The organism is Neobacillus sedimentimangrovi (genome assembly GCF_010614825.1).
In the GTDB taxonomy this organism is placed as follows: domain Bacteria; phylum Bacillota; class Bacilli; order Bacillales; family Cytobacillaceae; genus Neobacillus; species Neobacillus thermocopriae.
The window spans coordinates 1-57,671 of sequence record NZ_JAAFZF010000002.1; the positions used below are offsets into that span (position 1 = coordinate 1).

The window sequence follows — 57,671 nt, forward strand, 5'->3', positions numbered from 1 at the left end:
CAAGCATCTCGTCTAATTGTTGTTTTTCATTAATCGTAAGCTTTTCAGAACCTTTTAAGAGCTTAAACCGCCCTTTTTTCAGGCCAGGAATCTTCTTTCTTACTTGATCAAGTGCTTGGGTAACCTTTTGCACTACATGATATTTATCAATGACGATACAAGCCTCTGGGAATATTGATTTAACAGCTTTATGAAAGGGATCCCACATATCCATGACAACAGTATGGACACATTTATTAGCCAGGATCTTCTTGGTAAGTAAGATTTGAGTAGAGTCATAACTACGTTGGTGTTCCATAGCAAGTACACTCCCGGATTGGGCATCTATCAGAACGGTTTCGTAACGATGGCCCTTTCGAACAGCCACTTCATCAAGGCTAAGGACTAGTTCATTGGTTTCCATAACATTTTCAAGATGTTCTAAAAGCTCCATTTCTTTTTCTTTAGCGATGGAATAAAAGATTCTTTCTACTGTCGTATAAGGAACTTTTTCTTTTCGGCTTACTTCTTAAATAGTGGATCCATTGCACATATGGTATAGAAATTCTCTATAACGATTGGTCTGATGCTTTTTAGGACTAATAGATTCAAATGTTTGGGAAAATACCTCATTACAGTTGTGACAACGGTATCTGTTCACTCTGACAAATAAGAAAAGGGGTTTGCCTAATACAGATAGGTCACGAACTTTTCTTGTCCGCCAGTCGTGAACATTACTGGAAGAAAAACCACAGAAAGGACAACGTTCTTCCATAGAATTTTTCTCAACATGTAACAAAATGCAATCTTCAAGAAATACTTGTTTAACAACTTCAAATTCTGGCAAATCTAGAGATACAGAAAACACTTATAGAACCTCCTGTTATGTTAATTGGTCGCTAACATTATTGCCAGGATTCTATGAGTGTTTTCATTTTTTTGTTTAAATCACAAATTTTGGTGATGAATCTTATTTTAGAATGGGTGAAGGTTGTTTCTAGCAAAACACTCGCAAAATTTTTAATTTAATAGTTTAAGATTCTGGCATTTTGTCCACAATGATGATAGGGAAGGGATGGTGCTAGAAATGAGAGGGAAAATCATAGTTTGGGGATATTTAGTGATTTTATCATTAGCCACAGTGCTAAATTTATATATGCCAAAAACAGAGGCCGCTTCTAAGGAGTCGATTGTAATACCTGGAGAGGCCATCCGGTTGAGGATTCTTGCCAACAGTGATTTTGAAAAAGACCAGGCACTTAAGCGGAAGGTTCGAGATGCAGTGAACGCTCAAATTACCCTTTGGGTACAGGATTTAACTTCTATGGAGGCAGCCCGTGAAGTCATCAACGAAAAGCTTCCGGAAATTCAGGCCATTGCAGAAAAAGTCGTCCGCGAACAGGGATCGAACCAATCGGTAAAGGTGGAATTTAAGGATAACGTTCAGTTTCCTACCAAGCTTTATGGCCAGTTTTTATACCCAGCTGGGAAGTATCAGGCAATTTTAATTACACTGGGAAAAGGCGAAGGAGCTAACTGGTGGTGTGTACTGTATCCGCCACTATGTTTTCTTGACTTTTCAAATGGAGTAGCCGTAAGTGACGGTTTTGAAGAGAAAGAAGTAGCTGCAGCTGAACGTAAAGAAAAGAAGGAACCTGAACAAGAGAGGGTATCTGAAATAGAAGCAAAACCTGTGGAGAAAGAGGCAGAGGAAGATCAGGAAGAAGAAATGCAATCAGAAAAAAAGGTAGAGGAAGAACAGCCGGTAATGCAGCAATCTGAAAAAAAACAAGCAGTAAAATCACAAGTGAAGAGATCGAAAGAGCAAGAGTTGACAAAAAAGGAAAAAGATCAGGCGGAAGAAACAGAGAAAGATGAAATAACAAAGAAAGATAAAATGACAAAGAAAATTGAAATAGCAAGGAAAGTTGAAATACAAGAAGAAATACAGTCTGAAAAAGAAAAACAGCTTGAAAAATCTGAGGAAGAGACTGAGGAAAAGGCTCAAGTGTCAAAGGAAACCAAAAGAGAAAAAGCCGAGCCCGTATATGTAAGTGAAGATGAACAGCCTGTAAAAGTGAAGTTTTTCGTCGTGGAAATGTGGGATAAGCTTCTAAACTAAGAAATGGAAAGTCAGTCTTTATAGAAGGCTGGCTTTTTTGCTTTCTTGAGGTCTCTAAAGTGATTCTTAAAAAAATAGAATCATGGTTATGTTCTACTTTGTCTATTTTTTCATATTCATAGAGTAGAATGGAAAAAATGGAGGGAATGGGATGCAGGAGTTGATTCGAAAAGCAAATAGTAGGGACCTTAATACTTTGAAAGAGTTTTTAACGAGAGCAAATCTAGGGACGGAAGGATTAACAGAAGAAATGATCGACGGTTTTTTGATGTTGGAAAATGAAAAAGGAGAATTAATAGGATCGCTAGGTATGGAGGTCTATGAAAAATATGGCATGCTACGCTCACTTGTGGTTACAACCGGCCATGCGGAAAAAGATATTTTCGTTCTATTTGATCAAATAGTCCAGTTGGCAAAAGAAAAAGGATTAAAGAGTTTATTTTTGGCTACGAATAAAAAAGGGGCACTGCCATTTTTTCTGTTGATGGGGTTTGTAAACATTGAGCGAGAAGAGTTGCCTGAAGAATTTTATCGCTCAGAACATATTCGACAAGTTTTAAATGTGGATAACTCATTATTTCTGAAATTTAACCTATAAATTTGTGGATATATCCCCAAAGTTATCCACTTTTGGGTGTAACTTATACACAATTTGTGGATATTACTTGTGTTTATATCTTCCATCTTTTATACTTTCTAGCGTATCATCAGAAAAAATGCGAGATTCTACGCCTCTTTTCGTCAAATTTCGATAAATGATTTAAGGTGGATCAATATGAACACAAAGGTTTGGAAAGTGGATAAGTGTGTGGATAATTTGGAAAGTAATCCACATGTTGTGGATGCAGCTCATTTTTTGCGGGAAAATGAAGTAGTTGCGATGCCAACAGAAACTGTGTATGGACTTGCGGGTAACGCTAAGAACGATGAGGCAGTGAGAAAAATATTTGAAGCGAAGGGACGGCCGTCCGATAATCCGCTCATTATTCACATTGCGGAGAGGAGCCAGCTCGAGCAGATGGTGGCCGAAGTTCCCGAAAAAGCGGACCGTTTGATCGAGGCATTTTGGCCTGGGCCGTTGACAATTGTATTCAGAATGAAGGAGGGCGTGTTGTCAAAATTAGCGACAGCGGGTCTTTCGACCGTGGCAGTTAGAATGCCAGATCACCCTGTAGCACTAGCTCTTTTACGGGCATGCAGGTTGCCGATTGCAGCACCAAGTGCAAACAGCTCGGGAAAACCAAGTCCAACGACTGCAGCACATGTGGTAGAAGATTTAAATGGAAAAATTGCCGGTGTCCTTGATGGGGGTCCAACGGGGGTTGGTGTGGAATCCACCGTTGTGGACTGCACGGAGGATGTACCGATCATTTTACGCCCAGGTGGCATCACACGAGAGCAACTGGAGGCGGTAATTGGCGAAGTTCGGATTGACCCGGCGCTAATAAATGAATCCGAGCAGCCGAAATCACCAGGAATGAAATATCGTCACTATGCACCGAATGCACCGCTATATTTGGTGTCAGGTACCAGAGAGTTTTTGCAGCGACTGGTCGAGGAAAAGCAAAAGGAAGGTTTGCGAGTCGGTGTGCTAACAACCGAAGAATTTGCTGGTGAGTATGAGGCGGATGAGGTGCTTATTTGTGGCCAGCGCTCGGAGCTTGATACCGTGGCGTCTGCTCTTTATGATGTTCTGCGCCGATTTAATCAGCTGAATGTGGATATTATTTTCAGTGAGATGTTTCCAAATGTCGGTGTTGGTCACGCGATTATGAACCGCCTTGAAAAAGCAGCAGGAAATAAAGTAATTGTGGAAAAATAATAGAAGTATTATTGGGCACCAGCTCTTTTTATAAGGGCTGGTGTTTTTTTGAGCATAGAGGAATGTTAAATAGGGGCAAAATGTACGACAATCACATAGGAATAATTCAAACGAGAATCTTTCCAACTAACTTCTCAATCCCCCCAGCTTCTATTCCTCTTAGGACGTGCATATGTTGAAATAGGTAGTCCAAGGGGGAGAAGTAAGAATGGCAGAAATGATTGGGGAACTCGTAGCGCTCATATTAATGGCAGTAGCATTGGGGATGGATGCTTTTTCGGTCGGACTTGGCATGGGCATGTACCAACTGCGTCTCAGAAAAATATTTCAAATCGGTATAATGATTGGACTTTTTCATGTATTGATGCCGCTTTTCGGCATTACCGCAGGCAAGTTTTTATCGGAAAAATTTGGAACCTTTGCTACATTCATTGGGGGAGCTCTCTTAATTGTTTTAGGTATCCAAATGATCTGGTCTAGCTTGAAAAAGGAAGAGGAAAAAATAATCACTCCGATTGGTTTCGGGTTAATTTTTTTTGCGCTTAGCGTCAGTTTGGACAGTTTCTCAGTTGGGCTGTCTTTAGGGATCTTTGGGGCAAGGACAGTGTTGGTTTTAATTTGCTTTGGGATCATGGCTACCATCCAAACATGGGCAGGCTTGCTGCTGGGCAGAAAGGTACGTAATTGGATTGGCTGCTATAGTGAGGCGCTTGGGGGAGGTATTCTGCTAGCGTTTGGCTTTAAATTAATCACGGTTTTTTGGTAAGGTCATTTTTGAAAAAATGGGAAACTAGGATGGTTAGGAATTTAGGCAAATGTTTTATAATAAAAGGGAAAGGGGGCAGGTATATGCAGCGAATTTTGTTTGTATGCACAGGGAATACATGCAGAAGCCCAATGGCAGAGGCGATTCTTAAACATAAAAATCTTGAGGGCATTGAAGTAAAATCTGCAGGAATCTATGCGGCAGGGGGCAGCGAAGCCTCACCGAACGCAAAGCTGGTGCTGGATAAGAATCAAATATCACATAATCATCGATCCACCCTTTTATCCGAAAAGGAAGTTGACTGGGCGGATCTCATTTTGACCATGACATCATCCCACAAATATGCCATTCAGCAACAATACCCACGGGCGATAGAGAAGGTTTACACATTAAAGGAATTTATTGGAGAGGACATGGACCAAGACGTCGTTGACCCATATGGAGGTAGCCTCGCCATCTATGAACAAACCTTCCAAGAACTTCAACAATTGATCGACAAAGCTATTGAAAAATTAAAACCTAATACTGGCGAGCTCTCTTAATCAAGGGAGCTTTTATTATTTTCTTAAAAAAGTGGTACATAGGTAGGAAAAGCCCTGCTTTCTAATCTGGCCCGGGTTTGGTGCTTTATATTTTAGCGGCGGTATGTCAAAATTAAAATCAGATTGAGGATTAAAAATTGGAGGGGTTTACATTGAAGGTTGCCTTAGCGTCAGATCACGGCGGAGTGAATATCCGCAAAGAAATCGCCAAATTATTGGATGAATTAAAAATTGAGTATGTGGATTTCGGGTGTGATTGTGAGACATCAGTGGATTATCCTGATTATGCCTTACCGGTTGCAGAAAAGGTGGCAAACGGTGAGTTTGACCGTGCGATCTTAATTTGCGGCACAGGCATTGGCATGAGCATAGCAGCAAATAAAGTAAAGGGTGTTCGCTGCGCACTTGTACACGACACATTTAGTGCCAAAGCCACACGCGCCCATAATGATACCAATATTCTTGCAATGGGTGAACGTGTCATTGGTCCAGGGCTGGCCAGGGAAATTGCCCAAGTGTGGCTAACAGGAGAATTTGAAGGTGGACGACATGCAAACCGCGTCAACAAAATCACAGAGTACGAAAATAAACATTTATAATCAAAAAAGAAAGGTCGCGTCCATATGATTCAAGAATGGGAAAAACAGCTGGTTGCCGTTTTAACTGAATTTAAAGAGCAGGCATCTCTTAAGCCAGGGCAGTTGCTAGTCGTTGGCTGCAGTACAAGTGAAGTAATCGGTGAGCGTATCGGAACCGCTGGAACCTTCGATGTCGCCGAAATGATTTTTCGCCAGTTGAAAGCACTACAGGATGAAACAGGCATTGAGCTGGCCTTTCAATGCTGCGAGCATTTAAACAGAGCGCTGGTAGTTGAACGGAGCACCGCCATGGAAAAAGGCTTTGAGGAAGTCTCGGTTGTCCCTGCCCGTACGGCTGGCGGTGCCATGGCTAGCTATGCTTTTGAAAACATGAATGATGCAGTTGTGGTTGAATTCATTAAAGCCGATGCCGGAATTGACATTGGCCATACCTTCATCGGGATGCACTTAAAACATGTCGCCGTACCGGTTCGCGTAAAGCAGAAAAAGGTCGGACATGCCTATGTGACTTTGGCAAAAACACGGCCAAAGTTAATTGGCGGAGCGAGAGCGGTTTACGAGCGGACGAAAGAAAATAACAAATGTCAATAAGGTTAAAAAAGCAAAACACGAACAAACAGGATGCATTTTATCTAAAATTTATTTGAAATACGAATAATATTAACTATAATTAACAATAAATTACGGGTTTACATAATAGAAAAACATGGTACAATTAAGAGGGAATTTTCGAAATACTTTTTATCCATGATGAAGGGGGATTAATCATGATGCATTTGTCTCAAGCTGATGAACAGGTTTTTCAAGCAATTCAAAAAGAACTCGGCCGCCAGCGCTCGAAAATCGAACTGATTGCCTCAGAAAATTTTGTCAGTGAAGCGGTAATGGAAGCGCAAGGATCCGTGTTAACAAATAAGTACGCGGAAGGCTACCCAGGACGTCGTTATTATGGTGGTTGTGAGTACGTGGATATCGTCGAGGATTTGGCTCGCGAACGTGCGAAGCAAATTTTTGGAGCAGAATATGTTAATGTTCAGCCGCATTCAGGTGCTCAAGCAAATATGGCTGTATACTTTACAGTTCTTGAGCCAGGGGACACAGTGCTTGGCATGAATTTATCTCACGGTGGCCACTTAACACACGGTAGCCCAGTTAACTTCAGTGGTATTCAATATAATTTTGTTGAATATGGTGTGGACAAAGAAACTCATCGTATTAATTATGAGGATGTACGTGCGAAAGCCCTAGAACATAAGCCAAAGCTAATTGTAGCCGGTGCGAGTGCCTACCCACGCGAAATTGATTTTGCTAAATTCCGTGAAATCGCAGATGAAGTGGGAGCTTATTTAATGGTGGATATGGCTCACATTGCTGGTCTTGTTGCAGCAGGACTGCACCAAAATCCAGTGCCTTATGCTGATTTTGTTACCACTACAACCCATAAAACCCTACGTGGACCGCGCGGCGGTATGATCCTTTGTAAAGAGGAGTGGGGAAAGAAAATTGACAAGTCCATCTTCCCTGGAATTCAAGGTGGTCCACTAATGCATGTGATTGCAGCCAAAGCCGTTGCTTTTGGGGAAGCACTTCAAGACAGTTTCAAAGAATATGCTTCAAACATCATTGCAAACGCGAAACGCCTTGCGGAAGGTCTGCAAAAAGAAGGGTTGCAACTAGTTTCCGGTGGTACGGACAACCATCTATTGCTTGTAGATGTAACTAGCCTTGGGTTAACGGGTAAAGTTGCAGAAAAAGTGTTGGATGAAGTCGGCATTACCGTTAATAAGAATACCATTCCATTTGACGAAAACAGCCCATTTGTGACAAGCGGTATTCGCATTGGTACAGCTGCCGTTACAAGCCGTGGCTTTGGGCTCGAAGAAATGGACGAGATTGCTTCTATCATCGCCTTTACTTTGAAAAACCATGAGGATGCATCTAAGCTTGAGGAAGCACGTGCACGTGTTGAAACCCTAACAAACAAATTTAAACTTTATCCTGAATACTAATGCTAGAAATCGGCCTAACTAGAAAAGTAGGCCGATTTTTTTCAGTGGGAAATATTTTTTAGAAAATTCATACATGATGATAAGTGTTGCTCACAGACTGTTTTTTCTGTAAAATGAGACGACTGCAAAAATTATTTTTTTAAAAAGGGGCGATAAATATGGCAAAGGTCTATGTCTTTGACCATCCGCTTATCCAGCACAAACTTACTTACATACGTGATAAACATACCGGTACAAAGGAATTCCGTGAACTAGTGGATGAAGTAGCTACTTTAATGGCGTTTGAAATTACAAGGGACATGCCTCTTGAGGAAACTGACATTGAAACCCCTGTATGTGCGACAAAATCCAAAGTGCTTTCTGGTAAAAAAATCGGAATCGTTCCAATTCTACGTGCTGGCATCGGCATGGTGGACGGTATTTTGAAATTAATCCCAGCTGCAAAAGTAGGGCATATTGGCTTGTACCGTGATCCAGAAACATTAAAACCGGTGGAATACTACGTTAAACTCCCAAGTGATGTGGAGGAGCGTGATTTCATCGTAGTCGATCCGATGTTGGCAACAGGTGGTTCAGCAAACGGCGCGATCACTGCTTTGAAAAAACGCGGTGCCAAAAATATTAAATTTATGTGTTTGATTGCTGCTCCAGAGGGAGTGGAAGCTGTAAAAGCTGAGCACCCGGATGTGGATATTTATATTGCTGCCCTTGATGAAAAATTAAACGACCATGGTTACATCGTCCCTGGTTTAGGGGATGCTGGCGACCGTTTGTTTGGTACGAAATAGAATAAATGATTGGAGAGTCAGGCTTATGCCTGGCTTTTTTATATACAAAAAAATGTAAAAACTAAAATACCCACCTATATTCCCCCATCCATTTTTATCCTTCGCATACTTTCTCCTTCTAAAGAAAACGATATGAAAAAAAAGGGGAATTTTTTATATGAAACTTTTACTCGCTCTGATATTAGCTTTTCAAGTTCCGACAATGGCACCATCGTTACCCAATAACCACGTAAAACCAAATGTTTCAGTACCGAAAAAACCGCTCATTCATCCGCCGATTCCCAAACCTACAAAGAATATCATTGCTATTGTGATGCTGGACAAAATACAGACGGATGCACAAATAAAGGAACTCATCAAACCTTTTAAAGATATTAAACTAAGGCGTATCTTTAAAGAGGCGATTAACGGTTTTTCCATTGAAGGTAGTCCGGAGGCTATTGCTCAATTGGCAAACCGATATCCCGTTAAACATATCTCACCAGTTAACGAGTATCGGGTTGAAACTCAAGAAAGCGTCCGAATTATTGGCGGCGAGGGAGCACGTCGATTTTTCGATAAACAAAATAGGAGGCTGACCGGCAAAGGGATTAAGGTGGCAGTCATTGACACCGGAGTCGACTATACCCATCCTGACTTAAGGCGAAATTATGCTGGCGGACACGATCTTGTGGACAATGACAAGGACCCAATGGAGACACGTTCACCGGGTACAGCCACCATCCATGGTACTCATGTGGCTGGGATCATCGCCGGGAATGGAAAGATTAAGGGAGTTGCACCAGAGGCAAAAATCTTGGCCTATCGGGCTCTTGGTCCGGGAGGTGGCGGGACGACTGAGCAGGTATTAGCAGCGATAGAGCAGGCCATTAAGGATAAGGTCGACATCATGAATCTATCACTGGGAAATACGGTGAACGGACCTGACCTGCCCCTTAGCCAGGCACTTGATAATGCCGTGGAAAAAGGTATCGTGGCGGTGGCAGCCTCGGGCAATTCGGGGCCAAAGGTTTGGTCGGTAGGGTCACCGGGAACATCCTCAAAAGCCATCTCTGTCGGAGCATCGACGCCCACCATGGAAATCCCTTATTTATTAATAGAAGGGATCCGGGACAAATTTCGTATCCAGCCGATAGAGGGCTCGGGAAAATGGACCTTGGACCGCTCACTTGAATTGGCCGATGGCGGCATAGGTAGGAAGCAAGATTTAAGAAATGTTAGAGGAAAAATCGTTTTAATTAAACGAGGGACATTGACTTTTTCAGAAAAAGCCAAAAACGCGATGGAGGCGGGAGCAAAAGCAGTCCTTATCTATAACAATACGAGCGGAAACTTTATAGGGAACCTTGAAGCTCCTCTTCATTTCCCAATCGGAACCCTTTCCAAGCAGGATGGACAATTATTAAAAAAAGAAATGAAAAAGCGTCGCCTTTTTATAAGAGTTTCAATTACCAAAGAGAAAGATCAACTTGCTGATTTCAGCTCAAGAGGCCCGGTAACAGGAACATGGGAAATTAAGCCGGACATTGTCGCTCCGGGTGTCGCCATCAACTCGACGATTCCGGGAGGATACATGTCACTGCAAGGAACGAGCATGGCGTCACCACATGTCGCAGGTGCAGCTGCATTGATCAAGCAGGCTCATCCCGATTGGACACCGGAACAAATAAAGGCCGCTCTGATGAATACGGCCAAACCTCTTATTAAATCTTCTGACATGAACAGGAGTACTAAATCTGGCAGGCTGACAGACAAGCCAGAATTCTTTTCCCAATCGAATGCGCCTCACTACCGTACCTTTGAACAAGGGGCCGGCCGCATTCAGGTGGATGAAGCGATAAATGCTGAGTCCCTTGTATCTCCTGGTAGCATTCGGTTTGGAAAATTCACTGAACAAAATAATGTGCACAAAATGGTGTTACGTGTGGAGAACACGAGCGGTCGCCCTCAGGGATATTCATTTGAAATCCCAAAACATGTCGAGGGCTTAATGTGGCACCTTCCGAAGACGTTTTCTCTGAAAGCAGGGGAATCTAGAGAAATGACGGTGGAACTAAAGGTAAACCCAGATATTTTTAAGGAAAAGATTCATGACGGTTACCTCACCTTAAAGGCGGGAAAATCTCAAATTCACATCCCTTATCTTTATGTGCTTACAGAGCCAAATTATCCGAGGATCATGGGGTTTGAATTTGCAGAGGGAGATGTTCCGAATACTTATCGTTACGAAGTCTATTTGCCGGGCGGAGCGGAGGAGTTTGGAATTGCTTTATTTCACCCGGATGACTATCGCTTTATCGGATTTTTGGATACAAGTACAAATGTTAAAAAAGGGTTGGTTCAAAAAGCTTTGAAAGTAGCGGACATCCCGTATAAAGGTACTTTTTTGGCTAAGGTTTTTGCTAAGAAGGCCGGTAAAGAGGATTCCATTCAGACAATGATTATGATTGAAAAAAGATAGGGAGTGAGGCGTGTTTTCAGCCCCTCTCTTTTCTGTAACAATTCAATGTCATTATCTGAAAATGTTCACAAAATTGTCACAAAATAACCAAAAAATCGGAAAGATTTACAATACAATAATAGTGTTAACTATCGCTTCCAATTGGAAAAAATTTTGGGAAATTGTAAGGGAATAAATCTCGGAAATACATTGACATTGTAGGGTCCCTATTGTATGCTAACAAAGGGAATCCGTGAGAGGGTTTTCAAGTTGTTTATACAATTTTAACAACGTTATTGAATTTCCAATTGCCTCTGACTTTTATATAGTTTTTCATTCTCTTTAAGTGAGGATGATTCACCGATGAAAAATGACCGCAATCCACTAAAGGCGATAGCCCTAATGTCCACTATACTCGCCCAGTTGGCGGGTTCCACACTGATTGGTGTTTTTTCAGGAAAATGGCTGGATAAACACTTTGATTCAGAACCAATTTTCTTAATAATCGGATTGTTTATTGGGCTCGGGGCAGGAATCTATTCTATGTTGGTATCCGTCCGACATTTCTATTCAGGAGACTAAACATACCATGCCAGAATTACAAGCGATGTTTACTAGACAACGAAAATGGATGTTTTTTTTATTGTCTATTTATGTACTTGGTTGGGGGTTCACAGCCTATCAACCAATCTTTCTTGGTTTAATTTTTGGGACAAGCTTGAGCTTCTTTAATTTGTGGTTGATGGTCAAAAAAACGGGACAATTTAGTGAAAATGTTCTCAAAGGGAAAAAGGTGCGATCGCTTGGTTCTTTTTCACGGATGGCAACTGGTGCACTTGCTGTCGTTGTCGCACTGAGGTATCCGGAACAATTTCATCTCATTAGTGTGGTTATAGGATTAATGACATCCTACATTGTCATTATGATAGATTTCTTTATTCATTCTTTAAAAATACATAAGTAGCGGGGAAGCGAGGTGAATTCTGTTGCATCACGGAGCATATGTAGTAGATTTACTAGGTCTCAAATTTAATTTAGGTAATGTTTTGATGATTACCGTAGCCTCTGTGATTGTTTTCTTAATCGCCGTTCTTTCCACTCGCCGTCTTGCGATGAAACCTACTGGAATGCAGAACTTCATGGAGTGGGTTATGGATTTTGTAAAAAACATCATCAAAAGTACGATGGATTGGAAAGATGGTGGTAGATTCCATGCCCTTGGAATTACGATCATTATGTACATCTTTGTTTCAAACATGCTAGGGCTGCCGTTTTCAGTTGTAATTGATGGAAACCTTTGGTGGAAATCACCAACGGCGGATCCGGCAATCACATTGACATTAGCAACGTTGGTTGTTGGATTGTCACACTATTACGGGGTAAAGCTAAAAGGAACAAGAGAATACGGAAAGGAATTCTTAAGACCATTCTGGTTTATGTTCCCAATTAAAATTATTGAAGAGTTTGCCAACACTTTGACTCTCGGTCTCCGTCTCTACGGTAACATCTATGCTGGTGAAATCTTATTAGGTTTACTTGCATCCGGATTGGCAACTGGAGTTGGCGGACATTTAGCCGCATTCATTCCGATGTTGGCATGGCAAGGTTTCTCCATTTTCGTTGGCGCGATTCAAGCCTTTATTTTCACAATGTTAACAATGGTGTACTTGTCTCACAAAGTGAGTCATGACCATTAATATTAGTAATTGCAGCGCCCTCACAGGGTCCTGAATTATATATAGAAATACCAATTTTTATAAAAAATTAATTATTTATACATTTTAAGGAGGAAATTTTACAATGGGTCTTTTAGCAGCAGCAATTGCAATTGGTTTAGCAGCACTAGGTGCTGGTATTGGTAACGGTCTTATCGTATCTCGTACAGTTGAAGGTATCGCACGTCAACCAGAAGCTCGCGGTATGCTTCAAACAACAATGTTCATTGGGGTTGCGTTAGTTGAGGCGATTCCAATCATCGCGGTTGTAATTGCATTCATGGTACAAGGTCAATAATCAATAGTAATTGACGTCAAAAGATGGCGAAGATCATTCATGAGAACCTTCGCCATTCGTTTATGTCTAAGGTGGTACCTAACACCTTTTACCTTAAAATAGAAACAAGTAACTTACATTACCTTTTAACAATGAAAATTACTGGATTGGATATAGAGGAATGACTCTTGAAGGGAGTGATCTCGAGGTGTTAACAAGCGGATTATTACTTGGGGCTGCAGCAAGTCACGAGGGTATTAATACTGGTGATATTGTATTCCAGCTACTTATGTTTATCATTTTGATGGCATTGCTTAAGAAGTATGCTTGGGGCCCATTAATGGGCGTCATGAAGCAACGGGAAGAATATGTGGCAGGCGAAATTAATGCAGCAGAAAACAGCCGTAAAGAAGCAGAGAAATTATTAGAAGAACAACGCAATCTTTTAAAAGAAGCGCGAACTGAAGCGCAAAACCTTATAGAAAATGCGAAAAAGCAAGGCGATGTGCAGCGTGAAGAAATAATTGCTGCAGCGCGTGCAGAAGCTGAGCGCTTAAAAGAAGGTGCGAAGCTGGAAATTGAGCAACAGAAGGAAAGAGCGGTTGCAGCCATTCGCGAACAAGTGGCTCACTTATCTGTATTAATTGCCTCTAAAGTTATTGAAAAAGAGTTGAGTGCTGAAGATCAGGACAAGCTCATTAATGAATACATTCAAGAGGCGGGAGATATCCGATGAGTAACTCCATGGTAGCGAAGCGCTATGCATCAGCACTTTTACAAATTGCGAAAGAACAGCAGCTTCTTGGAGTGATTGAGGAGGAACTTCGCGTCGTCAAAGAAGTGATTCAATACACGCCGGAGTTAAGGGCCGTTCTAAAATCTTCTAGACTAACAATAGAGAAGAAAAAAGAAGTAGTCAAGCAGGCATTTGCAACGGTTAATCCGTATGTACTTAACACGCTCTTACTACTAATTGACCGTCACCGTACAAATGAAATTGTGGAAGTGGCGAATCAATTTATTGAGTTAGCAAATGAAGAAATGGGTATTGCTGAAGCAAAAGTTTACAGCACACGTGCGTTAACTGATGAAGAACGTGAGGCATTATCAGCTGTTTTTGCTGCAAAAGTAGGCAAAAGCTCACTTAAGATTGAAAATATCATGGATTCCGATTTGCTTGGTGGATTAAAGCTACGTATCGGAAATCGTATATATGACGGATCATTGCGCGGTAAGCTGGAACGTCTAGAACGTAAACTGCTAGGTTAAGATTTTTGAGATAGGGGTGAAACTCATGAGCATCAAAGCTGAAGAAATTAGTGCCCTGATAAAAAAGCAGATCGAAAACTATCAGGCAGAAATTCAAGTATCTGATGTTGGTACTGTTATCTCTGTTGGTGACGGTATCGCACGTGTTCATGGCCTTGACAATGTCATGGCAGGAGAACTTGTTGAATTCTCAAACGGCGTTATGGGTATGGCACAAAACCTAGAAGAAAATAACGTCGGTATTATCATCCTTGGACCTTTTACGGACATTCGTGAAGGTGACGAGGTTCGCCGTACAGGACGCATCATGGAGGTTCCGGTTGGTGAGGAACTAATTGGACGTGTAGTAAACCCATTAGGGCAGCCAATCGATGGCATGGGTCCAATTAACACAACAAAAACTCGCCCAGTAGAGCAAATTGCTCCAGGCGTTATGGCTCGTAAGTCCGTTCATGAGCCGCTTCAAACTGGTATCAAGGCGATTGACGCACTTGTGCCTATTGGCCGCGGTCAGCGTGAGTTAATTATTGGTGACCGTCAAACAGGTAAAACATCTGTTGCGATCGATACCATTTTGAACCAAAAAGGCCAAGACATGATCTGTATCTATGTTGCCATCGGTCAAAAGGAGTCCACTGTTCGTAACGCGGTTGAAACCCTTCGTAAGCATGGCGCATTAGAATACTCCATCGTTGTATCTGCATCTGCATCACAACCTGCACCGCTATTATTCTTAGCACCATATTCAGGTGTTGCGATGGCAGAAGAGTTCATGTACCAAGGCAAACATGTCTTAATCGTATATGATGATCTTTCTAAGCAAGCGGCAGCATACCGTGAGCTTTCCCTATTACTTCGCCGTCCTCCAGGCCGTGAAGCTTACCCAGGGGATGTATTCTACTTACACAGCCGCTTACTTGAGCGTGCAGCGAAGTTAAATGATTCACTTGGTGGTGGTTCTATCACAGCACTACCATTTATTGAAACACAAGCAGGGGACGTTTCTGCTTATATCCCAACAAACGTAATCTCTATCACGGATGGACAGATTTTCTTACAATCTGACCTATTCTTCTCCGGTGTTCGTCCGGCAATCAACGCAGGTCTTTCCGTATCTCGTGTAGGTGGTTCTGCACAGATCAAGGCGATGAAAAAGGTTTCAGGTACATTGCGTCTTGACCTTGCTTCCTACCGTGAGTTAGAAGCATTTGCTCAGTTCGGTTCTGACCTTGATAAGGCCACTCAAGCAAAACTTGCTCGCGGTGCACGTACTGTTGAAGTTCTTAAACAGGATCTTCACAAACCGCTTCCTGTTGAAAAACAAGTAGCAATCCTTTATGCATTAACACGCGGTTTCCTTGATGACATTCCATTACAGGATATTCGCCGTTTTGAATCTGAATTCCTAAATTGGTTAGACCACAACCGCAAAGATCTGTTAGACCATATCACCAAAACGAAGGACCTTCCGTCCGACGAAGACATGGCTGAAGCAATCAACGCTTTCAAAAAGACGTTTGCTGTTTCTGAATAATTGATGGTCTGACAATTGGAACGGTATCGGTGTCAAGCACCTCAATCGGGAATCGAAATATTCCTGATGGGGTGCACCGCCGCCGAAACCAGACATTCTTTGAATGAGGGTGGTGAGAACCTATGGCTTCATTACGTGATATAAAAACTCGTATCAATTCGACGAAAAAGACGAGTCAAATTACAAAGGCGATGGAGATGACTTCGGCTGCAAAGTGGAACCGCGGTGTCATGAAAGCAAAAACGTTTGTTCCTTATATGGAGAAGATCCAAGAGGTAACAGCGTCTATCGCAGGTGGAGCAGGTGGAGCTGTTCATCCGATGCTCATTTCACGTCCAGTCAAGAAGACCGGATATGTTGTCATCACATCTGACCGAGGATTGGCCGGTGCTTACAATAGTAACGTCATCCGCCGTGTCTATCAAACAATCCAAAGCCGGCACAAATCGAATGATGAGTTTGCAATTATCGCCATCGGACGTGTGGGTCGTGACTTCTTTGTCAAGAAAGGCTATAACGTGATCAAGGATATCATCGGGATTTCTGACCAGCCGAGCTTTGCTGACATTAAAGAACTTGCCAGTTCAACCGTTGGGATGTTCACAGACGGCACATTCGATGAAATTTATATTTACTACAGTCACTATATTAGCGCGATTTCTCAGGAAGTTACCGAGAAAAAGCTTCTCCCATTAACGGATTTACGCACAACTGAGCAAAAGCTTACTTCCTATGAATTTGAGCCAAGTGCTGAAGAAATTCTTGATGTTCTCCTGCCACAATACGCAGAGAGCTTAATTTACGGTGCGCTTCTTGACAGTAAAGCTAGTGAGCACGCAGCTCGAATGACAGCAATGAAAAACGCTACCGATAACGCAAACGAACTTATTCGCAACTACACACTTAGTTACAACCGTGCACGCCAGGCAGCGATTACACAGGAAATCACCGAAATCGTTGGCGGTGCCGCAGCGTTAGAATAGTTTTATCGTGCCTGACACCTTTTTATATTTATTGGTTGAAGGTGCCTGACACTTATGTCCGGTTTTTTTGTTTTATAAAGTAAGTTAGGAGGGAAAATGATGAGCAAAGGACGCGTTCTTCAGATCATGGGTCCGGTTGTTGACGTTAAGTTTGAAAATGGTCATCTGCCAGAGATCTATAATGCATTAAAAGTTGTCCGTAAAGCGCAAAATGCGTCAGAAGTTGATATCAACTTAACCCTTGAAGTAGCCCTTCATTTAGGTGATGATACAGTTCGTACAATCGCGATGTCCTCTACTGATGGATTAACTCGCGGTTTAGAAGTTATTGATACAGGTAAGCCGATTTCAGTTCCAGTTGGGGAACCGACTCTAGGCCGTGTATTTAACGTATTAGGTGAACCAATTGACTTAAAAGAGGATGTACCTGAAACGGCACGCCGAGATTCCATTCACCGCGAAGCACCAAAATTTGAAGATCTTTCTACAGAGGTAGAAATCTTAGAGACAGGTATTAAGGTAGTTGACCTTCTTGCTCCATACATTAAAGGTGGTAAGATCGGTCTGTTCGGTGGTGCTGGTGTAGGTAAAACCGTATTAATTCAGGAGTTAATTAACAATATTGCTCAAGAGCACGGTGGTATTTCCGTATTCGCCGGTGTAGGGGAGCGTACTCGTGAAGGAAACGACCTTTACCATGAGATGAGCGATTCAGGCGTTATCAATAAAACAGCGATGGTATTCGGTCAGATGAACGAACCACCAGGTGCACGTATGCGTGTTGCCCTAACTGGTTTGACAATGGCTGAATATTTCCGTGATGAAGAAGGTCAAGACGTGTTGCTCTTCATCGATAACATCTTCCGTTTCACACAAGCAGGTTCAGAGGTTTCCGCATTACTTGGCCGTATGCCATCTGCGGTAGGTTATCAGCCAACACTTGCTACAGAAATGGGTAAATTACAAGAACGTATTACCTCTACGAAAAAAGGTTCTGTTACATCTATTCAAGCGATTTATGTACCAGCTGACGACTACACTGACCCGGCACCTGCTACGACATTCGCTCACTTAGATGCAACAACAAACCTTGAGCGTAAGCTTTCTGAGATGGGTATCTATCCTGCGGTGGACCCTCTTGCATCAACTTCTCGTGCATTAACACCTGAGATCGTTGGTGAAGAGCATTACAATGTTGCACGTAGAGTACAGCAAACATTACAACGTTACCGTGAATTACAGGATATCATCGCGATCCTCGGTATGGACGAACTTTCTGAAGAAGATAAGTTAGTCGTTGCCCGTGCGCGTCGTATCCAGTTCTTCCTATCTCAAAACTTCCACGTTGCTGAACAATTCACAGGTCAGCCAGGTTCATACGTACCTATTAAAGAAACTGTTCGTGGATTTAAGGAAATCCTTGAAGGTAAATATGACCATATTCCTGAAGATGCGTTCCGTCTTGTTGGTCGCATTGAAGAAGTCGTTGAGAAAGCAAAACGCATGGGCGTAGAGGTATAATCTGAGCCAGGAGGGTAAAAAATGAAGACGATCAAAGTCAATGTTGTTACTCCCGATGGCCCGGTGTATGAATCAGATGTGGAAATGGTAAGCACGAAAGCGAAAAGCGGTGAACTGGGTATTTTACCTGGTCACATTCCTTTGGTTGCCCCGTTAGAAATTGGTTCTGTACGTCTAAAAAAGGGCGGAAATACTGAAATTATAGCTGTGAGCGGTGGATTTTTAGAGGTCCGTCCGGATACAGTAACCGTTTTAGCGCAGGCTGCTGAAAAAGCATCTGATATTGATGTGGAACGTGCTAAAAGAGCAAAAGAACGAGCTGAGAAGCGCCTTCGAGCCCAGCAACAGGAGAATATTGACTTCAAACGTGCTGAGCTTGCACTGCGCCGAGCTATCAATCGCCTCGCCGTATCGGAAAAGAAATAAATTTTTATTAGTGATTGCAATCCCCTTTCTGGGTAGCCTTATGTGGCTATCTAGAGGGGGTTTTTTCATCTTTATTAAAAACATAAGATGTAAAAATAAAGAGGACGTGGGATGAATATGATGGTAGGGAAATGACCTTTCAAAGGTGAAGCAAAATCAAAAATATTTTTTTCTAAAAATTCTTTGAACGATTTATGACAAATCTCACTGACATTTATCTAGTTTTATTATTTAATATTGCTTGCTGTGGATAAGTTGCGTTGATGGTGAGAAAGGGGATGGGTATTTGACTCAATCTGTGTCTACAAAATATAGCTATCATTGAAAGACTAGTGCCATGCCTCTAAAGTTCGAAAAATTCACTACTTTTTATTTGAGGTTAGCTGTAAGGAGGAAAATTGGAAACTTTAGGAGTATAGAATTCCAATAAATAGTTATTGCTTTGTCGACACAAGATTGTAACAATGCTATAATGTATTCGGTTACAGTTTCATTAGTATGAAAATTTTTAACATTGGAGGGGGATAGACATGGAACTTTTGAATATATATCAGAATAATTATCTGATTGTTTTTGTGTTCCTATGTCTTGGGGTATTGCTGCCAGTGGTAGCGTTATATTTAGGGAAGCTACTGCGTCCTCATAAGCCGAGTGAGGCGAAGCTAACCACATATGAGAGCGGTGTTGAGCCATTTCACGATTCACGTGTACAGTTCAATGTCCGCTATTATATTTTTGCCCTTATGTTTGTGATTTTTGATGTAGAAACCGTGTTTTTATATCCATGGGCGGTTGCCTATGAAAAGCTAGGTGTGTTTGCACTGATCGAAATGTTAATTTTCGTAGTAATGCTATTCATTGGCTTAGTGTATGCTTGGAAGAAGAAGGTGCTACGATGGATTTAAAATTAGAAGGAATTTCCCCTCAAGAAATGGAAGAGTTAAAGCAAAATGTATTTTTGACTACGCTGGAGCAAGTGAAGGCCTGGGCGCGAAGCAGTTCACTGTACCCCGTAACATTTGGTCTGGCCTGTTGCGCAATCGAAATGATGGGTGTAGGGGCCGCCCACTATGACTTAGACCGTTTTGGCTCATTTTTCCGTCCATCTCCAAGACAATCAGACTGTATGATTGTTTCAGGTACTGTGACGAAAAAAATGGCACCGATTTTGCGTCGCCTGTACGATCAGATGCCGGAGCCGAAGTGGGTCATTGCCATGGGTTCCTGTGCAACGGCAGGAGGTCCATATATTAAGTCTTATTCCGTTGTTAAGGGTGTTGACCAGATCGTACCTGTTGATGTATACATTCCTGGTTGCCCTCCAAACCCAGCAGCTTTAATTTATGGAATAAATAAATTGAAGGAAAAAATTCGTTATGAAGCGAAGACTGGGAAGAAGGTGACATGATAAATGAGCGAGGATAAAGATCTCGAACAGTTAAAGCGAGAGGCTGCAGCCAAGGCAAAAGCAGCAGCGATGGCCAAGCGCAAGGCGAAGGAAATGGCCGCAAAGCAGGAGGAAGCGCCGAAATCAGAAGAGCCAGCTCAAGCGCAAATGCCTGATGCTGACGACCTGGCTAAAAAGAAAGCGGCAGCCGCAGCAAAAGCAAAGGCGGCAGCATTAGCGAAAAAGAAGCGCGAGGGAATGACTGATGAGCCGGAGGTAGAGGCGGAAGCTCCAACAGCAAAAGAGGCCACGGAAGCGGACGATCTCGCGAAGAAAAAGGCCGCAGCTGCAGCAAAGGCAAAAGCAGCCGCACTAGCGAAAAAGAAGCGCGAAGGAATGGTCGATGAGCCGGCAGTGAAGGAAGAAACTCCAGCAGCAAAAGAAGCCACGGAAGCGGACGATCTCGCGAAGAAAAAGGCCGCAGCTGCAGCAAAGGCAAAAGCAGCCGCACTAGCGAAAAAGAAACGCGAAGGAATGGTTGATGAGGCGGCAGTAGAGGCGGAAGCACCAGAAGCAAAAGAGGCGACAGAAGCGGATGACCTCGCAAAGAAAAAAGCGGCAGCCGTAGCGAAGGCCAAAGCGGCGGCAGCGGCAAAACGGAAGGCGATGGAACTTGCTGCAGGCGGAGCCCAAGCCGAAGGATCAGCCGCAGATGAAGGAGACGATGCGAAAGCTAAAGCAATAGCCGAAGCCAAGGCCAAGGCGGCCGCAGCAGCCAAAGCGAAAGCAGCAGCTGCAGCAAAGGAAAAAGGAGGAAAGGCAGCCGGAGCAGAACCAGAAGCGGATACAACGCCTTCACCAAATCAGCCATATTTAGATAAGTACTTGAAAGTCATCGAAGAAAACATGGGTTCGGATGTTTTGGAAGATTCCTATATTAATAAATTATCGAAAGATGTTCCGACCCTTGTGGTAAAGAGAGAATACTATTTTAAACTGGCACAATTTTTAAAATATAATGAGCTTTTGGGGTTTGACTACCTGTCAGAGCTTCATGGTACGGACTTTGAAACCCATATGGAAGTGTATGTTCACTTGTATTCATACCGAAACCGTCAATCGGTCGCTTTTAAAACGAAGATTGACCGTGATGACCCGACAATCGAATCCTTGCAGCCAATTTGGGCGGGGGCTGACTGGCCTGAATGTGAAGCATACGATTTACTTGGCATAAAGTTTATCGGACATCCGAATTTGCATCGAATTTTCCTTGGAGAAGATTGGGTTGGCCATCCACTGAGAAAAGATTATGAGCCGTATGATGTGGAGGTGTAGCCAATGATCAGAACAGAAGAAATGATACTAAACGTCGGTCCCCAGCATCCAAGTACTCACGGCGTATTCCGTCTCGTGGTAAAACTGGACGGTGAAATTATTACCGAAGCAACGCCAGTCATCGGCTACTTGCACCGCGGGACGGAGAAAATAGCTGAGAATTTACAATACACACAAATCATTCCGTATACCGACCGAATGGACTACCTGTCAGCAATGACCAACAATTATGTCATCTGCCACGCGGTGGAAACAATGATGGGGATTCAGGTGCCGGAACGGGCGGAATATTTACGTGTGATTGCCATGGAACTTGGACGGATTGCAAGCCACCTTGTTTGGTGGGGTACATACCTGCTGGACCTTGGGGCGACGAGTCCATTCATTTATGCGTTCCGTGAACGTGAGATGATTATCAATATGTTAAATGAACTTTCAGGCGCTCGCTTGACCTTTAACTATATGCGTGTCGGTGGCGTGAAATGGGACGCACCAGAAGGCTGGATTGAAAAAGTTAAAGATTTCGTCCCTTACATGCGTGAACAGTTAAAAGGATATCACAACCTTGTGACAGGAAACGAAATCTTTTTAAATCGCGTGAAAGGGATTGGGAAGTATACAAAAGAAGAGGCTATTCAATATTCATTAAGTGGAGTCAACTTACGCTGTACCGGCGTAAAATGGGATCTTCGCAAAGATGAGCCATATTCGATCTATGATCGTTTTGAATTTGATGTACCGACGAGAGAGACAGGGGATGCATGGTCACGTTACCAATGCCGTCTTGAGGAAATTGAGGAGTCTTTAAAAATTTTGGAGCAGGCGTGTGAGCAATTTCCGGCAGAAGGTGAAATCATGGCGAAGGTGCCAAAAATTATTAAACCTCCAAAAGGGGAAGCCTTCGTCCGCATTGAGTCGCCGCGCGGGGAAATCGGCTGCTACATTTACAGCGACGGTAAAAAAGAACCGTATCGCTTAAAGTTTAGAAGACCTTCCTTCTATAACTTGCAGATCTTACCGAAGCTGTTAGTCGGTGAAAATATTGCTAACATGATCGCGATTTTAGGAGCAATTGACATTGTTCTAGGAGAGGTGGACGGCTAATGATTCAAGATATGCTGCAGTCGAGTCCCGGTTTGGGTAATTTTGTCATCTTCTTCATCTTAGGACTTGTCTTACTCTTAATCGTGTTAGGGTTTGTTACCTTTTCCATTTTGGCGGAACGGAAGGTTATGGGGTACATCCAACTCCGTCATGGACCAAACCAAGTCGGTGGCCGTTGGGGTTTGCTTCAAACCGTTGCTGACGTTCTAAAGCTTTTATTAAAAGAAGATATTATTCCTAAGCTGGCTGATCGTCCACTATTTATTCTGGCACCAATAATAGCCTTTGCACCATCATTTATGGTTTTGGCAACCATTCCATTTACGGAGAATTTTCAATTTGCTGATTTGAATGTTGGATTGCTTTATTATGTTGCCATTTCCGGCATGACTGTATTCGGTGTTTTGCTAGGTGGATGGGCGTCAAACAATAAATATTCCCTATTGGGGGGCGCTCGAGCAACCGCACAGATGATTTCTTATGAAATCCCGCTTGTTATGTCAGTTCTTGGGGTTATTCTTCTGTCAGGAAGTTTGAATTTAAATGAGATTGTAGAGGCACAAAAGAATGGCTGGTTTATATTACTACAGCCAATTGGCTTTATTGTATTCTTTATCGCATCTGTTGCTGAATTGAGCAGGACGCCGTTTGACCTTCCGGAATCAGAGTCAGAGCTGGTTGCCGGATATCATACGGAATATACCGGTTTCCGTTGGGCATTCTTCATGCTTGCTGAGTATGTGTATCTATTTGCTATGTCAGCATTAATTACCGTTCTATTCCTTGGTGGATGGATGGCACCATTCGGATTCTTGGATTTCATCCCAGGATCAGTTTGGTTCTCAATCAAATTCTTCTTCGTACTATTTGTCTACTTATGGCTACGAAGCACATTCCCGCGGATGCGTGCCGACAAACTCATGGAATTTGCTTGGAAAGTACTACTTCCAATTGCGTTGGGAAATATTTTCTTAACGGCATTGATTAAGTCCTTGTTCTTTTAAAAAGTGTCAACACCATTATGGACATTGTCCGTAAGAGGTGGACGCGGTAAAAGCATTTTGATTTACTAGGGCATCCGCTATGTGTTTGAATTGAAACCTAATTTAAAGGGGTGAAAAACGTGCTTGGATTAGCTAAAGGCTTGAAGTATACCCTAAAACAGTTATCGCGTGAGAAGGTAACGTATGATTATCCGAATGAGCCGTTACCACTACCGGATCGGTTCCGCGGGATTCAAAAGTTTTACCCGGAAAAATGTATTGTTTGTAATCAATGCATGAACATTTGTCCGACAGAATGTATCAATTTGACAGGTAAAAAACATCCAGACCCGACGAAAAAAGGGAAAATCATTGACACCTATGATATTAACTTTGAGATTTGTATCCTTTGCGACCTATGTACGGAGGTTTGTCCGACAGAGGCCATCGTCATGACCAATAACTTTGAGCTTGCTGAATACAGCCGGGACATGTTATTTAAAAACCTTGAATATTTGGATGAAAATGATGAAAACGTACGGCAGGTGAATAAACCGTGACAATTTCAGGCGAATTTTTCGCATTTATGGGCCTGGCGCTTGTGGCAATTATTGGCGGTGTTCTCTTACTCAACCTGAATAAAGTCGTACACATGGTCGTGGCACTCATCTTTACGTTTGTCAGCATCGCAGGCATTTACATTCTTTTATCAGCGGAATTTGTTGCGGCTGTACAGATTTTAATTTATTCAGGAGCGATCACAATCATCATGCTGTTCGGAATAATGCTGACGAAACCATATGATGATGAGAGTGAATCAAAGGGAGGCAAGTGGAAAAAAATTCTGCTGTTCTTAGGGGTTATTGGATTTGCCTTTGCGGTATACGTAGGCATTTATAATTTCCCAATTGAACAGGTACCATCCGCTTTACATGAAAACAATACTATGGAAATAGGGAAAGCCATTTATACGAAATTCATTATTCCGTTTGAATTAGTATCAGTATTGCTTTTAGCCGCCTTAGTCGGCGCCATTATCTTGGCCAAACGAGAAGATAAGGAGGCAGATAAGGAATGAGTTCAGTTCCAGCTTCAGCCTTCTTGGCACTAGCACTCATCTTATTCTGTATCGGATTATTCGGTGCATTGACAAAGAAAAATACAGTAATTGTTTTGATCTCCATTGAATTGATGCTGAACGCAGTGAATATCAACCTTGTCACCTTCAGCAAATACGGCATGGCACCATCCATTACCGGGCAAGTCTTTGCCCTATTCGCAATGGCCGTTGCCGCCGCTGAAGCAGCAGTTGGACTCGCCATCCTCATGGCCCTGTACCGCAACCGCAAGACCGTCAACATTGACGATATGGACACCATGAAAAACTAAAGTGTCAATAATGTTGTAAAGCACTGTTCGTGGCTATTTAGGGCGGTCATTAAGATGGTGAGGATTTGGCAATGATTGTTTGCCGTAGAATCACTAATTTGGGTGGTGTCAGGCACCGCCTTAAATCAAATTTCGGGTGGTCAGGCAGACGCTGCCTGCACTGCTCGCAACAAAGGATGATAATTTGATGGAAAATGCATGGCTTATACCGCTTTTCCCGCTATTATCGTTTTTGATCCTTCTTCTTATCGGTAAGCGATTAAGGGAGGCGAGTGCGTATGTGGGGATTCTTCTTACACTTGCGTCACTTGTTTTCTCGATTCTAGTATTAGTTGAACGCTTTTCAGAGCCGACTTATTTAGAACAATTTACTTGGCTCACGATAGGAGATTTTCATCTAACAGCGGGCTTTGAAGTGAATCAATTAAATGCATTGATGCTATTTATTGTATCGCTTGTCAGCTTCTTGGTACATACATACTCCAAGGGCTATATGCACGGTGACGAGCGATTCCCAGTATTCTATTCTTATTTAGGACTGTTTACGTTTGCAATGCTTGGTCTCGTTCTTTCGCCTAACCTATTGCAAACCTACATTTTCTGGGAGCTTGTCGGTGTAGGTTCCTTTCTATTAATTGGTTTCTATTATTACAAAGAAGAAGCGAAGGCAGCCGCTAAAAAGGCCTTCATCATGACTCGGATCGGTGATGTTGGCCTCTTGATCGGGATGATTCTTCTATTCTGGCAAACCAAAAGTTTTGAATACAGCGAAATTTTTGCCAGCATTGAAGCAGGCGCTGTATCACAAACCATAATTACATTAACGGCAATCTTAATCTTTATCGGGGCAATCGGTAAATCCGGTCAATTTCCGCTTCATACATGGCTTCCGGATGCGATGGAAGGTCCAACCCCCGTATCGGCCCTTATCCACGCCGCAACAATGGTTGCCGCTGGTGTCTACTTGGTTGCTGCACTCTTCCCGTTGTTCTCTGCGAGCGAAACAGCACTTCTAACCGTTGCGACAATCGGTGCCTTTACGGCCATTTTTGCAGCTAGTATTGGTCTTGTCCAAACGGACATTAAACGAGTTCTAGCCTATTCAACCGTAAGCCAGCTCGGTTACATGATGCTTGCACTTGGATCGGCTGGTTATGTCGCTGGGGTGTTCCATTTGATGACGCACGCGTTCTTCAAAGCTCTCTTGTTCTTGGCCGCTGGTTCTGTTATCCATGCGGTACATACCCAGAACATCGAGGAAATGGGTGGACTTTGGAAAAAATTGAGGCTGACTGGACCATTATTCTTAATCGGAACATTGGCGATTGCCGGTGTACCGGGACTATCCGGTTTCTTCAGTAAAGATGAAATTTTAGTCGCTGCATGGGAAGGGGGCCATCCGGTTCTATTCCTACTTGCCCTCATTGCGGCATTCTTTACCGCGTTTTATATGTTCCGCCTGTTCTTCCTGGTATTCACTGGTGAAGCTCGCGGTTTACAAGAAAATGTTCATGAATCATCAACAGTCATGACATTACCAATGGTTGTTCTTGGCATCCTTGCCATTTTTGCCGGTTATGTCAACACACCATGGTTCGGTACATTCCTTGGTGACTGGCTTGTTGACGGCAATGAAGTGCTTGGTCATGGCCATATTGAAGGCCCATCTTGGATTATGATTGCGGCCACTGTTGTCTCTTTATTGGGAATCTATTTGGCATGGTTGATCTATGGCAAACGCACGATTGCCCGCGACTGGCTTAGCGGTCAAGGGGGCATGTTGCATACTGTTCTTTACAACAAATATTACATTGACGAATTTTATCAAATGACGGTTATCAGTGTAACACGTGGCATCAGCTACTTCCTGCGATTCATCGATACGTTCCTTGTTGAGGGCGTCGCCAAAGGAATTGTCGGATTCGTTCAAGGGCTTGGAAAAACAGGATCGAAATTACAAAACGGCCAGACACAAATGTACGGTACTGTTGCCTTTCTTGGACTTGCACTGCTCGCTTTCATCTTTGCATTAACAGGGGGGTACTTAAAATGAATTTGAATTGGGTTCTTTCAACATTAGTATTTTCCCCTTTGCTAGGCATTATCCTGTTGGCCTTTTTACCGAAGACGCAGGAAAAATTAATTAAACTTGTCGGCTTTTTGGCTACTTTGCCGGCATTGGTTTTATCCTTAGCAGCCTACTTTCATTATTTAGCTGGTAAAAAATTATCTGATTTCTCGGTATCAGCTGAGTGGATTCAATTCCGCGGGATGAATGCGAACGAGCCTATTTTCTCGGTGTATTACGAGCTTGGCTTAAGTGGATTTCAGCTGTTGCTCGTCGTCCTGACAGCGATTGTCGCAACACTATCCGCTATTGCTGCCCGATATGTGAAAAAAGAATGGAAAGGCTTCTTTATGCTGTTCCTTCTATTAGAAGTGGGTATGCTTGGCGTATTCACAGCGGAAAACTTAATTCTATTCTTCCTATTTTTTGAGATTACCTTAATCCCAACGTTTTTCCTCATTGGAAAATGGGGTTATTTTGAAAAAGAAAAAGCAGCTTACAGCTTCTTAATTTATAACGGCCTAGGCTCAGCGGTTCTGTTAATTGTCATCATGATTCTTTTTGCGAAAACGGGTACGACTAATGTGGAGCTATTAAGCCAAATGACCGCAGATCCAACAGCGCCGCTTTCTGCAGACTTAAAACTAGGACTGTTCATTGCGTTGCTAATTGCTTTTGGCGTAAAACTACCAATTTTCCCACTGCACAGTTGGATGTTGCGCGTGCACGTACAAGCGCCGCCGGCGGTGGTTATGATCCACTCTGGAATTCTATTAAAAATTGGTGCTTATGGATTAATTCGTTTCGGAATGGGAATTTTTCCAGAGCAGTTTGAAACGCTTGCTGTTTTACTGGCGATTCTTGGCGTCATCAACCTTCTTTACGGGGCGTTCTTGGCGTTTATTCAGTCAGACTTTAAGATGGTATTGGCTTACTCCTCGATTTCTCACATGGGAATTGTACTAATTGGACTTGCTGCGATGAATGAAGCAGGCATTCAAGGAGCCATTTTCCAAGTGATTTCACATGGCTTGATTTCAGCGCTGTTATTCTTCCTTGTCGGGGTTTTATATGAGCGCACCGAGACTTCCATTATTGATAATTTGGGGGGACTTGCCAAAGGGATGCCGATTGCCGCTGGTTTCTTGTTAGCGGGGGCAATGGCGTCGTTAGGATTGCCAGGCATGTCTGGATTTGTCAGCGAATTTATGGCGTTTTTGGGTCTGTTTAAGGTTCAGCCATGGATTGCCGCTGTCGGAACGATCGGTATTATCATGACAGCCGTCTACTTACTCCGTGCCGTTCTTGGTATGACGTTTGCTCAAGCCCATCGGAAGTTTGACGCGATCGTCGACCTTAAAGGTGTGGAATATGTTCCAGTAATTGTTCTCATGTTGTTAATCGTGTTAATAGGTGTTTACCCAAGTGTCCTTAGCTCACCGCTTCAAGCCACACTTGAGACTATCATGCTTGGGTTAGGAGGGTGATGAAGGATGAGTCTTGATACATTACTATCATACAACTGGGGCATCATGACACCGGAGTTCATCATCCTAGTTGTGATCGCTCTTTTAACCATCTTTGATTTATTTATGCCAAAAACAATGGATCGAAAAATTCTAGGCTGGATCGGTTTGGCAGCGATTTTTGCTGCAATGGTTACAACTGCTAGTTTGGCCGGCGGATCGGTTGAATCGATTCTCGATGATACGTTCCGTTTGGATAGCTTTGCCATTGCCTTTAAATTGCTCTTGTTGGCAGGCGCAGGATTAGTGATGTTTCTTGCAGTCAGCTACGGGGCGAAGGAAGGATTAGAAAATTACAAAGGCGAATTTTACTATTTGTTCTTAACGGCCTTGCTTGGCACGATGATCATGACTTCCAGTGGTGATCTTATTACTCTTTATATCGGCTTAGAATTGCTATCTATTTCTTCCTATATATTAGCTGGCATTCGGAAAAACAACCTGAAGTCCAACGAATCTGCGATGAAATACGTCATTAATGGTAGTATTTCCTCGGCCATTGCGTTGTTCGGGATGAGCTATGTATATGGGTTAACAGGTACAACAAACTTGCTAGATATCGCTGCACAGCTATCTGTATTAATGGACAGCCAGCACGTATATTTACTAGGAATTTCGTTTTTGATGATCTTAGTAGGTTTAGCGTTTAAACTAGCGGCGGCACCATTCCATATGTGGGCACCGGACGTATACCAAGGTGCACCAACACCGGTTACAGCATTCTTAAGCGTAGTTTCCAAAACGGCAGGCTTTGTCATTGTTATTCGGATTTTATTAACTGTCTTTGGGGCTGCTGCGACAGAGGGCCCTGGTTCAGTCCCACTCTTATTGGATATGCAGGACTACATTGCCGTAATTGCGGGTGCAACGATGATTATTGGTAATGTGGTGGCCTTGAAGCAGACCAATATTAAACGCTTGTTTGCCTATTCCAGTATTGCGCACGCAGGATACTTGCTTGTAGCTGTAACTACTTTATCATCCAATATGTTCTATTCAATATGGTTTTACCTGCTTGCATACTTACTCATGAATCTCGGTGTGTTTGCGGTGATTCAGGTAGTGGCAGGAAAAACAGGCTCGGAAAAAATTACAGATTTTGCGGGGTTATATAGACGTTCACCATGGCTAGCTGTGGCAATGGGAATCTTGTTGATTTCCTTGGCTGGCTTTCCAGGCACAGCGGGCTTTATCGGTAAGTTAAACATCTTTATGGGGGCTTTTGCAACGGAAGGACATTATGTGCTTGCGTCCATCATGATAGCGACCACGGTGATATCCTACTTCTACTATTTTGGCGTGATGACACAAATTTTCTTCCGTCCGGCAGCTGATACAAGCAAATTCAATATGCCATTCGGAATTTTAGTTGTTTTAATTATTACCGTGGTCGGATCTATATGGTTTGGAATTTTTCCAAATACGGCCCTTGACTTTATGCATAACAACTTAAACATTATTGATGACTTTTTTAGCTAGGTGTCAGGCACCAATCATGGGCAATTTGGGGGATTTGTCCTTGTAATGTGGACAGTGCGGCGATTAGGAACAAGGGGGGGTTCTTGATATCGCCGCAGTGCTGACACTACGGTTCAATATAGGGGTATTTAATATGAGGAAAGAAGGGGTTTCGCCCCTTCTTTTTGTTTTGTGTACCTGATATAGGGTTAGTTTTTAGGTGGAAGGAATTTATTGAAGGAAAAAGGAATGGTGGTTGAAAACAGGGGAATGGAACTTGTATGTTCGTGGGAAGGAATGCGTCAATGATTTTTTGGTGAAAAAAATAAAGCTAGGATTTCATCAATATAAAGAATAGCTATTGTGTAAGAGAGAAATAGGTAATGGTTTTTCTATATGAGGGATTGGAGCAAGAACAGTGATAGATTGCTTTTCCATCGGAATGAAAAGAATGAAAATATCGCGTTAGAGGAAACTAATTTTATTATTAAAAAATTACAAATCAAGATCCATCATTTAGTATGAATAAGTTACCTTTTTCACTTGTCTGTGATACAATAAGAATGGTTTGCAAAAGGAGGGGAAATGGATGAATGAATTCGGCCAAATTGCGTTAATAAGCATATTGTTGCATCTTGTGTCAATCGCCATTTCTTGGTGGGCGTTGCAAGCCTTAAGACTCGATAAACTGCTGAAACCAAACCATGTGTTTCAAGCACGTTTGTTGTATGTATTATTAGCCATTGTCATTGGATCTTTGGTTAGTAATTTTTTCCTTGATTATCTGCAATGGTCGAAACAATTACCATTCCTTTTACAAAACACCTAACTGGAAAAAATTTAGTACTTCGTACATATTCCAAACTTAGCGGATATTGAGTACAATCTACCTTATGTGAACCAATTTTCTTTACTTGTCAGACGTATTACTGCATAGCTGTCAATGTGAAATCTATCACGTAAACCAAAAAAGAACATCTCTTTTTGGTGCTTGAAAATGTCTAAAAGTGACGACATTTCCCAAGTATGCTCTCCTTCTCCTTGGAAACAATGGTAGTAAGGGGGAGAAGAGACGATGAAAAGAGATTGGACAACATATTTTTATTTAATTGCAGTTATTTGTTTTTTTCTGGTTGTGATAGGGAATAGAGCCACTGAGGCACATACCGGCCTAGATTTATCAACAAAACTTAGCGGCTTGTTTGCTGCAATGCCTGAAAATACAGATAGTATTGAAAATGGTGACCCGGCAAGGAATGGAGCATTTCATTCCAAAACGCTTCATGATCATGACGTCAGCGGGGAGTTTTTCCAAAAAAAATCGGACTTGGCCAAAATTGGTGCCATCATGCAAGCCGAAAATATTTTACCCGAGGAATGGTCTTTCTATGCACGTGAAGTTGTGACAGGCCTGAAAAATGAAAAGGACGTTAAGAATTTTGCAGATGAGCTTAAGCAAAAGTTTCCTGATTGGAATTGGACGTTTACATCCACCGATCAGAAATGGGAAGTGACAGCAGTATCTCCAGCATCTAATCACCACACGGAAAAGCTTCAATTCTTGGCGACCCACACAAAACAACCAATCAATGCGTATATCATATATAGTGTGACAGGGAAAGACTGGAATGAGTCTTCAGCGGCCTTTTTGGTTGATGATGTATTGAAAAATAGGCTAGAAGACATATTTCAAGGAAATCCTACAGTTTTTTCTTGTATGAAAGGCATTGCAAGTGATAAGATTGATACGGCTTTATCGTCAAAACTGGATCAGTTATTATCTCGTTTTGATGCTAAAGAGATCGAAGCGTTAAAAGAGGAGAATTTCATGTCTGTTTCGGCAACGTCGCCATGGTTTTCAGACATCATAGATACGAAAAATAACATAAATTTGCAAATTGGCATACGCTCCGAAAGATTGGGTGGTCAGACTACAGTGGTTGTAGGAACCCCTATCATTACGATTGAATATTAATATAGAGAAAATGGACGCGGAGGGGAATACTCTTGGAAAAGATTATCGTCCGCGGCGGAAAAAGGCTTTATGGAACGGTTAAAGTGGAAGGTGCAAAGAACGCCGTCCTGCCTGTTATCGCTGCAACATTATTAGCAAGTGATGGAAAAAGTGTGATACGTGATGTGCCTACGCTTTCCGATGTATACACAATAAATGAAGTTTTACGCCATTTGAATGCTGATGTTCAGTTTGACAATAATACAGTGATTGTGGATGCATCTCGAGTGCTGAAAGAGGAGGCACCATTTGAATATGTTAGAAAAATGAGAGCTTCTGTACTTGTAATGGGATCATTATTGGCACGCAATGGCCGTGCCCGTGTAGCATTGCCTGGCGGTTGTGCGATTGGATCCCGCCCAATTGACCAGCATCTAAAAGGCTTTGAGGCTATGGGTGCAAAGGTGAAAGTTGGAAATGGCTTCATTGAGGCGGAGGTTGATGGTCGCCTTCAAGGAACAAAAATTTATTTAGATTTCCCTAGTGTTGGGGCAACAGAAAATATTATGATGGCGGCTACTTTAGCTGAGGGTACGACGATCATCGAGAACGTGGCAAAAGAACCGGAAATTGTAGATTTAGCAAATTTCTTGAATAAAATGGGCGCGCGTGTAAAAGGTGCCGGTACTGGAACTCTTCGGATTGAAGGTGTCGACAAGTTGACTGGCGCGGAACATACGATTATTCCTGACCGAATCGAAGCGGGAACGTTTATGGCGGCTGCAGCGATTACGGGCGGAAATGTACTTGTGAGAGGAGCTGTTCCGGAGCACCTATCTTCATTGATTGCAAAAATGGAGGAAATGGGTGTAACGATTATCGAAGAAGAGGATGGTATTCGGGTTATCGGGCCTGAACGTTTAAAGGCAGTAGATATTAAAACAATGCCACATCCTGGTTTCCCAACGGATATGCAATCACAAATGATGGCGTTATTGCTTTGTGCAGAGGGAACTTCGATGATTACGGAAACGGTGTTTGAGAATCGCTTCATGCATGTGGAAGAATTCCGTCGCATGAATGCTGATATTAAAATTGAAGGCCGTTCGGTGATATTGAATGGACCTTCTAATTTACAGGGAGCTGAAGTGGCTGCAACAGACCTTCGTGCAGCGGCTGCCTTAATTTTGACCGGGCTAGTTGCTGAAGGTGTTACACGCGTGACAGAATTAAAGCATTTGGACCGTGGCTACGTGAATTTCCACGAAAAGCTAGCAGCTCTGGGTGCCGACATTGAACGCGTGAACGATGTGGAAGAATCATTTGTCGAACTACCAAAATACGTGACAGATATGAATGCTTAAATGAATGCCGTTATGACGGGCGATGAATCCTTCATGAAGAAGGAGGTCCTGGCATATAACGGAGATCCATATGAAACATCATATTTGAAAAATCCGAAGCAACGGGGCCTGGTATACGGGTCCTGTTTTTATTTGCTTAGAAATTTCAAAAATAGATTTGTGCAAGCGTCCTATTGGCAAGATATCTTCGAGCGACAAAAGCTTGGTGGTAGGTTTTATGTCTGTTTAGGAACGTCTCGTAAATGCATGGCTGTCCCTTTTACATAGATAAAATGAGTGATTTGTCTATGAGTTGTGCCTGACACCATTTTATAAAAATCTGTAATAAATGCTTGTCCGCTTCCATATGTTGTTAGTGAGAACGCAACCCGGATTATGGTGGGCTGTGAATTTGACATACTGGAGGCACAATCATGAAGAAAATCAAACCATTCATCGTACTAGTATCTTTTCTTATTGCCTTGACCTTGGTGATTCCCGCTGTGCTTGTTCTGCCGTTTTCGAGTGAGAAGGCGAGTGGCAAATTGGGTGAGGATCTTTCGAAGTCTCAAGCATCTGAAAAGGCGGAGCCTATGGCAGATAAAGCGGTGGAAGTGGCCGTATTTCGATCTGAGACATCGAAGATTGAAAATGTCCAATTAGATGAGTATCTCGTTGGAGTAGTTGCAGCCGAAATGCCGGCAGAATTCAATGAGGAAGCGTTAAAGGCTCAGGCTCTAACAGCAAGAACGTATATCGTAAATCGATTGATGACCAATAATAATAAAGGTGTCCCAAAAGCAGCCCAAGCAAAAGGGGCACAAGTGACGGATACGCAAGCCCATCAAGTGTATATGAGCGACAATGATCAGCGCAAGGCATGGGGGAAGGATTATGAATGGAAAAGGAAAAAGATTGAAGAGGCGGTCCGGGCGACAAGCGGGCAAATAATTACTTATGAAGGCAAGCCAATTGATGCCGCGTTCTTTTCTACTAGTAACGGCTACACGGAAAATTCGGAGGATTACTGGCCAGGCACTATTCCTTATTTGAGAAGTGTTGCGAGCCCGTGGGATAGAAACTCACCAAAATTCAACAGCCAAAAAGTAATATCTGTTAAGGATTTTGAAGCGCGGTTAGGGGTTAAAGTAGGTTCTGGTAACACGATTGGAAAAATTATTGCCCGCACCGAAGGGAAGCGTGTGGCAAAGGTGAATATTGGTGGCAAGGTTCTCACTGGAAGGGAAATCCGTGAAGCACTTGATTTACAGTCAACCGATTTTTCATGGGAACGTAAAGGGAACAATATCATCATCACCACTCGTGGTAATGGTCATGGCGTGGGTATGAGCCAATATGGAGCCAATGGTATGGCGGAGGAAGGAAAGAGCTACGAGGAAATCGTGAAGCACTATTATCAGGGGGTAGAGATTACGTCAGCAGAGACTATGCTTGCCACGATAACAGCGAAAAAATAGGAAGGATTTATGCCAGGTGTGGAGCCTGGCTTTTAAATATGTAAAAGGAATATGAAAATAAAAGCCTACCAGTTGCCTTGGAATGTAATATCATACGAATGGCATTTAAACACTAAAGATTCCTATATATTAAAATCCCTTCTAAATTTCCCCATTTTAGAAGTAAAAATCCCTATCAAAATAAACCTCTTATAACAAAAGTGTGTTTTTATATTTAAAGATATCTATTACTATCTACCATTTGAAAAATAAAAAAACCGCCGTAATAAAAGTTTACGAGCGGTTTAATGGATCTTCGCAACTCGGTCAAGTTTTTTCCTCAGCCAAACAAATTTCCCTTTATACAGCGCGCTGCTGATGAAGTAGTAGGCGACAAAAATTCCTGTGAAGTCTTTGACTAAGTCAAAGAGAGAGGCCGAGCGATAGGAATAGAACGATTGGTGAATTTCGTCGCTAATTCCATAGAGGGCAGCAAACATCGCGCAAGCCACATTCCATTTTGGTGTGAAGGAGCGGCGTAATGTAAGGCCCGCTAGAACAAGTAAGACATATAAAATCGCAAATTCAACTAAATGGAGCGATTCTTTAATAGTTTTGTCGAGGGCCGAGTCAGGCAACTCTACGAAATGATTAGACGGCAGGCTAGACTGGATCCAAATAGCAGCCATATATAGAAACGGCAACAACAGTAGCATATATTTAACAAATTTCATGATCATTCCTTCTTTCATTTACTGATTCCTGTCGAACAGGACTATTTTTCAAAAAAATATTGCATAAAACGGCTGGCAATAACAAATAATAAAAAATTTTTTCAGACTAGTGTATATAATTCTAGTTATCTGTTCAGAATGATTGCTGAGGTGATGAAAATGAGAGAGGAAGAAAACAAACGATCTTCTCAAAGTTCCAACTTAAAGCGCTTATTCAAAAAGCGCTGGGTATTTCCAGCCATTTATATCGCTAGTGCAGCCATCATTCTAACTGGAGTTCTTTGGTATCAATCTAACGCCAGTGACACAGATAAGTATGAATACAAGTCTTCAGATCTCGCTGGTAAAAAGGATCAGACACCAGCTGTAGAAGTGAACACAGCTTTCGAAAACTTCAAAATGCCGGTGAAAAACGCGGATGAAGCTGTCATTAAAACAAAGTTCTATGATTTCAATGCCAAAGCTGAAGACCAGGAAGCCGCATTAGTATTCTACAATAATACGTATCAACCAAGCACAGGTGTAGACATTACAATGAAAGACGGCGAAACATTTGATGTAACGGCGTCACTCAGCGGTACAGTCACTCGTGTTGAGGAAGATGCAGTCCTGGGGAATGTGATTGAAATCGAGCATGATAAAGGTATTGTAACACAATATCAATCTGTGAAGGATATTCAAGTTGAGGTTGGCGATAAAGTGAAGCAAGGAGATGTCCTTGCAAAGGCTGGACAAAGTTTATTCAATGAAAAAGTTGGAACACACGTCCATTTTGAAATTCGCAAAGATGGCGTCGCGGTAAATCCATCAAGCTATTTTGACAAACCATTAAGCGCTTTGCAGGAAGAAGTATCAACAGGGGATGTAGAAGAATCTCCGAAAGTAAATCAACAAGAGAAATTGGAAGGTAAAGATGGGGCTGAGAATGCTGATGATCAGTCCACTGAAACCAAATCTGGTGAAGATAAAGACCAGTCTAGTGATCAAGGATCAGACGATGACAAATCCTCTGACAAAGAAGAGGAGTCTACCCAATCAAAAGAAAAATCAAATTCATAATCTTTCATAATCAAAGGGAAGGGGAAATACTTCCCTTTTTTTGTGTGTACATCAGTATTGTACGACTGGGACCAGTGTGTTCTTAATGCTTTGCAAGTTTCCTGAGTCCTCTTTTATCCACATATTTCCACATGATATCTATTTTCAAATACGACGCAGCTTACTTTTATCCAAAGTTTTTTATAAAAAAAATATCCGGCTAAATAAGCCGGATTGCAAAACTAAAATCTATTTAAAAGGGGGATGAAAAGTGTGAGATTATCCTTTTCATATGTTAGTATAACGCGTAAATATGAACAAACTATGAACAATTAATGAAGGTTTCAGTAATAAATAGGCAGTTTATTTGATTCATGACTTATATAAACAGTCATATGACAAAAAATGGGGTGAGGACCTAACTGTGATATAATGGAAATAAGTAAATAAACGGGGGGATTAAAAATTGAGGATAAAGCATGTTGTTGGTGCGCTGCTTTTAATGGTTTTGGCTATCGTGTTAAGTAGCTGTAGTAAAGAACCAACACCGGAGGAGCGTCTGTCTTCGTACATAGCACTGTGGAAAGAAGAAAAGTTTGATCAGATGTATGATTACCTCTCGAAGGATGCGAAAAAGAAAATCTCCAAAGAAGAATTTACAAACCGCTACGAAAAAATCTACAAAGATCTACAGATAACTGATCTCAAGATCAACTACCTAAAACCGAAAAAAGAAGAGCAGGCTAAAAAGAAGCTTGCTGAGTATCCAATTACAGTGAAAATGAATAGCATTGCAGGTCCGATCAACTTTACACACAAAGCACGATTGAAAAAAGAAGAAAAGGATGACAAGGAAAACTGGTTTGTTGATTGGAATACAAGGTTTATTTTTCCGAGCATGGAAGAGGGAGACACCATCCGCTTGAGTACGGTCCCGGCCCAACGTGGCGAAATTCTTGATCGAAATGGTACGGGATTGGCAGTGAATGGACAGGTGTATGAAGTGGGCGTCACCGCCGGAGAATTGACACCGCCAGTAAAAGAACAATTATCCTCTCTTTTAAAAATAAAGCCAGAGCAAATGGAGAAGGCGCTCAGTGCGAACTGGGTGAAACCGGGAATGTTTGTACCGTTGAAGAAAATTTCGATGGATGATCAGGAGCGAATCTCACAGTTGATTGCTCTTGACTCGGTAAAAACTCGGAAAGTAGACGCTAGGATTTACCCGTATAAAGAGGCCGCGGCTCATTTGATTGGCTATGTTGGACCGATCACGGCAGATGAGCTGGAAAAAAGAAAAGATAAAGGGTACACAAGCCAAGATATCATTGGAAAAAGAGGCCTTGAACAAGTACTTGATGAGCAGCTAAAAGGTGAGAATGGGGTTAAAATTGTGATCAAAAAGAAAAATGGCGGCGAGGAAGTATTGGCGGAAAAACCGGTGGTTAATGGAAAAGATGTAAAGTTGACCATTGATGCCAATTTACAAACAGTCATATTTGAGGAGATGGGGACAGAGGTAGGGACAGCAGCAGCGATGAACCCATTGACGGGTGAAACCCTCGCCCTAGTCAGCAGTCCTTCTTTTGATCCGAATCAGGCTTCACTTGGAATGACGGCAGATGAATGGAAAGTTCTGAAGGAAGATCCAGGCCTACCGCTCTTGACGCGGTTCAAACAAGCCTTTGCCCCAGGTTCGGTGTTAAAACCGCTCACCGCATCAATTGGGTTGGAGAGTGAGAAGATAACGCCAGAACAGGCTTTAGAGATAAAAGGTCTTAAATGGCAGAAGGACTCATCTTGGGGCAGCTATTTTGTCACACGGGTTCATGAGGGAAGCCCGATCAATCTTGAAAAAGCACTAGTGAATTCCGATAATATTTATTTTGCACAGGCCGCGCTAAATATGGGGAAAAAAGTGTTTGCGGACGGTTTAAAAGGATATGGCTTTGAAGAGAAAATTGATTTTCCTTATCCGTTGGAAACTTCTCGAATTGGTGATTTGAAAAACGAAATTGCACTTGCCGATTCAGGCTATGGCCAAGGACAGGTGCAAATGAGTATTGTTCATTTACTGGCTACCTATACGCCATTTATGAACAACGGAAATATGGTGAAGCCGATTCTTCTGGATGAGCATGAGAAGAGCCAAGTGTGGAAAGAGTCCGTTGTTTCCAAAAAGAACGCCGAATTGATTGCAGCGGACTTAAGAAAGGTCGTCAGCGATAAAGACGGCACCGCCCATGAAGCAGAAATGGCCGATTATCCACTGGCTGGAAAAACCGGAACAGCAGAGATGAAACAAAAACAAGGCACAACAGGAACGGAAAATGGCTGGTTCATCGCTTGGAATCAACAAACACCGAACCCTATGATTGCCATGATGATTGAAAATGTTCAACAACGTGGCGGCTCCAAAGTGCCTGTACAAATCGTCAAAAACATCTATACAAAATGGAAATAATAAAATAGTGTCAATTAGGGTCTTAATCAACCCAATGGGGAATTGTCAACTTTTGATGGACAATTCCCCATTTTGTTTTTATATGGTGTCTGACACTTGTCGAATAAATGTATAGGTTTAATTTCTGGAAAAATTATCTTAAATACCTTGTCCTCTTTGTCTAAATTGTGCATAAACTCTTATCCAAGCTAATACAATGTTACAAACCTTTTATATAAAGAGAGTGTTTGAGGTGAGGAGTCGTTTGAAGTTAGCGGATATTCAGCCGGGGACATGATTATTCATCGTATGATCAGAAAGTAGGTTACTTTCTGCCGCGTGCATATAATAGGGTCCATTCATGCCGTTGATCACGGCATTTTGGTGACACCAACCACAGTCTCGGGAGAGGAACAGGAAGGAATGACCACAAGCAGGTACATGCTGTGAGTGAGGTTGGGTTCACAAGTAGTGATCCTGTGTGGTTTTGCCTGCCTAAAGGGTGTTCCTACTACCTGTTATAACGAGACAGAAGCAACGCGGAAGCAGTATTTCGTCGAAGTGATAAGCGAGTCTCATTTCACACTCCACATCCAATTTAGGGAGGGCGAGAGTGTGCACGATTACATCAAAGAGAGGACTATCAAGATTGGAAAGTATATCGTGGAGACGAGGAAAACGGTTCGCGTCATTGCGAAGGAGTTTGGCGTATCCAAATCTACAGTCCATAAGGATCTAACAGAAAGATTACCTGAAATCAATCCGGAGCTTGCAAACGAAGTAAAAGAAATACTAGATTATCATAAATCCATACGCCACCTAAGAGGCGGAGAAGCAACGAAAATGAAATACCAAAAGGAGGAAAAACAAGGAGAAACAATTCAAAAATAAGAACCAAACAGGCGAATGGTGGTCACGCACCATTGCCTTTTTTAGTAAGTAGGAGCCTAACCTCTCTTTCTAATTTTCTCCAATTACAGCGGATATTTTTTTGTTTTATTTTTATAAAAATGTTATGGATTTTGTAATGAATGTGTTACAATTGAAAATTAGGAAATGTATTGGAATCCGTTTGGAGGAGGAAAGGAAAGAGAAATGTTTGCAAGGGATATAGGGATTGATTTAGGGACGGCTAACGTGTTGATTCACGTGAAAGGCCGTGGGATCGTGTTAAACGAGCCTTCTGTCGTGGCCATCGACAAAAATACAAATAAAGTTCTTGCGGTGGGAGAGGAAGCTCGCCGCATGGTTGGACGTACACCAGGAAACATCGTCGCGATTCGTCCATTAAAAGATGGGGTGATCGCAGATTTTGATGTAACAGAAGCTATGCTGAAGCATTTTATTAATAAGCTGAATGTAAAAGGTTTTCTATCCAAGCCACGCATTTTGATTTGCTGCCCGACTAACATTACAAGTGTCGAACAAAAAGCGATTCGTGAGGCAGCGGAAAAGAGCGGTGGCAAAAAAGTATACTTAGAAGAAGAACCAAAAGTGGCTGCCATTGGGGCAGGAATGGACATCTTCCAGCCTAGCGGAAATATGGTCGTGGATATTGGTGGAGGAACAACCGATGTAGCTGTTCTTTCAATGGGAGATATCGTTACTTCTTCCTCCATTAAAATGGCCGGCGACAAGTTCGATATGGAAATCCTGAACTATATTAAGCGCGAATACAAGCTCTTAATCGGGGAACGCACAGCAGAGAATATCAAAATTAACATCGGTACTGTTTTCCCTGGTTCACGTTCAGAGGAAATGGAAATTCGTGGCCGTGATATGGTTAGTGGATTACCGCGCACGATTACGGTTCGTTCGGAAGAAATTGAGCAAGCCTTGCGCGAATCGGTTACAGTTATTGTTCAGGCAGCAAAAAGTGTTCTTGAACGTACACCACCAGAGCTTTCCGCTGACATCATTGACCGCGGTGTCATTTTAACAGGCGGAGGCGCATTGCTTCACGGTATCGATATGCTCCTTGCAGAAGAGCTGAAGGTTCCTGTACTAGTAGCTGAAAATCCAATGGATTGCGTAGCGATCGGAACAGGGATCATGCTTGATAACATTGACCGAATTCCGGGACGCAAGTTTGGATAAAAAGGAAAATGTCACTCACAATATGAGTGCTCAACTATTTTATAACGGGGTTACATATTCCCTGTGGTATGACATCTTACAAATAAGGTCGATAAAAAGTCTAATGATCGTGGCTGATAGGAAGCTGCAAAACATTAGGCTTTTTTTCATGAAATGACAATTTTCTGCAAAAAACTAATGTGTCTTGATGAATAATTTTTTATAATAGAAATAACATAGTAAATTTCAATGAGTGCCAATGGAAAAATGGTTATAATATGTATAACTCTCGGTCCGGTGTTGTTTAAAATGAAATGCCGGAATTTAAAGGGGAATATAAGTATGTCTGTCAATCATCTGAAACAACAAGTACAATCGTTAGAAGAATATAATGATGCGCTAAAAAAGGGAAAAGATGGCGAAATGGAGATGGCCGAGACGAAAGAATCCGTATGGCCAAAAGAGCGTATTCGCATCCGATTGCTTCCCATTTGGCTTAGGCTTGTGCTACTGATTGTTTTTACGTTCATCAGTTTAATGGCGGGCGCCGCAGTGGGATACGGAGTGATTGGCGACGGAAAAGCTGCTGATGTTTTTAAAACATCAACATGGACTCATATCATTGATTTGGTAAATAAAGATGATCGCCAAAAAGAATAATGGAAAATAATTTGGGAAGGGAAGTGAAATCCCTTCCCTTTCGTGTGTTTTTAATAGTAGAATAGGAAATAATATCTGTTATTAGTAGGAGGTACTAAAAGAATGTTGGATATTAATGAAATCAAAGAAATCATTCCACATCGTTACCCTTTTTTGCTGGTAGATCGGATTGTTGAAGTCGAGGAAGGAAAAAGAGCGGTTGGCATAAAAAATGTTACTGCTAACGAGGAGTTTTTTAATGGACATTTTCCGGACTATCCAGTGATGCCTGGCGTTCTAATCGTTGAGGCACTTGCACAAGTCGGTGCAGTGGCGGTCTTGAAAAAAGAAGAAAATCGAGGTCGCTTGGCCTTTTTTGCAGGAATTGATAATTGTCGATTTAAAAAGCAAGTTAAACCTGGCGATCAACTGCGAATGGAAGTGGAAATGGTACGGCTTCGCGGACCGATTGGCAAAGGAAAAGCCGTTGCAACGGTTGACGGTGAAATCGTCTGTGAAGCGGAAATCACCTTTGCTTTAGGGGATAAAAAAGAGTAAAAATAGGCATCAAAATGGATGGGAGAGGATACCCCATCCATTTTTTATTTCTATCGCAAGCACCAGAATTACCAAAAATTGGACGGAATTTCATTTGCCATCATTCCACTTTTCTGACATAAAAGTAAATATTTTTTTCATCAGTGGGAAATCTATAATTGTTCGTATACTTTAATTTGAAAGGAGTTTTACGCTTGAAAAAGAAGCTATTTCTTTTGCTTTCTGGGTCCGTCCTATCTGCTATGCTATTAGCGGGGTGTAATGTAAATGATGATGATCAAAATCCTCCCCCACCAAATGTGACGGATGAAGATCGGGATGACGTGAATGATGATAATATTGATAATGACTTGAACAACCGCTTAGATACGGATCGAGATATTTTAGATGACAATAATCGTTCCCGTGATATCAATACAGATACGGACAAAGACCCAGGAAAAGATATCAACACAGATCGAGAAGAAATCATTGAAGATGACCTTGATGTTCGTGACAAAGACAGAAAAGACCGCTAAAAAAAGGGGACAAGCAAGAATCGCTTGTCCCTTTCTCGTTCTACTTTTACAACAAACTAACAAAAAGAACGCCGAGAATGACGATGATAAAGAAGATAATATAGATCAATATAGAAAGAATCGTAATAATCCATCCGAGGACTTTCCGATCGGTTTGGATCAAATAAATCCCTAAGGCAATAGGGCCAAAGAGGAAGCCAAGAATCGCCCACAGCCAAGGACGCTTTTGATGCTTAGGAGCATCGATAGCTAAATAAATGGCAATGATAATACCAAGCAAAAAACTACTGTATTCCATATGTTTCCCCCTGAAATCATAAAATAAATGCCAGCCGTGGCTGGTTTCCCACTCTACCTATTTTTTTTCACTTTCAGCTTCGGTTTGCTTTTCATTTTTTCTTTAAACTCGGTAAGAAGGGGTTCTCCCTGAAGGCCTTTTTGTAATAAATTTTCAAGCAGAAGCTCGGAATAGTCGCTTTTGTTGCGACGTAAATGGCCTTCTAGCAAGACGCTCATCTGATGTTCAAATTTATTCAACGTGACAATTTTTGTCTGGAAAAAAGCAGGATCATTTTCGCGCTTTGTGATGACAGTTTCAACGATAATCTCGCGGTTTTCCTCTTCAATTTTTTTAAAATAATCATATAAAGTAAGGTCAGTGTAGGCCTCAATTAACCAAGTGGAACGTTCGTCTTCTTTATTGATAATTAATCCATCTTCAAGCGGAACCTCTACGGATTGGCCGTCCTCTTCCACCACTTCTAAAGAGAATAACTTAAATGTCTTCATCCCGAACCTCCTGCATGTTTTTTCGAAAAGATTATCACATTGAGATAATCTTGTTTCAGCGTCTAATCCTTCGAATACTTAAGCACTCCTTCTTATGGGAGGATGACTAAAGTGAGCCAAGGCGTTTGCATTTTCCTCATTATACCATATTTTCATCACTGGACGCACAACATAAGGAAGAAGCATTTTTAATAAGATTGTCGAAAAATCTTTGTCGAAATGACCCAAATGCAAATGGATCTTCCATTTGGGGAGTCGTACTGGACAAAAATTCCCTCAAACGATTCATTTCTTAAAAATATGGTAGTAAAACAGGCATTTTCTCCGTTTTACAGGAATAGAACTTTTGAACTATGATAAAAGCAACAAAACGTGAAGGAGTTGGTAAGAGTGATCAATCAAGTTACCCTGGTAGGCAGGTTAACTAGGAATCCCGAGCTGAGAGCGACTTCGGAAGGAACGGCTGTCACCCAAATTACCTTGGCCGTTAACCGAAATTTTCGCAATCACAACGGAGATATTGATGCAGATTTTGTTCAATGCACACTTTGGAGAAAAGCAGCTGAAAATACGTGCCAATATTGTCGAAAAGGGTCGATAGTCGGGATCACCGGCAGGCTCCAAACCCGTTTTTATGAGAAAGAAGGAAAACGGGTGTATGTCACAGAGGTCATCGCTGAATCCGTTCGTTTCCTCAGTAGTAAACCACATGAACAATCCAATATCACTGTCCCTTCCCCGGAAGCTGAACAAAAGAAAGGAGAAGAAGTCATTGCATTTTAAAGAGAAGGAGGCGCCCCAATTGGAGGAGTTGCTTGAGAGCTTAATTAAAATGGTTGGACGAGCGAACCAAAAGGTGGACTGTCTGCAAGTTCGTGTCAGACAGCTTGAAAGGTTCATTAGTGAAAATCATTTGGAAGTACGGGAGAGAAGTCCTTTTCAAATGTATTCATAAAGAGGATCTATGGTAAATGGTTGCGGCACCACGGTTGTTGAAAATGAGCATTGTTAAATGACGATGAACAATGAAATACTCCAATCTTATTTCCTCTATTTTTCCCCATCTAGAGAGAATCAATCATCGCCTCATACATTTCCCCATCTTTGACTCCTGGCCATCGCTGCCAGGGTTTTTTGTCATGACTTTGAAAATGGAGCAAGTGACAGCATTGCAAGATCAATGGATACAGCTTTTGCCAGAGTAGAAAGGAAGTGAGTTGAAAGGTAAAGCGTTTGTACCAGGGGGTTAAGGGATCAAGCTATAAAAAAGTAAATAAATTTTACGAAATACGGAAAGACGAGTAAAAGTATCACGTTCTTTAAAGGAATTTACCTAATTTTTCAAAAAGTGGTATGAAATACAGATGAGTGGCAACACTAATAGTAAAATCCCCCTGTTTATATTTAGAAGCCGCTGATCGAATGGTTGGCGGCTTCTTGGTTTGCTCGGCATAATGAAAAGTCCTGAGAAGTGATGGTAGAAGTAACAGTTCGCATAACGTAAAGATCTGGAATCTAAAGCAAGCAGGCAGCCAATTTCCGGTTTGGGCAACACGAACTTACAAAACGGAATCCAAGAAATCTTTCGTTCGTTTTTGGGTAGGTGTGTGAAACAATTGATCAGGATGGCCGACTTCCACAATTCGACCATCGTGCATATAGATGACCGAGTCGGCGACTTCGCGGGCGAAGCCCATTTCGTGGGTAACAACGATCATGGTCATTCCTTCTTGAGCTAATTTTTTCATTGTGACAAGGACCTCCCCGACCAGCTCTGGATCGAGTGCCGAAGTTGGTTCATCGAACAACATCACCTCCGGCTTCATCGCAAGTGACCGGGCAATCGCTACACGCTGCTTTTGCCCACCAGACAGTTTGCCAGGATATACGTTCGCTTTGTCACTTAAACCGACCTTCGCCAGAAGCTCTTTGGCCTCCTCGTAGGCCTGATCCTTAGGGATCTTTTTTACATGAACCGGGGCCTCCATAATATTTTCAATCACTGTCATATGGGGGAACAAGTGAAAGTGTTGAAACACCATCCCAACTTTGGCACGTATTTGATTCAAGTCATGTGTATGTTCTTCAATCTGTTCGTCGCCAATAAAAATCTTTCCGCTATTTTTGATTTCGAGGAAATTGAGACAGCGTAGCAGTGTGCTTTTTCCAGAACCGCTCGCGCCAATTAAACAAACCACTTCGCGTTCTCTAACAGTCATATCAATATCTTTTAATACATGGAGATCTCCAAATGATTTATTCAATTTTTCAACCTTTACCATGATGGCTTCCTTCATCGTATATCTCCTTCCTAATCGCTGATGGCCAGACGGTTTTCGGCATATCGGGCCAATAGGGAAATAAGAAACACAAGCACGAGATAGTAGACAGCGACGATTAACAGATAGGTTAGATAGTCGAATGTATTGGAGCCAAAGGTGGTGGCCACATTAAATAGCTCGTACATTCCAATGAATGCCGCCAGCGATGAATCTTTTAGGGCAATAATAAATTGATTGCCAAGAGGCGGCATCGCGCGTCTTAATGCCTGCGGTAAAATGATTCTGCGATAAGTTAGACTCACGCTCATACCGAGGGAACGGCCTGCTTCCATCTGGCCATGGTCAATCGATTGAATGGAACCCCGAAAAATCTCAGCGATATAGGCTCCATTGTGGAAGGCAAGTCCAAGTACGACTGCCATAAACTGTGACATATTAAGCGAAGTCAATCCATAGTAAAACACGAAAATCTGTACAATGAGAGGCGTGCCTCGCACGAGAAAAATATACGCATCTGAAAGCCACACAAGAATGTTGATTTTGGATATTTTTAAAAAAGCAAAAAACAGTCCAATAATAATGCCAATCATAATGGCTACGACCGTAAGTTCAAAGGTCAGCAGCATGCCTTTTAGAAAAACGGGGTAGGTATCAATCAACTTATTAAACCAATCCATAATTCCCTCCTTATGTGTGGATGGGGAAATTTGTAGATATTCCCCGAGAAATATTTAGGGAAATTTGTAGATCTCCGTTACTGCTTTTCCGGGAGGACCGTTATGTCTTCTCCAAAATACTTTTGGCTGATTTTCGTTAAGGTACCATTTTCGCGGAGTTTATCGAGCGCTTTGTTAATTTCCTTTAGGAGCTTGTCGTTATCCATTGCGACTGCAATTCCTTGTTCACTGCGACCAAGCATTTCTTTTCCGACAATTTTCATTCCTGCTCCGATCGCTTCCTTCCCTGTGACAAAATCGGTGATTACCGCATCGTGTTTCCCTTTACTGAGAGCTTCGAGTGCCACTACATCACTATCGAGCAAGATAATTCGATCGGTGACTTGTTTAGCTAACTCTGCAAAGGTGGTACCTTTTGACACGGCAATTTCCTTCCCTTTCAGATCATTTAAGGTTTCAACTTTACTATCGGGACGTACAAAAATTTGTGGTCCTGAATAGTAGTATGGAGTGGAAAAATGAACGACCTTTAAACGTTCTTCTGTAATCTCATGGCTTGCGACGGCTGCATCAAAGCGTCCTGACTTGACACCTTCAATGATTCCACCGAACTTAAACTTTTTCTGGACGGGTTTTAGTCCGAGTTCCTTGGCAATGGCTTCTGCTATTTCAATATCAAAACCGGTCATCGTTCCATCTTTCTTCATGTAGCTGAACGGTTTATATTCCCCAGAAGCGGCATAGGTAAACTTCCCTTCTTCTACTAGCTTCATTTCATTTGTGGAAGCATTTTTACTTCCGCAGGCAGTCAAAAGAATCATTAAAGCAAAGATGAAACATCCTTTTCTTAATAAATTCACAAGAAAACCTCCTCTTCGTTTTTTGGACGACCCTTCTTTTAATATGTTATTAAGAATATTCGGAAAAATGAATGAGAGTTGGTTTTCAAGAGAGAACCAGCCTGTGGACTAGGACAAGCAGGAAAATAATCGTTATTGTCGAATAATAATGTAAGATGATGTCTAAATTTGGGGGTGTACAAGTGGGAGAGGTTTATATTGTTTTTATAGGGGAGCAAATAAAAGAGAGAGAATGGTTGCTAAGGAGAAAACCTCGTTTTAACGATATGATTATACTTTCACATCAGTCACCTCGTATGAATAACAACTCTCTTTTTCAATACATACCTCTTAACCAAAGTGAAAATAGTTGTTTCTACATCAAGGATCAAGACATTCAAATCCATTTCCACCATAGAACATTACAAATTTTTTCAAGTAAACGTGAACTGACAGAAGTAGAAGTTTATGAGATTTTAAGCCATTTTGTACTCATAGAAGGGGGGAGGGTGAAGCTCTTGGGCAGAATGCCTTTGACCAAACCGTCCCATATAAAAAGAAATAGGTGGCGAATACGTCCTCGAAGGATTCACTTACACATTAATGAGGGTAAGGGAATGTATTTCATAAATAGATAAACAAAACAAATCTAATTAAATCTATTTTATGAAACTAGAAGAATGGGCAAAAATAAAGGGGATAAAGCAAAAATCGTGAAAAAAGTGAATTAAAATATTGGAAGTGGAGAAAAATGACTCGTTTTTCTCCACTTCCTTTTTTGCTCTTTAGGTCTACCATTTGTGACAGACCGTTTCATTCAACAGGCAATTCCCCCAAAAAAACTATTCTTTGCTCCACTTTTTAGGACAACAGTTATAGGGATCGACCCTAACAAAAGTCCCCTTCAATCATGTCTACCCCACATGGATATTAGGTGAAAATTCCCCATATGAAATACCACTTTTTCCCTTAAAATGACAGATATATTCCAATATTTGTTTATTTTTTCTACTTATATGACGATTTGTGATAGTCTTTTAATATTTTTGTAACATTTCTGGTACATTGATCTGTTATAACATTGGTATATAAGGAGGAGAAAATATGCAGAAATTGTTGAAGCGTATTACTCTTGCAGTACTACTACTAATAATGTGTGTTTCTGGTTCGATCGTTACATATGCAGAAACAGACGATCTGCAAAGTCAGCTTCAAGAGAAAGAAAATCTACTTGAACAGCAGATGAAGGAAAAACAGTCTGTACAACAAGAAATTCAGCAAATTAAGCAAGAATTAGATTCTATATATAATGAAATTGAACAAAATAAAAAAGAGATGGCAGTCACTCAGGCCAAAATTGATGAGGTAAACAAGCTCATCCAACAAAAGAGGGAAGAGATTGTTATATTGGAGGATAAAATTCTTGGCCGAAAAGAAGTTATGAAAAAGCGAGCCGTTGCTCTCCAGCATAATAGTAATGTTGGCCTCATTATTAACATTTTCTTTGAGTCTGATAGCATCTCAGAATTCATCCAGCGCGCTTCTGCGGCATCCACTCTTATGGACGCTGACAAGGAAATCTTAATCGCGCAAAAGGAAGATCTTCAACAAATTGAAGAGGACAAAAAAGAAATTGATAGACAAGAACAACTTTTAAAAGAACAGCAAGCGACTCTAGCTAATCAGCAAGCTAAGCTTGATCAAAATCTACAAAAACGTCAAGAAACATTAACGGCGATGCAGACAAAATATGATCAAATTGTTCAGCAAATGGCCATAGCCGAGCAGGAAAAGAAGGAAATTACTGCGAAAATGGAAGCTATTAAGGCTGAAGCAATGAAGGCAAAGGTAGCTCAATCTGCAGCACCTGCACCCGCTACTGCTTCTAAATCCGCACCTGCGCCAACTAAAGAGTCAAGTTCAGCACCTAAAGGACGTGAACTTTACGTTTCCGCAACCGCTTACAGCCATGAGGATTCTGGTTCCATTACTGCTTTAGGCTATAATATCAAAGCAAATCCAAATATGAAATTGATTGCCGTGGACCCTCGTGTGATCCCACTTGGATCAAAAGTATGGGTTGAGGGATATGGAACAGCTATCGCAGGCGACACTGGCGGAGCTATTAAAGGACACAAAATTGATGTTCTGATGCCAAACAAGGCAAGCGCACTTGCTTGGGGCAGAAGAACCGTAAAGGTTATCATTTTAAACTAAACGCATAAATCGATAGCCCGGCCGAAATGGCTGGGCTATTTTTTTGTGAGATAAATATATATTATTGATTTAAAGTTTTTTCTAGCATAAGTGTCCCTTGTTCTCCATCTTAAAATCTGTTATCTTCAATTTACATATTTCTAAACTTTCTGTAACGTTATTTTGCTACTTAGAGGGGAAAAAACAAAACCTGGACACTTATGACTAAGGATAGATGTTATATAACTAGGTATAAAGAAGATGTTTGAGCATTAGTAATAAATCATTTAAAAAAGATAAATAATTATCAAAACGTAAAAAGCCACCCTACAAAGAGGATGGCTTTTCCTTTCTTTGGTTCACTCTAAGGTGAACAGTTAAAAATTTTTTCGGGCCGCACTTGAGTTATTTAAACTCAAAGGGCAATATTATATTATCCATTTTTTCCGGAACATATGATTAGATTGTACAACGTTTCGTAATGTTTTTCAAGTTCTTTTATTCCTTAAGTTAACTTTAGTGTACTTTAGGCTCTTTCTGTCCTAAGTTTAGTATACATCCGTCTGATCTTCTCATCAATCAAGTTCATTTGTTCAGTAGTTAATTTGAATACATCATCTGATGCTTTTTTCGGCTTATAAACCCTTATTTTGCTGATTGGTCGCATCTGATCCGGAATGGCCACAGCATTCTTTTCATTTAAACCATTAATTACACCTAAGAAAACCCGGTCTTTATGAGTATCCGCTTCTGACTCTCCTTTGTCCAATGATGAAAGGGGAACTACATTAACATTTGGATTATTTTTAGAGCTGTCTCTAATGACAACAGCATAATGCATACCTCCATATTCTGCTCCAACATTAAAACCAAAATGAGCTAATACGATTTCAGAACGTTTATATGCTCGCAAATATGTAGGATCAAATTTCTCTTCCCATACCAGATATTGATTATTCGTTTTCAACCAGTCAATAAATATTTTTCCTCGTTTTTCGTCCATATTTTCAATAGTTTTTTGTAGATTCATCAGCTGCATATTCATTTCTTTAATTAAATCTTTGTTTTGATGAACTTTATTAGCCAATATTTTCACCTCTTTTTTCCCTTTACCTATCTGATTTTAACACGGAAAATGGGAAATAGAGGGAAATGTAAAAGTGTCTATATCGGGTTATCCTTGTTCACATTGTCCAGAAATCCTCAAAATCTACATTTCTGTTCGTCGGCTTCCGAAATCTTTAAATTATCTTTTGGCTGTTTACCATCGAAGGCCAGAAGGGAATCTCCTTTGTACAACGTTCATATGTTTATATGCGCTTACTAGTATAGCCTGAGCCACTAACAGCTAAGTGGAATACAAATGATATTTATAGGCAATAAAAGGATCGAGTATTTTTATATATTTGTTCGGAAACCTTTATTTCGGATTGATTTTTTATTTTTGCCAGTGTGGAGAGGGAGTGTTTAATCATGTTTGGGTGTGTTTTTATTCCGGTAAAAGGACCTTCAAATGGCCAAGGACCGTCTGTTTCAAGCATGATTTGCTTTAATGGGTAGGATTTCGCTAATTGTTGGATTTTTTCTTTATACAAAATTTCGGGTGTAACGGAAATAGAATAGCCATTGGTCATCATTCTTGAGGTTGTTTTTTGATCGCCTTTGAACCAATGAAAAAGGGCTTTTGTAATATTATGTTTCTCTAATAAATCACATACAACCGGGGCATCGTCATAGACAGCATGTAAAACAATCGGTTTTTCCCATTTTTTCGCTAGCACGAGAAATGTCTCTAGGAGTTCTAGATACTGACCATACTGTCGGGCGGAAACCTTCCCGTCTTTTCGTAAATAATAGGGAAGACCTACCTCTCCTACAGCAATCATTTCCTCTTTGTGCTGAGTCATCCATTCAATCAGTTTGGTTAACTCGAATTCATTTGGCAGCGGCTGTTCGGGATGAAATCCAAAGGCTGGTTTTACCTTTGAAAAGGTTTTGTTTAATTGGAGATTCCGCTTACAGGAATGAAGATCAAAAGATACAGACACCAAAGCTTCAAGCCAATCCGCGCTTTTCAACATTGATTCGATTTCTTTATCCTCATAACGATCTAAATGAATATGCGCATCAATGATTTTCATGTCTTTCACATCCTAAATCTATTCTACACCTTAAAGAGTCATACCGCATCACCCTTCATGTAGACAGTGTGAATGGGTATGGCAGAAGAGTCATCAACAAACAAAAAACAGCGGCCAAAAGCCGCTGTTTCTTTACGGTCACATTTATCCAAGAAAGACCAATTCTTTTAACTCCTCTGTTGAAAGCTCGGTGATCCAGTTTTCGCTTTGGATAATTTGGTCGTTTAGGTGTTGCTTTTTTTCGAGCATGGTGTCGATTTTTTCTTCGAGTGTACCAGTGCAGATAAGTTTGTGTACATGGACAAAGCGTGATTGCCCAATGCGGTAGGCACGGTCTGTAGCTTGGTTCTCAACAGCGGGATTCCACCAGCGGTCATAGTGGATGACGTGATTGGCCGCGGTGAGATTCAAACCTGTTCCACCTGCCTTCAACGAAAGCAAGAACACAGGGAATTCCTGGTTTTGAAACTGCTCGATCATCATATCTCGCTGCGTTTTCGATACACTACCATTTAAAAACGGCACCTCAATGCCAAACTTTTTCTTCAAAGTCCTCCGAATGATTTCACCCATTTCGATATATTGGGTGAAAATAAGACAGCTTTCGCCCTGTTCTAAAACTGCATCTACTAGTTCAACCAGCTTCTCCAATTTATTGGACCGCTTTAAAAGCTCACGATCGGCCACTTGTTCCTTCAAATATAGAGCAGGATGGTTGCAAAGCTGTTTTAAGCGGCTTAACATTTGTAGAATTAATCCCTTGCGCTCAAAACCGGTCAGTTTTTCAATTTCCGCAAATGTATCGTGAATCAATTGTTCATATAATGATGCCTGTTCGGCCGTAAGTGGACAGTATTCTTTTTGTTCCAGCTTATCAGGTAGGTTCAGTGCCACTTCTTCGTCTTTTTTCGTGCGACGAAGCAGGAAAGGCTTGATTAACTGTTGTAGTTGCTGGATTTTTTCCTTTTTCTCCTCTTTTTCAATTGGAAGAATGAATCGTTTTTGGAACTGTCCGAGGCTCCCGAGGTAGCCGTGGTTGGTAAAATCAAAAATCGACCATAATTCAGACAAACGATTTTCCATCGGCGTTCCGGTAAGGGCGATGTGGTGAAGTCCTTTTAACTTACGAACCGCCTTTGACTGCTTCGTCTGTGCATTCTTGATGTTTTGCGCTTCATCAATGGCAATTGTGCTCCATTGGAGTGCCTCGAATTCTTCAGCATCAAGATGGCTCAAGCCATAAGAAGTTAGGATCACATCCACTTCTTGAGCTTCCTGCACGAAGGCTTCCTCTTTCAGCCGCTTCGAACCATAATGAAGATACACCTTCATCTTTGGAGCAAAACGCTCCAACTCCTTTTGCCAATTTCCAAGTACGGATGTAGGGCAGATGATTAAGGCTGCCTTTGTTGGAACCTTTGTAGAAGAAGTTTTCGTGTCAGGCACCATTTCTTGATTTTTCGCGATGTTTCCTTCTTCTTTTACCTTTAATAAATACGATATGAGCTGAATGGTTTTTCCTAGTCCCATATCATCAGCGAGGATGGCACCGAATCCATATTGCCGTAGGAACCAGAGCCAGCTCATCCCTAGTTGCTGGTATGGCCGGAGTTCTCCGTTCAATTCTTCCGGCGCTTGGACCAATGGGATTTCCTTCAGCTCTGATAGCTGCTTAATCATCTGCTTCCATTGCCGGTTCAGCTCAATCTGAATCTTCATAAATGCCTTCGGATTTTCGATTTCTTCCTCGTCTCCGCTTGAGTCCACCAGTTCTTGCTCAAGCAAATCTCGGACATGCAATCCTTCTTTTTCGGCCCGTTTCATCAAATCCTGAATTTGTCGAATAAACTGTGGGTCGAGCTTCACCCAGCGACCGCGAATATAGACAAGTCGGCGCTTTTCCTCGACAAGCCGGTGAAACTCTTCCTCGGATAACTCGACATTATTCATGGAAAAACGCCAATTGAAATCAAGCATCGCATTCAATCCGACAAATGATGGACGATATGCCGATGTTCCTTTTAGTGATGCTTTCACCCGCAAATTGGCTTGTTTCATCGCCTGCCACCAGGAAGGCAGGAGGATTTCGACATCAAGTGCCAATAGTGTTTCGCTTGCCTCTGTCAAAAACATCCATGCTTCTTCCTCTGTCAGCTCGGTTTTCAATGGGACAATCCCATCTACTTCAACATCCCCGTCGCCTAGCCAAGGGAAAAGCCTTACCCAGCGGGCTTGCTCACGGTCGACTTTATCCAAATATGGTCGCCACCTCGCTGAAATCCGTTTTACATCTTCGACATCTACTACCTCATCGACATTTTTTTTACCTCGTAAAAAAACATCCAAACTCCAGTTGCCTTCCCCGTTTTCTGGTTCATCCAAACGAAGACCGATCGTAAATGGCGCTTCATTTTCTTTCATACCAACCCACTCTAGCCAGCTTTCATCGTCAAAATAACGAGCAAGCTCCATGTTGGAAATGTTTTGCTTTTTCAATAAATCAAGCTTTGGTCCGAATAGTTCCTTCATAGAATCATTTCTTGTTAAAAATGAATCCAATGCTTGGTTATACAAATCGGAAAGGTAATCACGGGCTGTTGTTGGGGAGGAGTCAGTGTCTTCAATAATCTCCGGGTGAATTTTCTGTTCCCAAAATGAGGGATTGAACTCGTCTTCGACTCGATCCGGCAGTTTCCAGCGAAACTCGCCATGTGGCCCCCATACCGAAAAATCCGGAAGACAATCTTTTTCGACAATTCCTTCATACATCGATGCCGCGGCTGCTAGACAAATTTCGGCTTCTTCATTCCAATCCCACTCTATAAAGCGATTGAATGATTCCTTAGCAAAAAGCGAAACGAGCTGCCAGCCGTTCAGTGCAACGCCCTTCATGTCTTTGGTTGTCTCCGTATCGAGCAGTGTTCCGTAAAAACTTTCAGCATGATTGCTAAAAACAAGATTCTTCCATTGAGAGGGATCGATTGTGTTGCCCTCCTTGTCTTGAGCGGAGAGTAGGAAGCGGCCATCCTCTAATTTCGTGATTAGCAATTTCAAAAACCTAGTCATAAGCATGGTAAAACGGCTCCTTTAAAGTGGAGTGGAGGAGTCAGAACGACGATTTCGTACCGATGCTGAATCCTCACGATCGTTAGAAAAATTATCTTTATACAGATAAGGGAACTTCTTACGTTATCCTCCGAACCGATACGCTTGATCAGCAAAGCCTGTAACCTAAATCAGTTTGCTTCGTTGGCATTCTTCTTGGAAGGCGCGCAGTCGTTTGGTTCGATCAAGTAATTGGGTGAGGAAGTATTCCCATTCTTCCATTTGTTTTAGTTTTTTGTAAAGGGTTCGGAGTTTTTTCAGGTGGCGAACGGCCATGCGATAGCTGCCACGGTTTTTCTGATCGATTTCGCGTTGGGCTGCTTGATGGAGCATTCCGAGTAGCAGTTCAGGTCGCTCTTTCTCGAGCAGTTTTACTCGGTCTTTACCTAGATCATCAAATCCTAACCCGACCAAGGCGTACAGCTCGGCCCAGCGGTCCCAATCACCACGCTCCAACAATAAATGCTCATAATCCGCAAAACTGTACGGCAGCATTACTAGCAATGCCCGCTCAAACAAATCGACCCGGCCATTTTCCGAACAAAAGGGCGTAATGGCCCGCAGTGCTTTCCGGATAAAGACGGAACTACTATGATACGAACCGAGCCAATCGGTATATTTTCTTAGTTGTTGTAAAAATAGATCGATCAATGGTTCTACCCGACGCCACATTCTGGCTGCTGAAAAATCTTCAATCCACAACAACATATAAGGCGTGATGAATTCCTCTGGAACACTATTTACCAGTTCCAGTGCTTGTTCATCATTCCCAAGTAAGAAAAATAAATGAATCCTCGTGACTAAATAGGGGACAGGATTCTCTCCGTCCTCGAGCTGCTTCAGATGCTCGCCAATTCTCTTTGCTTCTTCTTGCCGCCACTCTTTTTTTCGAAAAAGTTCCGTCCACAATAGGCGGTGCATATAGATTCGTTCGTGTTCCAATCCTTTTTTCGTGCAGGTAAGCAGTTCAAATACCTCATCTTTTAAATGTCCGATGAATTCATCAAAGGAAAAGGGAAGGGTTTGTACTCCCATTTTTCCAACAATTTCTTCGACATCTCCTAGCAAATTTTCAAAAGAGTGATGGTAAGCTCGCCGTACGGTCTGTTCATCAAACCCCAGTTCATCGCTCAGGACAGCGAGTTTTCGGAACGATACCACTGCGGCCACTAGTTCATAAACGAGACGCCACTCTTTTTCGACCGGAGCACTTGCCCTAATCCGTTTCAAGTAAATCTCGAACAATTCTGGAATGATAAAGGGGTTTGTATATTTCTTTCCCCCGACCAGTGTATTAAAGCTTACTTCAAATGATTGGACCCAACGGCTGTAGTCCGGCTTTAACGCACCCTCTGATTTGACCAAATCTTTTGCCGTCTTTAGTCCCCAGGCGGTCGCTAAGTTCGTTTGGTGCATGTTCTTCCTTAGTGGCTCGCGCCATTCCGATACCCAGTCCGCCACACTATCTTTATGAGCATAGGCGCTAAAAAAAACGGCCATTTGATGGCGGCACAGCCCTTCACTAGGACAGGAGCATTTACTTTGCTTTAAAAATTTCGGATTTAGGTGCACTTTGGCTGGTGTTACATCTTGTACAGTGGCGCGAAATTCTCCTTGTTCCACACGAAGCTGTGTCACAAGTCCTTGGCGATATAGCATGAGCCCTTTTTGTACAAGTTTGACATCTTCAGGCAAATACGGACTTAATTTATTTCTTATCTCATCAGAAAGTTCCAGTATCTGTTCGATCACAGGCATCGACCCCATTACATCAAAAAATCCATATTCCTTTATTATATCCAAAAAATCCAGATTCGAGGAGAGGGGTGACTCAATAGCCAAAAAATAAAAATGAGGATCAGAGGAACATGATAGAATCTTGCCATCCCGTTCCTTTTTTCCCTTCGAATGCATAAGATAAGATGGAAAATCTAGGAGGGAGTTGAAAAAATGTACGATGCCCGTTCAAATCCTTACTTTCATCCATATTACCGAATGGCACCCCATCCCTATGGAAATCAGCACCTATATTGGACATCACCTCATCAACCCTACCGAGTGAGTCTATTGCATCCGACCATAAATGAAAGGAAAGACTTTGGACCAGAACCATTTGTGGTTAACATTAATCAGGCTGCAAAGCAAAACGAAACGTTTCGAACCGCATTATGGACAGGAAAGCACTTGCAGGTAACGTTAATGAGCTTACAGGTAGGGGAAGATATTGGATTAGAAATTCATCCGAATTTAGATCAGTTTTTACGTATTGAACAAGGTCAAGGAATTGTTCGAATGGGGCAACAACAAGACCAATTAACATTTGAAAGGCAAGTTTCAGATGATTCGGCCATCATGATTCCTGCTGATACATGGCACAATGTCATAAATACAGGAACGATTCCCTTGAAAATCTATTCGATCTATGCCCCGCCACAGCATCCGAAAGGCACGGTTCACAAAACGAAAGCAGAGGCTATGGCTGCCGAAGAACAGCATGCTTAAGATTCAATGAAAATAAAAAAGGAGCGGCAGTCCGCTCCCCAATCTTTTGCTATTTCACTTCCCGTAGTCCTTTTCCTTCAATGATCTCTTGCATTCCTTCTTCACACACTCCATAGGCGCGCCAGGAACAGGATTCGCAGATGGTTGCAAGATCAGAAGGGACTGCGTGTTTACGGATCTGTGATTCAATTTCTGACCAACTCAAGATTTGACCGATTTCAAGCCCGAGTTTCTTCAATATAATAGCATCTTTTTCATATATATTTTTGTTTTCACAATGATAATCGCCAGAGTTAGGGTACTTCTCACACAATTGATCCGGTCCATTTACGAGCTGA

Annotated in this window: 59 protein-coding genes (1 of these 59 running past the window's edge); 46 read left to right on the forward strand and 13 right to left on the reverse strand. The window is 41.9% G+C overall.

The window, feature by feature from the left end; translation table 11 throughout:
* Together GZA11_RS01365 and GZA11_RS01370 are read right to left on the reverse strand one after the other, a co-directional pair.
* On the reverse strand, positions 1–433 hold a 433-nt coding region (locus GZA11_RS01365), incomplete at its 3' end, for a transposase (protein ID WP_163182627.1).
* A 75-nt stretch (positions 434–508) separates the two neighbouring features.
* Positions 509–847, reverse strand: coding sequence for a transposase family protein (locus GZA11_RS01370; protein ID WP_163182628.1), 339 nt, complete (start codon positions 845–847; stop codon positions 509–511).
* Positions 848–1,066: 219 nt separating this feature from the next.
* Here GZA11_RS01370 and spoIIR point away from each other — a divergent pair, with 219 nt between their 5' ends.
* From spoIIR to spoIID, 35 genes are all read left to right on the forward strand, one after another.
* Complete coding sequence (spoIIR, locus tag GZA11_RS01375) at positions 1,067–2,101, forward strand: stage II sporulation protein R (protein ID WP_204317733.1); 1,035 nt, start codon at positions 1,067–1,069, stop codon at positions 2,099–2,101.
* 151 nt (positions 2,102–2,252) lie between these two features.
* Positions 2,253–2,699, forward strand: a complete 447-nt coding sequence (locus tag GZA11_RS01380) for a GNAT family N-acetyltransferase (RefSeq protein WP_163182630.1) — start codon at positions 2,253–2,255, stop codon at positions 2,697–2,699.
* Positions 2,700–2,876: 177 nt separating this feature from the next.
* Positions 2,877–3,923: an L-threonylcarbamoyladenylate synthase gene (locus GZA11_RS01385; protein ID WP_163182631.1), complete on the forward strand. Its 1,047-nt coding sequence runs from the start codon at positions 2,877–2,879 to the stop codon at positions 3,921–3,923.
* 208 nt (positions 3,924–4,131) lie between these two features.
* Positions 4,132–4,689, forward strand: a complete 558-nt coding sequence (locus GZA11_RS01390; RefSeq protein ID WP_038537815.1) for a manganese efflux pump MntP — start codon at positions 4,132–4,134, stop codon at positions 4,687–4,689.
* An 83-nt stretch (positions 4,690–4,772) separates the two neighbouring features.
* The gene (locus GZA11_RS01395; protein WP_038537812.1) at positions 4,773–5,231 is read left to right on the forward strand and encodes a low molecular weight protein arginine phosphatase; all 459 of its coding nucleotides are present in this window, start codon (positions 4,773–4,775) and stop codon (positions 5,229–5,231) included.
* A gap of 152 nt (positions 5,232–5,383) precedes the next feature.
* Positions 5,384–5,830, forward strand: a complete 447-nt coding sequence (rpiB, locus tag GZA11_RS01400; protein ID WP_038537810.1) for a ribose 5-phosphate isomerase B — start codon at positions 5,384–5,386, stop codon at positions 5,828–5,830.
* 24 nt (positions 5,831–5,854) lie between these two features.
* Positions 5,855–6,421 (forward strand): TIGR01440 family protein, encoded by a 567-nt coding sequence (locus GZA11_RS01405; RefSeq protein WP_163182632.1) that lies wholly within the window; start codon positions 5,855–5,857, stop codon positions 6,419–6,421.
* A gap of 176 nt (positions 6,422–6,597) precedes the next feature.
* A complete protein-coding gene (gene glyA, locus GZA11_RS01410; RefSeq protein ID WP_163182633.1) occupies positions 6,598–7,839 on the forward strand; it encodes a serine hydroxymethyltransferase in 1,242 nt (413 codons plus the stop codon).
* A 158-nt stretch (positions 7,840–7,997) separates the two neighbouring features.
* Positions 7,998–8,627 carry a uracil phosphoribosyltransferase gene (upp, locus tag GZA11_RS01415; protein WP_038537800.1) on the forward strand — a complete coding sequence of 210 codons (630 nt, stop codon included), beginning with the start codon at positions 7,998–8,000 and terminating at the stop codon, positions 8,625–8,627.
* Positions 8,628–8,784: 157 nt separating this feature from the next.
* Complete coding sequence (locus GZA11_RS01420) at positions 8,785–11,088, forward strand: S8 family serine peptidase (RefSeq protein ID WP_163182634.1); 2,304 nt, start codon at positions 8,785–8,787, stop codon at positions 11,086–11,088.
* A gap of 342 nt (positions 11,089–11,430) precedes the next feature.
* Positions 11,431–11,649: an AtpZ/AtpI family protein gene (locus tag GZA11_RS01425; RefSeq protein WP_038537793.1), complete on the forward strand. Its 219-nt coding sequence runs from the start codon at positions 11,431–11,433 to the stop codon at positions 11,647–11,649.
* Between the two features lie 7 nt (positions 11,650–11,656).
* Entirely contained in the window at positions 11,657–12,031 is a 375-nt protein-coding gene (locus GZA11_RS01430; protein ID WP_163182635.1) for an ATP synthase subunit I, read from the forward strand.
* Between the two features lie 22 nt (positions 12,032–12,053).
* Positions 12,054–12,764, forward strand: a complete 711-nt coding sequence (gene atpB / locus GZA11_RS01435; protein WP_163182636.1) for a F0F1 ATP synthase subunit A — start codon at positions 12,054–12,056, stop codon at positions 12,762–12,764.
* Between the two features lie 103 nt (positions 12,765–12,867).
* Complete coding sequence (gene atpE / locus GZA11_RS01440) at positions 12,868–13,080, forward strand: F0F1 ATP synthase subunit C (protein WP_006838507.1); 213 nt, start codon at positions 12,868–12,870, stop codon at positions 13,078–13,080.
* A 187-nt stretch (positions 13,081–13,267) separates the two neighbouring features.
* Positions 13,268–13,795 (forward strand): F0F1 ATP synthase subunit B, encoded by a 528-nt coding sequence (locus GZA11_RS01445; RefSeq protein WP_163182723.1) that lies wholly within the window; start codon positions 13,268–13,270, stop codon positions 13,793–13,795.
* On the forward strand, positions 13,792–14,328 hold the full coding sequence (locus GZA11_RS01450) for a F0F1 ATP synthase subunit delta (RefSeq protein ID WP_163182637.1): 537 nt from the start codon (positions 13,792–13,794) through the stop codon (positions 14,326–14,328). Before GZA11_RS01445 ends, GZA11_RS01450 begins: the two co-directional genes overlap by 4 nt.
* Before the next feature lie 25 nt (positions 14,329–14,353).
* On the forward strand, positions 14,354–15,862 hold the full coding sequence (gene atpA, locus GZA11_RS01455) for a F0F1 ATP synthase subunit alpha (protein WP_038537775.1): 1,509 nt from the start codon (positions 14,354–14,356) through the stop codon (positions 15,860–15,862).
* Between the two features lie 122 nt (positions 15,863–15,984).
* Positions 15,985–16,845 (forward strand): ATP synthase F1 subunit gamma, encoded by an 861-nt coding sequence (gene atpG, locus GZA11_RS01460; protein WP_038537772.1) that lies wholly within the window; start codon positions 15,985–15,987, stop codon positions 16,843–16,845.
* Positions 16,846–16,944: 99 nt separating this feature from the next.
* Positions 16,945–18,366: a F0F1 ATP synthase subunit beta gene (gene atpD / locus GZA11_RS01465; RefSeq protein WP_038537770.1), complete on the forward strand. Its 1,422-nt coding sequence runs from the start codon at positions 16,945–16,947 to the stop codon at positions 18,364–18,366.
* A 21-nt stretch (positions 18,367–18,387) separates the two neighbouring features.
* Positions 18,388–18,792 (forward strand): F0F1 ATP synthase subunit epsilon, encoded by a 405-nt coding sequence (locus tag GZA11_RS01470; RefSeq protein ID WP_038537768.1) that lies wholly within the window; start codon positions 18,388–18,390, stop codon positions 18,790–18,792.
* A gap of 530 nt (positions 18,793–19,322) precedes the next feature.
* The gene (locus GZA11_RS01475) at positions 19,323–19,697 is read left to right on the forward strand and encodes an NADH-quinone oxidoreductase subunit A (protein ID WP_038537766.1); all 375 of its coding nucleotides are present in this window, start codon (positions 19,323–19,325) and stop codon (positions 19,695–19,697) included.
* Complete coding sequence (locus tag GZA11_RS01480; protein ID WP_038537763.1) at positions 19,688–20,200, forward strand: NuoB/complex I 20 kDa subunit family protein; 513 nt, start codon at positions 19,688–19,690, stop codon at positions 20,198–20,200. The genes GZA11_RS01475 and GZA11_RS01480 overlap by 10 nt, the downstream gene beginning before the upstream one ends.
* 3 nt (positions 20,201–20,203) lie before the next feature.
* On the forward strand, positions 20,204–21,514 hold the full coding sequence (locus GZA11_RS01485; protein ID WP_163182638.1) for an NADH-quinone oxidoreductase subunit C: 1,311 nt from the start codon (positions 20,204–20,206) through the stop codon (positions 21,512–21,514).
* A gap of 3 nt (positions 21,515–21,517) precedes the next feature.
* Positions 21,518–22,618, forward strand: a complete 1,101-nt coding sequence (locus GZA11_RS01490; protein ID WP_038537757.1) for an NADH-quinone oxidoreductase subunit D — start codon at positions 21,518–21,520, stop codon at positions 22,616–22,618.
* Complete coding sequence (nuoH, locus tag GZA11_RS01495) at positions 22,618–23,622, forward strand: NADH-quinone oxidoreductase subunit NuoH (protein ID WP_038537754.1); 1,005 nt, start codon at positions 22,618–22,620, stop codon at positions 23,620–23,622. Before GZA11_RS01490 ends, nuoH begins: the two co-directional genes overlap by 1 nt.
* Positions 23,623–23,741: 119 nt before the next feature.
* Complete coding sequence (nuoI, locus tag GZA11_RS01500) at positions 23,742–24,161, forward strand: NADH-quinone oxidoreductase subunit NuoI (RefSeq protein ID WP_038537750.1); 420 nt, start codon at positions 23,742–23,744, stop codon at positions 24,159–24,161.
* On the forward strand, positions 24,158–24,679 hold the full coding sequence (locus GZA11_RS01505; RefSeq protein WP_038537748.1) for an NADH-quinone oxidoreductase subunit J: 522 nt from the start codon (positions 24,158–24,160) through the stop codon (positions 24,677–24,679). The genes nuoI and GZA11_RS01505 overlap by 4 nt, the downstream gene beginning before the upstream one ends.
* The gene (gene nuoK, locus GZA11_RS01510) at positions 24,676–24,990 is read left to right on the forward strand and encodes an NADH-quinone oxidoreductase subunit NuoK (RefSeq protein WP_038537745.1); all 315 of its coding nucleotides are present in this window, start codon (positions 24,676–24,678) and stop codon (positions 24,988–24,990) included. The genes GZA11_RS01505 and nuoK overlap by 4 nt, the downstream gene beginning before the upstream one ends.
* A 184-nt stretch (positions 24,991–25,174) precedes the next feature.
* The gene (gene nuoL, locus GZA11_RS01515) at positions 25,175–27,043 is read left to right on the forward strand and encodes an NADH-quinone oxidoreductase subunit L (protein WP_163182639.1); all 1,869 of its coding nucleotides are present in this window, start codon (positions 25,175–25,177) and stop codon (positions 27,041–27,043) included.
* Positions 27,040–28,545, forward strand: coding sequence for an NADH-quinone oxidoreductase subunit M (locus tag GZA11_RS01520; protein ID WP_163182640.1), 1,506 nt, complete (start codon positions 27,040–27,042; stop codon positions 28,543–28,545). The genes nuoL and GZA11_RS01520 overlap by 4 nt, the downstream gene beginning before the upstream one ends.
* Before the next feature lie 6 nt (positions 28,546–28,551).
* Entirely contained in the window at positions 28,552–30,063 is a 1,512-nt protein-coding gene (nuoN, locus tag GZA11_RS01525; protein ID WP_038537737.1) for an NADH-quinone oxidoreductase subunit NuoN, read from the forward strand.
* A 568-nt stretch (positions 30,064–30,631) separates the two neighbouring features.
* A complete protein-coding gene (locus GZA11_RS01530) occupies positions 30,632–30,871 on the forward strand; it encodes a DUF1146 family protein (RefSeq protein WP_163182641.1) in 240 nt (79 codons plus the stop codon).
* Positions 30,872–31,117: 246 nt separating this feature from the next.
* Positions 31,118–32,017, forward strand: coding sequence for a YwmB family TATA-box binding protein (locus GZA11_RS01535; RefSeq protein WP_163182642.1), 900 nt, complete (start codon positions 31,118–31,120; stop codon positions 32,015–32,017).
* A gap of 32 nt (positions 32,018–32,049) precedes the next feature.
* Positions 32,050–33,360, forward strand: a complete 1,311-nt coding sequence (gene murA / locus GZA11_RS01540) for a UDP-N-acetylglucosamine 1-carboxyvinyltransferase (protein WP_038537728.1) — start codon at positions 32,050–32,052, stop codon at positions 33,358–33,360.
* Between the two features lie 413 nt (positions 33,361–33,773).
* Entirely contained in the window at positions 33,774–34,817 is a 1,044-nt protein-coding gene (spoIID, locus tag GZA11_RS01545) for a stage II sporulation protein D (RefSeq protein WP_163182643.1), read from the forward strand.
* A 284-nt stretch (positions 34,818–35,101) separates the two neighbouring features.
* Here the strand turns inward: spoIID and GZA11_RS01550 are convergent, their stop codons facing one another.
* Complete coding sequence (locus tag GZA11_RS01550) at positions 35,102–35,548, reverse strand: VanZ family protein (RefSeq protein WP_235924794.1); 447 nt, start codon at positions 35,546–35,548, stop codon at positions 35,102–35,104.
* 141 nt (positions 35,549–35,689) lie between these two features.
* On the opposite strand from GZA11_RS01550, the gene GZA11_RS01555 reads away from it, so the two are divergent.
* The 7 genes from GZA11_RS01555 to GZA11_RS01585 all read left to right on the forward strand — a co-directional run bounded on the left by GZA11_RS01555 (position 35,690) and on the right by GZA11_RS01585 (position 42,802).
* Positions 35,690–36,589, forward strand: a complete 900-nt coding sequence (locus GZA11_RS01555) for a M23 family metallopeptidase (RefSeq protein WP_038537720.1) — start codon at positions 35,690–35,692, stop codon at positions 36,587–36,589.
* A gap of 445 nt (positions 36,590–37,034) precedes the next feature.
* Positions 37,035–39,032, forward strand: a complete 1,998-nt coding sequence (locus GZA11_RS01560) for a penicillin-binding transpeptidase domain-containing protein (RefSeq protein ID WP_321175660.1) — start codon at positions 37,035–37,037, stop codon at positions 39,030–39,032.
* Positions 39,033–39,626: 594 nt separating this feature from the next.
* On the forward strand, positions 39,627–39,902 hold the full coding sequence (gene spoIIID, locus GZA11_RS01565; RefSeq protein ID WP_038537714.1) for a sporulation transcriptional regulator SpoIIID: 276 nt from the start codon (positions 39,627–39,629) through the stop codon (positions 39,900–39,902).
* 204 nt (positions 39,903–40,106) lie between these two features.
* On the forward strand, positions 40,107–41,108 hold the full coding sequence (gene mreB / locus GZA11_RS01570; RefSeq protein ID WP_038537713.1) for a rod shape-determining protein: 1,002 nt from the start codon (positions 40,107–40,109) through the stop codon (positions 41,106–41,108).
* Between the two features lie 321 nt (positions 41,109–41,429).
* Positions 41,430–41,747: a DNA-directed RNA polymerase subunit beta gene (locus tag GZA11_RS01575; protein WP_038537710.1), complete on the forward strand. Its 318-nt coding sequence runs from the start codon at positions 41,430–41,432 to the stop codon at positions 41,745–41,747.
* Positions 41,748–41,849: 102 nt separating this feature from the next.
* Positions 41,850–42,284, forward strand: a complete 435-nt coding sequence (gene fabZ / locus GZA11_RS01580; RefSeq protein WP_038537708.1) for a 3-hydroxyacyl-ACP dehydratase FabZ — start codon at positions 41,850–41,852, stop codon at positions 42,282–42,284.
* A gap of 194 nt (positions 42,285–42,478) precedes the next feature.
* Complete coding sequence (locus GZA11_RS01585) at positions 42,479–42,802, forward strand: hypothetical protein (protein WP_038537705.1); 324 nt, start codon at positions 42,479–42,481, stop codon at positions 42,800–42,802.
* Between the two features lie 46 nt (positions 42,803–42,848).
* On the opposite strand, the gene GZA11_RS01590 is transcribed toward GZA11_RS01585, so the two are convergent.
* Entirely contained in the window at positions 42,849–43,100 is a 252-nt protein-coding gene (locus GZA11_RS01590; protein WP_038537701.1) for a hypothetical protein, read from the reverse strand.
* A gap of 53 nt (positions 43,101–43,153) precedes the next feature.
* Entirely contained in the window at positions 43,154–43,591 is a 438-nt protein-coding gene (locus tag GZA11_RS01595; protein WP_038537699.1) for a YwpF-like family protein, read from the reverse strand.
* A gap of 390 nt (positions 43,592–43,981) precedes the next feature.
* Between GZA11_RS01595 and GZA11_RS01600 the strand changes: the two genes are divergently transcribed.
* Both GZA11_RS01600 and GZA11_RS01605 read left to right on the forward strand, forming a co-directional pair.
* Positions 43,982–44,374 carry a single-stranded DNA-binding protein gene (locus GZA11_RS01600; protein WP_038537697.1) on the forward strand — a complete coding sequence of 131 codons (393 nt, stop codon included), beginning with the start codon at positions 43,982–43,984 and terminating at the stop codon, positions 44,372–44,374.
* 19 nt (positions 44,375–44,393) lie between these two features.
* Positions 44,394–44,546, forward strand: a complete 153-nt coding sequence (locus tag GZA11_RS01605; protein WP_158332812.1) for a hypothetical protein — start codon at positions 44,394–44,396, stop codon at positions 44,544–44,546.
* Positions 44,547–45,150: 604 nt separating this feature from the next.
* Here the strand turns inward: GZA11_RS01605 and GZA11_RS01610 are convergent.
* The 3 genes from GZA11_RS01610 to GZA11_RS01620 all read right to left on the reverse strand — a co-directional run bounded on the left by GZA11_RS01610 (position 45,151) and on the right by GZA11_RS01620 (position 47,371).
* Positions 45,151–45,888, reverse strand: a complete 738-nt coding sequence (locus GZA11_RS01610) for an amino acid ABC transporter ATP-binding protein (protein ID WP_163182645.1) — start codon at positions 45,886–45,888, stop codon at positions 45,151–45,153.
* A 14-nt stretch (positions 45,889–45,902) separates the two neighbouring features.
* Positions 45,903–46,550, reverse strand: a complete 648-nt coding sequence (locus GZA11_RS01615) for an amino acid ABC transporter permease (RefSeq protein ID WP_163182646.1) — start codon at positions 46,548–46,550, stop codon at positions 45,903–45,905.
* A 77-nt stretch (positions 46,551–46,627) separates the two neighbouring features.
* Complete coding sequence (locus GZA11_RS01620) at positions 46,628–47,371, reverse strand: transporter substrate-binding domain-containing protein (protein ID WP_163182724.1); 744 nt, start codon at positions 47,369–47,371, stop codon at positions 46,628–46,630.
* Between the two features lie 1,122 nt (positions 47,372–48,493).
* On the opposite strand from GZA11_RS01620, the gene GZA11_RS01625 reads away from it, so the two are divergent.
* Positions 48,494–49,606, forward strand: coding sequence for a 3D domain-containing protein (locus GZA11_RS01625; protein ID WP_163182647.1), 1,113 nt, complete (start codon positions 48,494–48,496; stop codon positions 49,604–49,606).
* 505 nt (positions 49,607–50,111) lie between these two features.
* On the opposite strand, the gene GZA11_RS01630 is transcribed toward GZA11_RS01625, so the two are convergent.
* The 4 genes from GZA11_RS01630 to GZA11_RS01645 form a co-directional block, all read right to left on the reverse strand.
* Positions 50,112–50,672, reverse strand: a complete 561-nt coding sequence (locus GZA11_RS01630; RefSeq protein WP_163182648.1) for a type II toxin-antitoxin system PemK/MazF family toxin — start codon at positions 50,670–50,672, stop codon at positions 50,112–50,114.
* Between the two features lie 283 nt (positions 50,673–50,955).
* The gene (locus GZA11_RS01635; protein ID WP_163182649.1) at positions 50,956–51,726 is read right to left on the reverse strand and encodes a TatD family hydrolase; all 771 of its coding nucleotides are present in this window, start codon (positions 51,724–51,726) and stop codon (positions 50,956–50,958) included.
* A gap of 144 nt (positions 51,727–51,870) precedes the next feature.
* Complete coding sequence (locus GZA11_RS01640; RefSeq protein WP_163182650.1) at positions 51,871–54,798, reverse strand: DEAD/DEAH box helicase; 2,928 nt, start codon at positions 54,796–54,798, stop codon at positions 51,871–51,873.
* Positions 54,799–54,957: 159 nt separating this feature from the next.
* Positions 54,958–56,634 carry an SWIM zinc finger family protein gene (locus tag GZA11_RS01645; protein ID WP_235924795.1) on the reverse strand — a complete coding sequence of 559 codons (1,677 nt, stop codon included), beginning with the start codon at positions 56,632–56,634 and terminating at the stop codon, positions 54,958–54,960.
* A 147-nt stretch (positions 56,635–56,781) separates the two neighbouring features.
* Between GZA11_RS01645 and GZA11_RS01650 the strand changes: the two genes are divergently transcribed.
* Positions 56,782–57,333: a cupin domain-containing protein gene (locus GZA11_RS01650; protein WP_163182651.1), complete on the forward strand. Its 552-nt coding sequence runs from the start codon at positions 56,782–56,784 to the stop codon at positions 57,331–57,333.
* Between the two features lie 49 nt (positions 57,334–57,382).
* Here the strand turns inward: GZA11_RS01650 and GZA11_RS01655 are convergent, their stop codons facing one another.
* Positions 57,383–57,671 carry the 3' portion of a DUF1284 domain-containing protein gene (locus GZA11_RS01655; protein WP_163182652.1) on the reverse strand. The gene runs 128 nt beyond the window's last position, so only the last 289 of its 417 coding nucleotides appear in the window; its start codon lies beyond the right edge, outside the window; the stop codon is at positions 57,383–57,385.

Coding starts and splice junctions, on each gene's coding strand:
- spoIIR (WP_204317733.1), top strand. CDS start 1,067: ATGAGAGGGAAAATCATAGTTTGGGGATATTTAGTGATTTTATCATTA.
- GZA11_RS01380 (WP_163182630.1), top strand. CDS start 2,253: ATGCAGGAGTTGATTCGAAAAGCAAATAGTAGGGACCTTAATACTTTG.
- GZA11_RS01385 (WP_163182631.1), top strand. CDS start 2,877: ATGAACACAAAGGTTTGGAAAGTGGATAAGTGTGTGGATAATTTGGAA.
- GZA11_RS01390 (WP_038537815.1), top strand. CDS start 4,132: ATGGCAGAAATGATTGGGGAACTCGTAGCGCTCATATTAATGGCAGTA.
- GZA11_RS01395 (WP_038537812.1), top strand. CDS start 4,773: ATGCAGCGAATTTTGTTTGTATGCACAGGGAATACATGCAGAAGCCCA.
- GZA11_RS01405 (WP_163182632.1), top strand. CDS start 5,855: ATGATTCAAGAATGGGAAAAACAGCTGGTTGCCGTTTTAACTGAATTT.
- glyA (WP_163182633.1), top strand. CDS start 6,598: ATGATGCATTTGTCTCAAGCTGATGAACAGGTTTTTCAAGCAATTCAA.
- upp (WP_038537800.1), top strand. CDS start 7,998: ATGGCAAAGGTCTATGTCTTTGACCATCCGCTTATCCAGCACAAACTT.
- GZA11_RS01420 (WP_163182634.1), top strand. CDS start 8,785: ATGAAACTTTTACTCGCTCTGATATTAGCTTTTCAAGTTCCGACAATG.
- GZA11_RS01425 (WP_038537793.1), top strand. CDS start 11,431: ATGAAAAATGACCGCAATCCACTAAAGGCGATAGCCCTAATGTCCACT.
- GZA11_RS01430 (WP_163182635.1), top strand. CDS start 11,657: ATGCCAGAATTACAAGCGATGTTTACTAGACAACGAAAATGGATGTTT.
- atpE (WP_006838507.1), top strand. CDS start 12,868: ATGGGTCTTTTAGCAGCAGCAATTGCAATTGGTTTAGCAGCACTAGGT.
- GZA11_RS01450 (WP_163182637.1), top strand. CDS start 13,792: ATGAGTAACTCCATGGTAGCGAAGCGCTATGCATCAGCACTTTTACAA.
- atpA (WP_038537775.1), top strand. CDS start 14,354: ATGAGCATCAAAGCTGAAGAAATTAGTGCCCTGATAAAAAAGCAGATC.
- atpG (WP_038537772.1), top strand. CDS start 15,985: ATGGCTTCATTACGTGATATAAAAACTCGTATCAATTCGACGAAAAAG.
- atpD (WP_038537770.1), top strand. CDS start 16,945: ATGAGCAAAGGACGCGTTCTTCAGATCATGGGTCCGGTTGTTGACGTT.
- GZA11_RS01470 (WP_038537768.1), top strand. CDS start 18,388: ATGAAGACGATCAAAGTCAATGTTGTTACTCCCGATGGCCCGGTGTAT.
- GZA11_RS01475 (WP_038537766.1), top strand. CDS start 19,323: ATGGAACTTTTGAATATATATCAGAATAATTATCTGATTGTTTTTGTG.
- GZA11_RS01480 (WP_038537763.1), top strand. CDS start 19,688: ATGGATTTAAAATTAGAAGGAATTTCCCCTCAAGAAATGGAAGAGTTA.
- GZA11_RS01485 (WP_163182638.1), top strand. CDS start 20,204: ATGAGCGAGGATAAAGATCTCGAACAGTTAAAGCGAGAGGCTGCAGCC.
- GZA11_RS01490 (WP_038537757.1), top strand. CDS start 21,518: ATGATCAGAACAGAAGAAATGATACTAAACGTCGGTCCCCAGCATCCA.
- nuoH (WP_038537754.1), top strand. CDS start 22,618: ATGATTCAAGATATGCTGCAGTCGAGTCCCGGTTTGGGTAATTTTGTC.
- nuoK (WP_038537745.1), top strand. CDS start 24,676: ATGAGTTCAGTTCCAGCTTCAGCCTTCTTGGCACTAGCACTCATCTTA.
- GZA11_RS01520 (WP_163182640.1), top strand. CDS start 27,040: ATGAATTTGAATTGGGTTCTTTCAACATTAGTATTTTCCCCTTTGCTA.
- nuoN (WP_038537737.1), top strand. CDS start 28,552: ATGAGTCTTGATACATTACTATCATACAACTGGGGCATCATGACACCG.
- GZA11_RS01530 (WP_163182641.1), top strand. CDS start 30,632: ATGAATGAATTCGGCCAAATTGCGTTAATAAGCATATTGTTGCATCTT.
- GZA11_RS01535 (WP_163182642.1), top strand. CDS start 31,118: ATGAAAAGAGATTGGACAACATATTTTTATTTAATTGCAGTTATTTGT.
- spoIID (WP_163182643.1), top strand. CDS start 33,774: ATGAAGAAAATCAAACCATTCATCGTACTAGTATCTTTTCTTATTGCC.
- GZA11_RS01550 (WP_235924794.1), bottom strand. CDS start 35,548: ATGAAAGAAGGAATGATCATGAAATTTGTTAAATATATGCTACTGTTG.
- GZA11_RS01555 (WP_038537720.1), top strand. CDS start 35,690: ATGAGAGAGGAAGAAAACAAACGATCTTCTCAAAGTTCCAACTTAAAG.
- mreB (WP_038537713.1), top strand. CDS start 40,107: ATGTTTGCAAGGGATATAGGGATTGATTTAGGGACGGCTAACGTGTTG.
- GZA11_RS01575 (WP_038537710.1), top strand. CDS start 41,430: ATGTCTGTCAATCATCTGAAACAACAAGTACAATCGTTAGAAGAATAT.
- fabZ (WP_038537708.1), top strand. CDS start 41,850: ATGTTGGATATTAATGAAATCAAAGAAATCATTCCACATCGTTACCCT.
- GZA11_RS01590 (WP_038537701.1), bottom strand. CDS start 43,100: ATGGAATACAGTAGTTTTTTGCTTGGTATTATCATTGCCATTTATTTA.
- GZA11_RS01595 (WP_038537699.1), bottom strand. CDS start 43,591: ATGAAGACATTTAAGTTATTCTCTTTAGAAGTGGTGGAAGAGGACGGC.
- GZA11_RS01610 (WP_163182645.1), bottom strand. CDS start 45,888: ATGAAGGAAGCCATCATGGTAAAGGTTGAAAAATTGAATAAATCATTT.
- GZA11_RS01615 (WP_163182646.1), bottom strand. CDS start 46,550: ATGGATTGGTTTAATAAGTTGATTGATACCTACCCCGTTTTTCTAAAA.
- GZA11_RS01620 (WP_163182724.1), bottom strand. CDS start 47,371: ATGATTCTTTTGACTGCCTGCGGAAGTAAAAATGCTTCCACAAATGAA.
- GZA11_RS01625 (WP_163182647.1), top strand. CDS start 48,494: ATGCAGAAATTGTTGAAGCGTATTACTCTTGCAGTACTACTACTAATA.
- GZA11_RS01635 (WP_163182649.1), bottom strand. CDS start 51,726: ATGAAAATCATTGATGCGCATATTCATTTAGATCGTTATGAGGATAAA.
- GZA11_RS01640 (WP_163182650.1), bottom strand. CDS start 54,798: ATGCTTATGACTAGGTTTTTGAAATTGCTAATCACGAAATTAGAGGAT.
- GZA11_RS01650 (WP_163182651.1), top strand. CDS start 56,782: ATGTACGATGCCCGTTCAAATCCTTACTTTCATCCATATTACCGAATG.